Origin of the sequence: Siminovitchia thermophila (assembly GCF_016909185.1) — a bacterium.
Classification (GTDB): Bacteria; Bacillota; Bacilli; order Bacillales; family Bacillaceae_C; genus Siminovitchia; species Siminovitchia thermophila.
The window spans coordinates 114,634-172,304 of sequence record NZ_JAFBFH010000003.1; the positions used below are offsets into that span (position 1 = coordinate 114,634).

Consider the following 57,671-nt stretch of genomic DNA (forward strand, 5'->3'; position numbering starts at 1 on the left):
CTAGCGGCTCAATCCCAAGCTGCTCGGCTTTTTCCCTAGACATGACAACAACGGAAGCTGCTCCGTCATTAATTCCGGAAGAATTCCCGGCGGTAACGCTTCCATCCTTCTTAAAAGCAGGCCTTAATTTGCCAAGCGTTTCAACGGTTGTTCCTTTTCGCGGATATTCGTCCGTATCAAAAGCGACCGGCTCTCCTCTTCGTTGCGGAACCATAACGGGTACAATTTCTTCTTTGAACTTCCCTTCCTCAATGGCTCTTGAAGCTTTCTCCTGGCTTAATGCTGCAAACTCATCTTGTTCCTCACGTGTAATGTCATATTTGTCGCATAAGTTTTCGGCTGTAACCCCCATATGATAATTGTTGAACACGCAGGTCAAACCATCGCTCGTCAGGCTGTCGATCAGCTTTTGATCCCCCATTTTGAATCCATCTCTTGCGTTTTTTAGTAAATAAGGAGCTTGTGACATGTTCTCCATGCCGCCAGCCACAACAATATCCGCTTCACCAGATATGATCGCTTGGGCAGCCAAATGAATCGCTTTCAATCCTGAGCCGCATACTTTATTAATCGTCATGGAAGAAACACTTTCAGGAATGCCCGCCTTCATCGCAGCTTGGCGTGCCGGATTTTGCCCCAATCCCGCTTGCAGTACATTCCCCATAATGACTTCATCAACATCTTCTGGTTTTACTCCGGCTCTGTTTATTGCATCTTTAATTGTTGCCGCCCCCAATTCAGGCGCCGAAACGTTTTTCAACACTCCGTTAAAACTTCCAATTGCCGTGCGGACGGCACTAACAATCACGACATCTCTGTTGTTCATGCTTAAAGCCTCCTTTTTAAGCGATCTATCATGTTACCTTTTCGTGAAAGGTTGAAAAAATCCTCTTTTTATTTGGAAGGCCATCTAAAAATCTACATGTTTCCCGCTTTCAATGCTGCACGTTATTCCTTATAATAGAAGGAAATGAAACTTTTATCGCAAATATACGTATAACATGACAGATATTAAGCAAGTAATGGACAGGAGTCGATAAAATTGAGAGCTTTTTATTCTTTTCTCCTAGGAATGTTATCAGCCGGAGAAGCTTTTCTCATCTGGCTTATTTTATTTCTTGGCTTTGATTTTGCCTTTCTTCCGTCCGCCGGCATTTCTCTCTTGGCTGGCGCCTTGACATTTTTCAGTATAAAATGGATTTCCGACTATCGCTTTTTAAAGAAAAACCGATTAACGAGAAAAGAATACGCGTATATACAGAAAAATCTGCATGAGGCGAAAAAGAAGGTTGGCCGTTTGCAAAAAGCGTTTTTCAGTGTCAGAACTTTGGGCGCCTTTAAACAACTGTATGAATTGAGCAAGCTTGTAAAACGGATGTATACGATTGTCCATAAAGATCCTCGCAGATTTTATCAATCGGAAAGATTCTTTTTTTACCATCTTGACTCTGTTGTGGAACTATCTGAGCGTTACGCCCAGCTTGCTGCACAGCCTGTAAAAAACGAACAAATATATCTTTCTTTAAAAGAAACACAAAGCACCCTCGAAGATTTAAGCGAATCAATCAAAAAGGATATTTACCAAGTTCTTTCTTCGGATGTGGACGATCTGCAGTTTGAACTGGATGTAGCACGCCATTCGTTAAAAAAACTCGAATACCACCCTCTCGATGATGAAAGGAGCACTAGGAATGACTGAAGTAAATAAAGAAAAAGTCTTAAAAGATGAATTTACAAACGGGCTTGACGATTTGCTCGCCAACCCGTTTGGCGAGCAAGAGCTTGCCTTACAGCCCCAGGCTTCCGAACAAGAAACGGCGAAACCTGCAAAGCTGATCGAAGCCCTTCCGGAAGACAGCAAAAAAAGAGCCGTTGATCTGGCCAAACAGATTGATCCTGCCAACCACCAGGCAATCATTTCCTATGGAACGCAGGCACAATCCCAGTTGTTAAACTTTTCAAGTTCCATGCTAGAGCATGTCCAAAATAAAGATATTGGTCCCATCGGCGATATCTTGAATGACCTGATGGGCAAATTAAAGTCGGTCAATCCGGAAGAGTTGACGCCTGAGAAGAAAAATTTTTTCTCGAAAATGTTTGGCAAGATTTCCAACTCGATTCAGGAGGTTATGTCAAAATATCAAAAAACCGGAGCTCAAATAGACCGTATTTCGATTAAACTCAACCAATCGAAAGAGGTACTGCTCGATGATTTGAAAATGCTTGAACAATTATATGAAAAAAACAAAGAATATTTTCATGCGCTGAATATCTTCATTGCTGCCGGCGAACTGAAACTTGAAGAAATCCGGAAGGAAACGATTCCCGCACTAAAGAAAAAGGCGGAGGCATCCGGAGACCAAATGGCCTTTCAGGATGTGAATGACATGATGCAATTTGCGGACCGCCTTGAAAAAAGACTGTACGATCTCAAGCTAAGCAGGCAGATTACTATTCAAAGCGCCCCGCAAATCCGCATGATTCAAAATACAAACCAGGCACTTGCCGAAAAAATCCAGACTTCCATCATGACAGCCATCCCGCTTTGGAAAAACCAGATTGCGATTGCTTTGTCGCTCATTCGCCAACGCCAGGCAGTGGAAGCTCAAAAACAAGTTTCGAAAACGACGAACGACCTGTTATTAAAAAATGCAGAGATGCTGAAGTCCAATACGATTGAAACTGCCCGTGAAAATGAACGTGGCCTAGTGGATATCGAAACATTGAAGAAAACACAAGCAAGCTTAATTTCCACGCTTGAAGAAACGATTAAAATCCAGCAGGAAGGCCGGTCAAAACGGGCACAAGCTGAGCAGGAACTATTGACAATGGAAAATGAATTAAAGCAAAAATTACTCAGCCTACGGTAATTTTTAACAAACAACACCGCCGGACATCATCAGTATTGTCCGGTTTTTATATTAAAAGGAGATGTTATCATTGAACTTTCCAAAAGAGGTTGTGATTATTGAGGTAGGCCCTCGTGACGGTCTGCAAAATGAACCCCAGTTTGTTGATACAGAGATCAAAAAAGCATTTATTCAAAAGCTGGCCGCGGCCGGGATCAAAGAAATGGAGCTTACTTCCTTCGTTTCTCCAAAATGGGTACCGCAAATGAAAGATGCCGGGGAAATTGTCCAGTCCGCTCCTGAAGGAGTTCGCGGAATTGTGCTTGCACCCAATCGGAAAGGGATTGAGCGGGTGCTAGAAACACCTTGCAAGTCAGTCGCCGTCTTTGTCGGCGTCAGCAATACGTTTAATAGGAAAAATATTAACAAATCCACAAGAGAAAGTATGGAAGAATTACAACCGGCCATAGAGGAGCTAAAAGCAAAAAACTTCTTTGTCAGAGCATGTATTTCCACAGCTTTTTATTGCCCGTATGAAGGAAAGATTCAAGAAGACGACACACTTGCACTTTGCCGGGAATTCGTTGCAGCCGGCGTTGATGAACTGAGTGTAGCCGATACAATTGGCATGGCTGCGCCACACGAGTCCTATTCTCTCTTTTCTCGATTAAAAGAGGCGTTGCCGGATGTTTTGCTTGCAGCCCACTTTCATGATACAAGAAAAATGGCGCTGGCCAATACATACGCAGCGCTTGAAGCCGGAGTAAACCGTTTTGATTCATCAGCCGGAGGCCTTGGCGGCTGTCCGTTTGCACCGGGTGCAACCGGCAACGTGGCTACAGAAGATGTCGTGTATATGCTAGGTCGAATGGGCATTGAAACGTCCATTGATCTTGACAAGCTCGTGGCTGCGGTCGATACGGTAGCACCAGTGATTTCCAGACAGATCGACACGGGTTATTACCGTCTCTCCAAACAGGGATAAGATTAATCTAACAGGCTCATTCTGCCATTCAATATTTCATTTGGGCTTGTCAGCTGGAACGTATGGCTTTCATCCGAAAAATCGATTTCCATGTTTGAGTCTAAATAAATAAGTTTTGACTTCTCAATCACGAGCGGCATTTCATTCGTCTCAACAACCAATTCATCTTGGACCATTTCCCGCAATTTTTCAAATGTGAGCGCGGGAATGCCGCTCATCGTGCAGCCGTCTGCTTCATACAGTAATTTTAATGCCAAGTCCCTGTCTCCGAGTTTGTCTTTGATTTTTTCTGCTGCTTTTCGAGTAATTGTAACCGTTATCATTCGATGCCGCCCTTTCATAAGTTTGTAGCTCGTTATTCTTCTAATGTGTTCCCTATAAGATATTATGACATTTTAGACGACGGTTTATGAGATGGAAAAAGCGAGCGCAAATCAAAGTGATAGCACATGAACCGTACCGGGTTTTCCGGAAATTTTGAACTGATTGATGTAGATAAAAACGTTTCGAAGCGATACAAGTACTTTCTTTATGCCGATGTGATGAATCGTGACGAAACACAGTAAGGACATTCGAGTCCCGCGTACGGGCTGAAAAAATGGCTGAAATAACAGCAAAAAAGCGAGAAGCACGTATGGGAATATTCGCTTCTCGTTTAGCTGCCCGTATCAATTTGTAAAAGGCTGTGTGCTATCTCCGTTGATTTTTAATACCCAAGTCCCTTTTTTGGGAAACGCCAAGTTTCCTTCATACAAATAAATCGGCTTGTTTGTTACAGCATCTATCCCCTTTCCCGTGTTAACAAACAGGGATTCATCTGCTAATGTTCCAGTATCATCCAACAACTGTACGCTCACTTTTTCTTGCTTCTCTCCCGTTCCCTCCATCACCATATTGTTTTTCTTGCCTATTGCCAGTTCTTTTGGAGAGTCAACAAGTGTAAAATGCTCCGTTGCCGGAAATGGGGGCAGCACTTCCAAAGTGAACTCTGCAAACAGCTTTTCGTCGATAAAAAAAGACAGTTTCCATGTTCCCTTCGTCGGGAATGGCTCAAACCTGGTTAAAGCGTGACCGTCTTCTCCGTACAAGCCATCTACGAGTTTCCCCCTTGCCAACATGATTTCCTGTTGTCCGTTTGTCGCTGTCACTTCATACTTTTTCCCCGGAAGATCAGCCTGATCGTCCCAGAAATACAGCATTAATTTGGCAACTCTTCTTTCATCTTTTGCGACAAAATGGTCAAACGACTGCAAAATCCCGACTCTTCCTTCAATGCCGATTGCCTCTTGATGTGCATCAGAAAATCGAAAGGGCTTTCCTTCCGCTACCTCTATTCCAACCTCCTGCTCAGCCTTGTCCATTGTCATTTCCCGGCTTTCCTCGATCTTATTTGTCACCGTGTCCCGTTGTTGGCCATTCAACTGAAATTGTGCCAAAGCGAGGACGATTATGACGGCAGACGCGAAAACTATGGATAATCCCGGTCTGAATTTCGGCTTCCGGACCTGCTCCCGATTCCGCAACTTTTGTAAAATATCCCGTCTTTGTTCCGTTGATAATGAATATTTAGGAAGGTTCTTTAGTTTCTCTTCAATCTGCTGTTCTCTCAAAGTAAAATCCCTCCTTTTCTAAAATATCTCTCAGCTTTTTCAATGCCCGGTGATATGTCACGTTCACTTTATTTCCGCTGCATTTTAAAATGTCGCTTGTCTCCTTTGAAGACAATTCCAAAATGCCCCGTAAAATGACGACCTCTTTATAAAACGGCGAAAGCTGCCGTATCGACTTGTAAAGTTGCTCATGCTCCTGATTTTTGATAACGAGCTCTTCCGATCCATTCGAGGAATGCGGCTCATTGGTTACATACTGTTTAATTCTATTCCAAACCTGGTTTCTTCGATATTTGTCAATGACCATATTCCTGGCAATGGAAATGAGCCATGTTTTTGGATGGGATTCTCCTTTAAATCTTGACATTTTTTTCATGGCAATCAGAAATGTCTCCTGGACATAATCTTCCACGTCACGGGAGCCTGTCAAATAAATCAAAAAGCTTGTAATATCCCTTTCATACATTTCAAACCACTGTTCTATGCAATCCTCTTTCACGCTTCCCCCTCCCCTCTTTATATTAGACGACCAAAAGACGAAAACATTACAGCCTTTATCCGATCAATTCTATATGTTCGATTTGCTTCAATAAAATCCGCTGTACATGACCAGATCGGTCCACGATCCGAAATTCTTTTTTTACAGAATCAAAATAATGAATTTTCCCGGCAATCTGTTTAGATTGGCGATGTGAAAAATAGGTAATGTTGACCTCTTTGGCAAACTCCATCGCTTCTTCCGCCGCTAGATTCAGTTGCTCCAGCTTCTGTTCATCCAATTGCCCTTTTGCATCCCACGTATCTTCTTTTGCCCATTCTCGGAGCATTTTGACATGCTCCGGAAGCATAAGAGAGTTCCACTTTATATTTCCCCGGTCCCGAATCATTTTCCTGCCCCCATTTCCATCACCATTGTCATGCTTTGTGCCCTCCAACAAGACCCGCTCTTATTCGTGTTGTTCCTGCTTCTGTGTAAGAAACTGCGCGAAGAAGCGAAGCAGTCCCGTGCCGGCGGCGAATATGATCCATCACATATCCCAGCTCTCTCTTTCGTATTTGATTCGGTTCAAACAAGTTAAGCTGATATGTGCCATGATCCGTCATATTGGAAAGCGCGATAGAAATCTGTCGGACCGACTTTCCATTATAATGGGCTTCAAACAAGTCAAGACATACCTTATACACAGTCATTGTGACGTTCGTCGGGTCCTCCACCGATTTCGAACGAAGAAACCCTCCTCCGAACTCTTTTTCACTATAACCGATCCCGAGGCTGATTGTCCTCCCCGCCTTTCCGTGCTCGCGGGCGCGCCGGGCCACCTCTTCACACATTTCCAGTATAACCGCGGCAATCTCATGCTTTTCCTTATAATCACGCAACAGTATTTGACTTTTTCCAAAGCTGATTTGCCCCGCCATCATTGGAGCCCCAAGCTCGGACAAATCAACACCCCATGCATGATAATAAAGCTGCATCCCCATGATCCCGAATTTTTTCTCAAGCAAGGCCGGGTTATAAGCCGCGAGCTGGCCCACGTTAAAAATCCCCATGTTGTTCAACGTTCTCTCCATCCTTCTCCCAATCCCCCATATTTTTCTGAGAGGAGACACTGTCCACAACTTTTTCGGCACATCTTCATATGTCCATTTTGCGATACCGGTTTTTTTCGCTTCCAAATCAAGACAAAGCTTGGACAAAAGCATATTAGGCCCTATGCCGATTGAACATGTAAGCTGAAATTCCCGAAATATTTCATCCCGAATTTTTTGAGCGGCTGTCCAGGCATCCCCCCATAACTGCATCGTTCCATCCAATTTGAGGAAACTTTCATCCACACTATATACATGAATCGCTTCTTTTGGGACATACCGATTCAACAAACGGGTAATTTCCATAGAGATTCGCAAATAAAGCGCCATTTTTGCCTCAACTCGCCGGATATTTTTATCTGTTGGAATTTCAAATAAACGAGAGCCCGTTTGAATGCCATAATCTTTTTTCAAGCGGGGGGAAGCCGCTAATACGACACTTCCGGGCTGTTGCAAATTCCCGACAACTGCCAAATAACATTCAAGAGGGTCAAGACCATGCATAACCGCGGCGCAGCTTGCATAAAAGCTCTTCATGTCGATGCACAAGATGTTGTGATGCGGCAGCATCCGATAGTCGATTTCCATGCTTCACCCTCCAAAACGGAACATTTGTTCTATTATACGCATCATTGTAGACCAATAGACCCGCTTCTTCAATGGAATCTATTGCCAGGAAGCGAAAAGGCGTTGTTTAGCAGTGTTGTTCCAGCAAAGCAGAGGCCAGTGCTCCAAAAGTTTATCCTGCATGTGCGGGGGGCGGATGCCGCAAACTCCTTCGAAAGGGCCCGCTACGGATAACCAAAACCAAACTATTGTTTGCAAAACAAGTCGTATATTATATCATTGGTATCAAACATATAATTTGAAGCATGTTTTTTCCGTATCATTTTAAAAAAAGCAAATTACTCCAGAATATATAAGGAGAGTGCCATATGGATTCATTTCTTGCGCTTATCAGCAGTCAACGGGATTTTTTCCGTACAGGGCAAACAAAAGATATACCTTTTCGTCTCCAGTCACTTCAAACATTCAGAAATGCCGTCAAGCTGTACGAAAAGGAACTTATGGCCGCACTTAAAGCAGACTTGAATAAATCCGAGTTCGAAGCATATACGACAGAGATCGGGATGATCTTAAACGAACTCCGTTTCACGATGCGCCAACTCCGCTCTTGGACAAAACCGACCAAAGTGAAAACACCCATCACCCATATTGGTTCCACAAGCTATATTTATCCTGAACCATACGGGACGGCGCTGATCATTTCTCCGTGGAATTATCCGTTCTTGCTTGCAGCCGCACCTTTAATTGGAGCAATTGCGGCAGGTAACTGCGCTGTTATCAAACCATCGGAGCTGACTCCCCGAACATCAGCCGTTTTTGCCAAAATGATCCAAGACGTTTTTCCAAGAAAATATATCGCGGTAGTGCAAGGCGGCGTGGAAACAAGTGAAGCTCTACTCCGGGAAAAGTTTGACAAGATTTTTTTCACTGGAAGTGTGTCTGTTGGAAAAGTGGTCATGAAAGCTGCTGCTAGGCACCTTACCCCGGTAACGCTGGAATTAGGTGGAAAAAGTCCTTGTATTGTTCATGAAGATGCCAATTTGAAACTGGCTGCCAAACGGATTGCTTGGGGGAAATTCACGAATGCTGGACAGACCTGTATCGCACCTGACTATATATACGTCCATCAGCGAATCAAGGACAAGTTTTTAGGGCTTTTAAAAGAAGCGATTGATGAAATGTACAGTGGGCAGACGATCACACGAATTGTGAACGAAAAGCATTTCAACCGTCTTGTTTCATTCCTTGATCAGGGAAGTATTTTTACAGGCGGAAAGGCAAACCGGGAAAAGCTGTCCGTGGAGCCGACTATTCTGACAAACATCACATGGGAAGATACGATCATGAAAGAGGAAATTTTCGGTCCCATCCTTCCTGTTTTGGAATATGGGGAGTTGAACGAGGTGATAGAAGGGATTCATCAGCACCCTAATCCGCTAGCGCTGTATCTGTTTTCTAAAGGTTCCGAAACGAAAAAAGAAATAGTGAACTCCGTTTCTTTCGGGGGCGGTTGCATCAATGATACGATTTATCACTTTGCCAATCCCCATTTGCCTTTTGGCGGAGTCGGAACAAGCGGGATTGGATCATACCATGGAAAAAACAGCTTCGACGCTTTTTCCCATCAAAAGAGCATCTTGAAACAGACGAATTTATTTGATATCCCTTTTCGCTATCCCCATATGAAAAACGCGTTAAAGCGAATAAAGATGTTCCTAAAATAGATAGAATTTGAAAAAGACGCCCAGATAATGGTGGAAGTTAAAAAAATTAATGTGTCTATCTGTAACGACTCATCCGTCTCGAGACGAGCTATGGAATCAAGGATAGGATTGAGGTTTCATTTGTTCACATGAACCAAAAAGTTACAAAATTGCTGGAATAACATCCTGGAAATGAACTGGACAATCGAGCTGATATACCCGATTTTTAATGTAGCATACGCAGTTGCTTCCCAGTAGGCGGGAAAAGCAGAAATATCGTTCTTACTTAAGAGAATGGCAGGAAAGATGGTGCCGAATATTTGAGACTGAATGTTGAAGCTGAAAAAGCTGAATCAAAATTGGGAAGCAGTGGTGAGGACGATCACCCATGCCTTGTCGAGTTATATTAACGACTAAAAAAGCCTGAGCCCGGCACAATACCGGGTTCAGGATTGACAAGTCGCTTTATGAAATGTTCGCAGGAGGGTTTTTAGACAGCCCCCGTTTGCGACGACCCGAAGTCACGCATTTTTCCGATGACTGTTTCTTTTATGGCTTCCCGTCCCGGGCCCATATATTTGCGCGGGTCATACACCTCTTTGTTCTTTTCTAATATGTCACGTATTTTCTTCGTCTGCATGATTTGGTTTTCTGTATTCACATTGATTTTGGCTGTTCCCAACGATATCGCCTTTTGAATATCTTTCAAAGGAATGCCTGTTCCACCATGCAAAACGAGCGGAACGCCGGTCAGGCTCATTACTTCTTCCATACGCTTAAAGCCAAGGTTCGGCTCTCCTTTGTATGGCCCGTGAACAGATCCAAGTGCGGGCGCAAAACAGTCCACCTTCGTCTCTTTTACCAACTTTTCGCATTCAGACGGAATCGCGTACATGGCTTCGGCATCATCAACAATGACATCATCTTCTTGCCCGCCAATGCGGCCCAGTTCCGCTTCGACCGAAACACCGTGTATATGGGCAAGCTCCACCACTTTTTTTGTTAGGGCGATATTTTCCTCTAGCGGCAAATGAGAACCGTCAATCATAACGGAAGTAAATCCCGCGTGGATGGCTGCGGCGCATTTTTCAAAATTTGAGCCGTGATCTAAATGAATCGCGACAGGCACTGTTGTCCGATATTCTTCCATCAAAGCTTTTACCATAGATACTACTACTTTAAATCCGCCCATATATCTGGCCGCGCCTTCAGAAACACCGAGAATGACTGGTGAACTTTCTTCTTCGGCAGCCTGTAAAATCGCTTGGGCATATTCCAAATTATTTACATTAAATTGACCAACTGCGTAATGACCGGCTTTCGCCGTATGAAGCATGGCTTTCATCGATACTAATGGCATACGAGCACTCCTTTATATAAGTGTCTATTTTAATCGTGCATCAACCTGGTCTCCTGCCTCTGATGTTGTTACCTTTTCGCCAAGATCAGGGGTAGAACCAGAACCGTTTTGAATTTTTTTTAAAACCGAAACTTGGCAGCCAAAAGCGTGGGAATGGGATGGGCAACTCCTTAGAATGGAGCGACTTTGCCATTCCTTTGCTTTACAAGCCCATAAATTGAATGGATTCACAAAATGAAATACTCTATAGTAAAAGATTGTACTTACGAACCTATGATTTTCCGCAAGTACAATCCTTTTTTAGCCTTCGTCTTTTTAACTGCTATTGACGGGCTTTTTTTAATGCTCTTTTTACTGTTTCCGCAATATGATTCTCTGAAATTCCGTATTTTTCCAGTAATTCTTGATTAGGCGCTGATTCAGAATTACGATCATTCACTCCGACACGCAACATAGGAACAGGCTTTTCTTCCACGAGGACTTCAGCAACTGCGCTGCCAAGCCCGCCGTAAATACTATGTTCCTCCGCCGTAACAATCACACCGGTTTTCTCAGCCGCTTTTACAATCGCCTCTTTATCTAACGGTTTAATCGTTGGCATATGTAAAACAGCAATGGACAAACCTTCAGCTTGTAATGACTCCGCCGCTTTTATGGCACGGCTTGTTTGGGTGCCGGTTGAAATAATGGTCAAATCGCTTCCTTCTTTTAAAGAAACGGCTTTTCCCACTTGAAACTCGTAATCATCATCAAAAATGATCGGGTACGGATCACGAGCTAAACGAATATAAACAGGACCATTATATTGATGGGCAAATTCTATCATCTTCTTCACTTCTACACTGTCGGCTGGCGCAAGTACGGTCATATTTGCAAGCGAACGAAAAATGGCGATATCCTCCAAAGACTGATGTGTTTTCCCTGTAAGTCCCGTTAATAGACCGCTATAAGCACCAATCATTTTAACATCTAAATTCGGTTGAGCAATTTGCACTTGGATTTGATCAATGGCCCGCTTCGAAAGAAAGGCAGCAAATGTAACCGCCCAAGGCTGTAAGCCCGTTGCAGCCAGACCTGAACATACGCTTAACATGTTTTGTTCTGCAATGCCCATTTGTAGAAATTTTTCAGGGTTTTGTAAAGCTACCCCGTCTATCTTCGTAGAATTTGCTAAATCGCCGTCTACAACATACACTCTTTCATCTTCTTTGGACAATTTTAATATTGTTGCCCCAAAAATATCTCTCATCGTTTCTTTTCTATCAGACAATAAACTTGCCATTTTTATCCCTCCACACTCAATTCTTGTATTGCAGTTTCCAACTCTTCATCTGTGGGAACCCTTGAATGCCAAAGATAGGCATTTTCCATAAAACTTACCCCTTTTCCTTTCACTGTATGAGCAATAATGATGGTGGCCTTGCCTTTTATTTCTTTTGCTTTATTAAAAGCGGAAGCAATCTCCTCAAAGTCATGACCATCAATGTTAATTACATGCCAACCAAAAGCTTCCCAACGATTGTCCGGTTCATAGACGGGAATTTGCCGCGCGCCATCCTCTCCGTTCCAGCCAAATTGTTGCAGTTTATTATAGTCTAGAATAGCGACTAAATTATCCAATCCATATTTAGAGGCGACATCTGCTGCTTCCCATACCTGTCCTTCTTGTGATTCACCATCTCCAACCATGCAGTAAGTCCGGAAATCTTTATGTTGTAATTTTGCTCCCAGCGCAATTCCAACTGCCCCTGAAATTCCTTGCCCCAAAGAACCAGTGGACATATCCAACCCAGGGAGAGCATTCATGTCCGGATGGGCCTGCAATCTGGAATTCAATGAATCGAACGTTTTTAATTCTTCTATGGGCATGTATCCTCTCAATGCCATGACAGTATATAAACCAATCGCTGAATGTCCTTTTGAAAGAACAAATCTGTCCCGGTCTTCATCTCTCGGATTGGATGGGTCAATTTTCATTTCGTTGAAATATAAATAAGTTAATACATCTATAGCGGATAAAGGTCCTCCTACATGTCCCGCTCCGGCGTAATGAACAGTTTCAAGAAGATGGCGTCTGGCAAGTTTTGCCTGATTCATTAATTCTTTCGTTGATAATATCATTTGGAAACTCTCCTTTTCATCTATTTAAAATTGGGGTTAAGCGCTTTACCTAATAGGCGGGAGGAATTAATCAACTTCATTCCTCCCAGGCAACACATGTAACTGAATTTCTTGTGAGCGATAGTATACCGAGCTTATCATTCTAGTAAATTTGGTAAAAATGTTGAAAGGGGCGGGAAAAAGGATATTACCAATACATCGATCACAAGTATCAATATTAATGGTAACGCCGCCCGGCCAATTCGTACAATCGAAACATTTGTAAGCTGCTGGGCTACAAATAAATCTATTCCAACCGGTGGAGTAACCAGCCCAATGGCAAGATTACATACCATGATCACTCCAAAATGGACAGGATCTATGCCAAATTCAACCGCCGTTCCTAAAAGAAGCGGGACTAATATTAAAATGGCCGCGCCACCATCCATAAACATTCCTATTAAAAGCAGGATAATGTTAACGATAATTAAAAACACATATTTATTGTCAATAAACCCGTTTATCAAATCAAATACTTCTCCGGGTGCGCCGGTCATGCCTAAATAATAAGCAAACAAGCCCGCAACACCTATAATGATCATAATAATGGAACTGCTAATGGCCGAACTTTTCAGCGCTTCTATTAACTTGATCAAATTAATTTCTCTATAAATAAACATGCCGACGATAAGGGAGTATACAACCGCCACTACCGAAGCCTCCGTAGGTGTAAAAACGCCGCTATATATTCCACCTAAGACGATAATGGGCATTAATAAAGCTAAAATAGCGCTTTTAAAAGCGATGAAAACCTCTTTAATGCTTTTTCTTTCTTCCCCGCGAATGCCATTTCTTTTTGAAATGATAAAAGCACTCACTAGAAGTGAAAGTGTAATAAGTATTCCTGGCAGTATTCCGGCAAGGAATAAATCGCCAATGGACACTTCTGCAGCTACCCCATACAAAATCATGGCAATGCTTGGAGGAATAATGATCCCGAGTGCTCCGGCAACAGCTTGGTTGGCCGCAGCATATTCAATCTTATAACCTCTTGCCACCATTGCCGGTATGAGGATGGATCCTATGGCAGCCGTGGTAGCCGCTCCGGATCCCGAGATGGCCGCGAAAAACATTGAAGTAACAATTGCTACCATCGCCAACCCACCAGTGAGGTGACCTACTAAAGCACCTGCAAAATGGACTAATCTTTTGGATATGCCTGCTATCCCCATCAGATTTCCCGCCAAAATAAAAAACGGAATCGCCATTAATGGAAAGGAGTTGAGTGCTACAAATATTCTCTGAGGAACAACATTTAATGGTAATGTACCTTGAAGAAATATGCCTATACTTGTAGTTAAACCTAATGAAAAGGCTACTGGTACACCAATAAATAACAAAACTAACAAGATGATGATAAAAACGATAGCAAACATGGTTTACTCCTTTCCAACGAACTCTTCAAGCACACAAGCGATAGAATTTACTAATAATAAAATCGCCCCCAAAGGAATGCTTAGATAAACGTAAAACATTGATATTTTAATACCTGGAGCAATTTGATTGCCAAAGGCTTGCGCAAGTTCAAATCCAAAATAGATCAATATTCCATAAAAAACAGATGAAATGAGGTGAACCAACATTTTTATAATGGAGCTAACCTTGTCATTTAATCTTTCCAAAATCACTTCAACGGCAATTAGTTTTCCTTGTCTAAGCGCTAGCCCGGCGCCGATAAACACCAGAAATATCATTAAAAAGCGCGCTAACTCTTCTGACCACGATAATGAACTGCCAAGCACATATCGTGCAACCACTTGCCAAAATATTAATGCGGTCATTGTAGCCAATATGAACGCCAGTAAATATCCAAATACTTTGTTTATATAAGAACTAAGTGTTATATATTTTTTGGCGAAAGTATTCACATTACCATCTCCTCAAACATGGAGGAAAAGACCATTTCGATCTTTTCCATTCCATATATGCCAATTTAATAGTCCAAGTTTTGAACCTTTTTAATGATCTCCTCCCCAATTTGAGGTGCCCATTTTTTATAGACGGATTCTGTCTTTTTCTTAAATTGTTCTTTATCTGGTTCTGTAAATTGTATTCCATTTTCTTCTAAAAACTCTCTGGCTTCCTTGATTTTGTCTTCGTTGGCTTTCCTGCCAATAGGCTCAGTATGTTCGGCAGCTTGTACAATTGCATCCTGCTGTTCCTTTGTAAGACTGTCAAATTTTGCTTTGCTTATCGCAATAGGGGCTGGAGAGAATCTGTCTTCGAGAAGCGCGACATGGCTTTGTACTTCAAAAATTTTAGATGTTTGAATAGTGGCGAGCGAATTGGAATGTCCGTCGATAACACGCTGTTGTAATCCGGTAAATACTTCTGTCCAAGCCATAGGTGTCGCATCTGCTCCATATGCATTCCATGTATCGATTTGCAATTCATTTTCTTGCACACGGATTTTTAATCCATTTACATCTTCTACACTATTAATGGCGCTGTTTGACGAAGTGGCTACAAAGCCATTCTCAACCCACCCAAGTATTTTCACGTTTGCTTCCTCTTCGAATTTTTGAGACAATTCTTTACCAACTTCCCCTTCCAATGTTGCATATACATGCTCCCTGTTCTCAAATAAAAATGGCAGGTCAAACATGTTAAATTCCTTCACCCAGTTTCCCATTGGACCAGACGATTGAATAGACATATCAAGTGAGTTCATTCCCATTAATTCAAATACTTCTCTTTCCCCGCCGAGTTCATTGTTATAATGGATGGTAACGGTCATTTCACCATCAGTTAGCTCTTCTAATTTTTCTTTAAAAGCTTTGGCGGCTACGTCAAATTTTGCTCCCTCTGGCTCCGGAATACTTAGGCTTAATACCACTTTATCCGATTTTCCTTTTGCACTCTTCCCCGCTGAGTTGCCACAACCTGAAATCGTTAACAGTAAGATGAGACCAAATAATATGATTTTTGAAAATTTCATGATTTTTCCCCCTTGTGTGTATTCATGGATTTGGATATACCATTATTTTTAAGCTGTCCTTTTTGTTTTGATATGCTTTATTCATTGCTTCTTGAATGTCATCCATTGGAAATGTATCCGTTATCACATGCTCCACATCCCTGCCCATCTGATTCAGGATTTCAATGGCGGTTGGATATGTATTGATATAACGGTAAACTGAAATGAAGTTGATTTCATTCTGAAGCATTTGCGTTATATGCAGTGGAATTTGGTTTTTTGCCGGAAAACCAATAGCCACGACAGTTCCACCTCGTTTTGTTAAGGCAATGGCTGATTCGATTGCTTTTTCATTTCCAGATGTTTCAATGACTATATCAACGCCTGCCCCTTCTGTTAACCTGTTTACCTCCTGGGACACATCTGAGCTGCTAATATCAATTGCTTCAGTAGCCCCCAGTTTTTTGGCGGCATCAAGGCGCAGCGGTTCCATATCAGTAACAATTATGTTGCCGGCTCCATAGGCTTTGGCAGCAACGATGGCCATCAAACCGACAGGACCCATTCCGGTGATGAGCAAAGTGGAATTTGGTTTTACATTTCCTCTATTCATCGCATGAATGCCTACTGATAACGGTTCCGCCAATGTTGCCACTTCAAAAGACATCGTATCAGGAATGTGGTATAGAAAATCTTCCCGATGACTCAAATATTGTACAAATGCGCCCTTTACAGGCGGTGTCGATAAAAATTGTACACTTGGGCATAAATTATATCTTCCCTCTTTACACCACTCACACGACATACAAGAAACACCCGGTTCAATCGCTACTCTATCCCCAACCTTGAAACGGGTTACATTTGCACCAACTGCAACGACAAGTCCTGAGCATTCATGTCCTTGAATATGCGGATATTGAACAACCCGCTCCCCAATATGACCATGGGCAAAGTAGTGAATATCAGAACCACAAATACCGACCGCTTGGACTTTTACAAGAACATCCCTATCTCCTATTTTCGGCAACTCCTGTTGAAAAATCTCCACCGTTGATTGTTTCGTTAAAAAGGCAGCATTCATATATTTTGGAAGGATATATTCCTTCGTTTCATTTTCTTTACGATTTGTTTTTGTCATGAAATCAACCCTCAAATTTACAATGTTTTCTCACTCATAATGCAACAACACTTTTCCACAACTCTTTTTCTCACATAATTCAAAGGCTTTTTCCCATTCGGATAATGACATTTTATGTGTAATAATGGGTGCCAAATTTACTTTTTTCTGTTCCAGAATTTGCATGACTCTATCCCAAGTTTTCATACTATGAGCCAGTGAACCGAATAATTGAATTTGTTTATACAGAACCGTATCGTAATCCAACGTTATGTCATGACCAACAATACCAACTTGTATAAATTTACCCAATTTTTTTACATTTTTAAGGCAACTATTGATGGAGGAAACCGCGCCTGCACACTCTACTACCACATCCACTCCACAACCCTTCGTTTCTTTGGCGATCATACACTCTACATCTTCATGATTTACATTAACAACGATGTCTGCACCCAATTTTTTTGCTAGATGTAACCTAAATTCATCTGCGGAAGTGCCGGCAACAATCACTTTACAACCTTTTTCCACTAACAAAGACAGACATAGTAACCCGATGGGGCCAGGACCGGAAAGCAAGACTGTGTCCCCCAATTGAATATTTGTCAATTCTTCAATGGCTTGTACTGCACAAGCTAAAGGTTCTGACAAAGCCGCCTCTTCCAAACTGATATTTTCAGGAATCTTATAAACCATGTCTTCTCTTACCACAACATATTTTGTAAAACTGCCATGTACACCATGCCCCATTCCCCGGCGATCATTACAGAACATATAATTTCCTGTTTTGCAATAATGGCATGTGCCGCAGGTGACAGCAGTGGAACCAAGAACAGCAACACGATCTCCGACACTGATAGAGCTTACACCTTCGCCGATTTGCGAAACCACTCCCGAGAATTCATGCCCTAATATGACAGGAGGATTATTTTTAAAAGTGTCATGAAAAACATGTAAATCTGTGCCGCAAATTCCTGAATAGGCAACCTTTACTTTTACAGAGCCTGCTGAACAAGTCGGTTCATCTATGTTCGTGCAAGTCACATTTCCAAAGCCTTGTTTGGTTTTCATCACCGCTAGCATATAAATCCCTCTTCTGCTGTTTAATGAAAAGCTTTACAATTCATTGTTTATGAAAAAGCATTATCTATTTGTTACAGCGCATTCAAAAATTTAGGATAGCGCTTAACCAAAAATGTTAAATGACCTGTTTATAAACTGGCAGCCCGTTTTCGATTGGAATCATCATTTCTCCTTGTATTAGTGGTTCCACATATCGAATAAATTCATCGGTCATGATATTATTTTTCTTGTCATACCATTCAACTGGAAAATATTTCTCCTTACCCGCAACTTCTTTCAATAGTTTTGGACGGTACATCATTTTATAGTCGGTATCTTGATGATTTGCCCGTTCCATGGCTATCATGACCCCTGAATAGCCTTTCAGTGCGTATTTCCATGATTCTCTACCTATTTCATATGCTTCATCTACATCCGTCTTGGACGCTAATAAAATACTGCTTCTTTGCAAAATGCTTGTTTCGATTGCCCTTGTTCGTATTCCTGTTTTCGCTTCTATGATCTCCTTTAAATAAGTAGATACCCCGCCTAACTTGGGCCGATTTAATGTGTCATACTCCAATTCATCATGGTTTATATACTGCCCCGCACTATTTTTAAGTCCTTCAGCTGTAATTAAAAAGGTATTTCTTTTATTTTCATGGGCGTTAACAACTTTTTCGATACAACTCGTTAAACAAAAAGGGACTTCAGGTATATAAATGAGTGTTTGGCTGTCTTCTCTATCTGAGACCGTTAATGAACACGCTGCTGCCAACCATCCCGTATGTCTGCCCATCGTTTCTATGATGGTAAGTTGATTTGTTTCCGGATAACTTGCAACGTCCATCTTCATATCTAGTATAGAAGTGGCTAAAAACTTTGCGGCACTTCCATAACCCGGACTATGATCTGTTCCCAGTAAGTCATTATCAATTGATTTTGGAATTCCGATAACAGCCAAGTCATACTTCATTATAGCGGCTGTATCATGAATCATTTTCGCTACTTGCATGGAGCCGTTTCCACCAATATAAAAAAGAAAATGGATACTGTGCTTTTTTAAGTTTTTAATGATGACTTCCACTTCGTCAAAAGTTAATTTATATCGGCAAGTCCCTAATGCAGCCCCGGGAGTCCAGCGAAGCCGGATGCGGTCGCGTACAGATAAGTTGCCCAGTTCAATGAATGACTCGTTTATTAAACCCAAGATTCCTCCGACTGAACCATAAATTTCCCCTTGAAAGCCGGAATACTTCATTTCATCAATAATTCCAATCACCGAATTATTAATGACTGCTGTTGGTCCGCCTGATTGAACAATGATACCGTTGCTTTTCATTCCTTTCGCCCTCCACATAACAGATAGGTTAAGCGCTTTATTCATTTATTTTTAAAAAAAATCTTTATGTTATTTTTTTGGTTGATTTACGTAAGACTAATGAAGGTAAAAGTGTTACCCGGCTTTTGGCGTCCTTTTCCTCATTAATGATTGAAACCATTAAATCCATTACTTCTTTTCCCATGTTTTGAATTGGCTGGGCAATTGTTGTCAAAGGCGGCTCTATGATACTTACAATTGAAGTATTGTCAAAACCGACTACAGATAAATCTTGCGGTATATCCAACCCCAGCTCTTTGGCCATTTGAATCACTCCGGCTGCCAGTAAATCGTTACAAGCAAAGATGGCTGTTGGCCTATTGTCACTATGAATGTATTTGGCGGCCATGTTCCTCCCTGCCTTAATATGATCTACTTCATTTACAAATTGGAAGTTCGGATTTAGTGTTAAGTGATTCTCTGCTAAAACATGATGAAAGCCCCGCAATCTTTCCCGATTGCTCCAAAGATCCCTGGCGATCACCCCGATATTTTTGTGGCCCAAATCTACTAAATGTTTTGCCGCCAAATATCCTCCCGTAAAATCATCTAAAGCAACGGCATTGACGGAAAACATCGGGAAGTCACGAGCAACAATGACTACCGGTATCTCTTCGCTTATTAACTCCTGAACTTTATCAAGCTTTTCAAAACCGGACGCCAATATAAAGCCATCCACTCTTTTTTGCTTCAATAATGAAAGATATCTGTTTTCCTTCGCATTGTTATAGTCGGTATTACAAATTACCAAATGATAATCCAGTTCATTGCCCCGATCTTCAATACTCCTGGCTAATTCAGAGAAAAATGGATTCGCCAGGTCTGGAATCAGTAAGCCGATTGTTTTTGTCTGTTTTCCCATCAATGCTGAAGCCAACATATTGGGTTGATAATTTAGCTCTTTCATAATCTGTTTTACTTTTTTTCTCGTTTTTTCACTTATTCTTCCGGAATTGTTTAGTACTTTTGAAACGGTTGCAATGGATACATTAGCCTCCTTTGCAACATCATAAATTGTTACCTTCACATTTCTCACCATCTGATTCCAAAGTATTATGCATATGATAAGATCTTAGGAATTTTTTTCGCATTATAAAAATATTTAGATAGATGATGATCAAATGAACCCGATAATGTATATCGAAGATTTTCACCATCATGCTAATTTACTATAGTTTTTAGTAAAGCGCTTACCTTATAACGGAATTATATATGAATATTTTTAGAAGTGCAACCTTTTTTTAATGAAATTTAATTCGAAAATTTTTTCAAACAGGAAGAGTATGAGCTACTTCAAAAAGCCATTTTAAAACTCTGGCGCTCTTATCGACGGAATTACGGTGAAGAGAAATATTTGGCCGATCCGCAGGCCGCCACACGAAGCATTAAGGGAAATTAGACGGGAGACTATTTTCCCAAGATCAGTCAATGAATGTGAAAATTACCAATTGACGAGATACAAAAATGTTGAATGAGTCCTCCATATAGGAAACGGTTGCGGCCCGACTGAAATGGCCCGTCAACCGTCTCGGGAACCTTTCATTTACGCTCTATGGCCGCCTCCCAAGGCCTTTCATTTTTAGAATAAGAATAGCCCTTATTGCATGAGTTTATTTTTTAAAAAAAGCTTTCTTTCCGAGACGCTCAACAAGACCCGGAAACAAAGTATAAGCAAGGCTTCCGGCGTTCATCCAGCCGGGCATATTAATTTCCCTTCTCCTCGTCATCATGGCGGCAACAATTTTTTGTGCCACTTTATCTGTTGAAAGAATAAAGCGCCCCACATTTTCCACATAGGAGCCGCCCGGATCGGCAATGTCAAAAAAGTTGGTGGCCATCGGCCCCGGGTTGACAGCAGTAACGAAGACGCCAAAATCAGCAAGCTCCATCCGCAAGCTGTTTGTATAGCCAAGCACTGCATGCTTTGTTGCCGAATAAACACTTGATTTCGGGGTTGCCAGTTTTCCTGCCTGGGAAGCTATATTGATAATATGTCCGGACCTTCTCTCCTTCATTACTGGGATCACTTCTGTTGTGCAGGCAATCAGGCCAACGACGTTGACGGAAAACATCCCTTGCAGATCAGCCAGCGACACTTCCCCAGCCTCGGCAAAAACGCCATAGCCGGCATTATTGACAAGTATATCGATCCCCCCGGTTTCTTGCAAAATCTCTTGAAACACAGATGGAATTTCTTCCTGCCGGGAAAGATCACACACAATGGGCAAGCAATCGACATGTTGACCATCACCAATTTGCCGGGCAACCTGGGCAAGTTTTTCTTGATTGCGGGCAAGCAGCACCGGGCGAGCACCACTTGCCGCACATAGATGGGCTATTTTTTCACCAAGACCGCCAGATGCACCGGTGATGACGACTGTTTTGCCTTTTAGCCGCTCATTCATCATCTGCCCCCCTTTTTAAGTTCCTCAATGCGCCGAAAAATAAGCGACGCCATGCTCATCAACATGTTTGTTGATTGCATCAATCGATAATAAATAATCAAGCTGTGCCGTCGTCTCTGATAAAGTCAGACCAAGCTCTTTTTCGTACACTTCGGGAAAAAGCAATTTCGTCAACTGAAATGTGGTCATTGGTTTTTTCTCGAGTAGCCCCGCCACTTGCAGCGCCCGTTCATGTTGTCTAAGCAGGCGCCGTTCAATCAGCTCATGTAACTTTCTCACTTCCGGTCCATGACCCGTATAGGCGATTCGAATGTCAAACGCTAATAGTTTTCGAAGCGAATCGTTATATTGCAGTTGCGGCTTCGGTCTGTTGGCGGTAGAAACGAGCGGCGGCTCCAAAAGCGGATTGGAAGTAATTGTTGCCAACACATGATCTCCGGCCAAAAGGGTACCGTCTTTCTCCCGATAAAAAACAAGATGGCTTTGCGCATGGCCAGGTGTTTCCAGCACAAGCCAGTTTTCAAATCCGGGGATAACATCTCCTTCTTCAATCTCATATGTAAGAGGTCTCTCACATGAAAAACGCAGGGCTGACTTCATCATAGCCAATAAATGATCAAAATCCCCTTCAACGGCAAATTCCACAAATAACCGCTTATAAAAATCATCATGGACAGAAAAAAAGTCTTGATCTTTCTCAATCCAAGGACGAACATAGCGATGGCCATAAACTGGAATATCCTTTGGAAGCCACTCCAGCAATCCAACATGGTCTGGATGATGATGTGTTAATACAATTTGGTCAATGTCCCCAGGTCTAATGCCTATTTCATTCAACTGAAATAAAAAAGCATCCCAAGCTTTTTCCGTTTTCACCCCTCCATCGATCAGGGTCAGAGCATCTTCCTTTACAAGATAAAGATTGACATCCCCAACGGCAAAGGGCGTCGGCAGTACGAACTTTATAATTTCTCCGTGTTTCATCACAAATCCCTCGACTTTATTTTTTGATAAATGGGATACAACTATAAATAAACAAGTATAGTGTAGCGATTTTTTCATGTAAAGTCATGTGATTTGAACATTTTTGAAAAAGATCACTTGACAACGGCCGGAGCTGTACAGCATAATCATATATAAAATGGCGATGACCGGGATTAGTAAGCAAGCAAATGATGCAAGAGATTGGAGTCCACCGGCTGAAAGACTCCATCATCCGCTTTCTTGTTGAACCTGCCCAGCGAGCTGTCAGCAAAACTGACCGTCCCCCTGCGTTACAGGGTTTGAGATAGTTGCTTTATGCAACTAATTAAAGGTGGTACCGCGGAAGTCAACCCTTTCGTCCTTTTACGGATGAAGGGGTTTTTTGTTTACTCAATGTGTGGAGGGATAACAAATGAACATTTCATTTATCGGTGCCGGCTCCATGGCGGAAGCGATCATTGCCGGTCTTATTGAAAAAAATATAGCTGAACGAAAAAACATTTTAGTCACAAACCGGGAAGACCAAACCAAATTGGCTGATTTGAAAAAAAAGTACGGAATTCAACCGACATATCAGATGGAAGAGTTAATGGAAGATACCGATATGGTCATTTTTGCGGTAAAACCGAAAGATGCCGCAGCCGCCCTGAAAAAAATCAAGCCGTATCTAAAAGAGGACACATTGTTCGTCTCTGTCATGGCTGGCATCTCACTTTCCTATATGGAAAATCGCCTGAATGTGCAACAGCCAATTGCGCGGGCAATGCCAAACACTTCCGCCAGTGTTGGAAAGTCGGCGACGGCCATTGCGTTTAATGACTCGGTATCCAAACATCAAAAACAGCTTGCAACAACTGTTTTTTCTTCCATCGGAGTGACAACGGTCATAGAAGAAAATAAGCTGGATGCTATCACCGCCCTTTCCGGAAGTGGCCCTGCCTACATTTACTATGTTGTGGAGGCAATGGAGAGATCGGCTGCGGAAATCGGGCTTGATGCGGACACAGCGAAAAAAATGATCCTGCAAACACTCGTCGGTGCGGCGGAAATGCTCCTTACCTCCGGAAAAGAAGCAGCGGAACTTAGACGGGATGTCACAAGCCCGGGCGGAACTACAGAGGCGGGGATCGAAGTGTTGCAAAAAGAAAATGTGCAGACTGCTTTTATGAAATGCGTGAAAGCTGCAATGGAGCAATCAAAAAAATTAGGCGGCATGCATGAATCCAAACAGATTGTTTAAGCTCCTTCATCATCGTTTGCTATAATGGAAAGTGGCTGATGATAAGTGATGAAAGGGGTTTACCTGAATGACGATAAAATTGTTTGAACCGCTTGAGATAAAAAACATCACATTGAAAAACCGGATTGTCATGTCACCGATGTGCATGTATTCATGCCATCTTGAGGACGGAAAAGTCGAAGACTGGCACCTTGTCCATTATACAAGCCGGGCCGTCGGGCAAGCCGGATTGATTATGGTGGAAGCTACTGCTGTCTCTCCGGAAGGAAGGATCAGCCCCCGAGATCTGGGGATTTGGGACGATAGTCATATCGAAGGATTGAAGAAACTCGTCAAAATGGTAAAGGCACAAGGCGCAAGCATTGGCATTCAACTTGCACATGCCGGCAGGAAAGCCATGCTGGAAGGAGAAATTCTCGCACCTTCCGCCATTGCTTACAAAGAAGGGATGAAAACGCCCAAAGAAATGGATGGCGAAGATATTCATTCGATCATTTCCGCATTTGGAAAAGCGGCGGAACGTGCAAAAGAAGCGGGATTTGATGTCATCGAAATACACAGCGCACACGGTTATTTATTAAATGAATTCCTTTCCCCTTTGACAAACAAACGGCTGGATCAATATGGCGGCTCCTTTGCAAACCGCTATCGCTTTTTAAGTGAAGTCATGGCAACGGTAAAATCAGTTTGGGACGGACCGCTCTTCGTCCGAATTTCCGCATCGGATTATCATCCGGATGGGCTTCAAGTTTCAGATTATGTCACAATGGCCAGATGGATGAAAGACGAAGGCGTTGATCTGATTGATTGCAGTTCCGGCGCAGTCGTCCCGGCCAAAATAAAACCGTTCCCGGGATATCAAGTTGCGTTCGCCGAACAAATTAAGAAGGAAGCGGACATTTTAACCGGGGCCGTCGGTTTGATCACGGCCGGGATTCAGGCAGAGGAAATATTGCAAAACGGTAGAGCCGATCTCGTTTTTTTAGGACGCGTCCTGCTGCGCGATCCATATTGGCCCCGGACGGCCGCTCGTGAACTGGGTTATGATCTTTCACCACCCACCCCATATGAGCGCGGATGGTAAAATTGTCACCGCGTGGTCTTTTGGGTATCAACTTTCACTTTAAAAAAATCAGAAGCCAATTTCGTATTCGGAAATACGGATTGGGCCTCTTTTTCAAGCTCTTGCCAATCTTCCTTTGAATAGCGTGAGCTAATATGAGTCAGACAGAGTGCTTCGGCTTTTGCTCTTCGGGCGATTTCCGCCGCCTGAGCGGTTGTCGAGTGGAAATAGTCCCCGGCCATTTGGGCACTGTCCGCAGAAAAGGTCGCTTCATGTACAAGCAAGTCGGCATGTTGCGCAAGAATAACCGCATTGTTACATGGCCGTGTATCGCCCAATATGGCGATGACGCGGCCTTTTTGCGGCGGTCCCACGTAGTCGCCTCCAGCGATTATTCTGCCGTCTTCAAGCGTTACCGTCTCTCCGTCTTTTAACTTCTTGTAAAGAGGTCCTGGAGGGACTCCTTCCGCCTTGAGGCGCTCGGCATCAAGCGTTCCCTTTTTGTCTTTTTCAGTAATTCTAAATCCGTAACTTGCTATATTGTGGTCCAACAAAAGCCCCTCCACAGTAAATTGGTCATCGGAGAAAAGGATTCCTTCTTCCATTTCCACAATAGTAAGAGGGTACTTTAAATGGGTTCCGCTCAGTTGGAGAGCAGCCTCTAAATATGCTTTGATACCCTTGGGCCCGTACACAGTTAAAGCGGTGGTACCACCTTGAAAGGAACGGCTGCCAAGCAAGCCCGGCAATCCAAAAATATGATCCCCGTGAAGGTGGGTAATGAATATTTTCTCTATTTTTCTTGGTTTCAATGAAGTATGTAAAATTTGATGCTGGGTCGCTTCCCCGCAGTCAAACAGCCAGATTGCATTTCTCTCTTCCAACAATAATAAAGCCAGCGATGAAACATTTCTCAATTTCGCCGGCACTCCCGCACCTGTACCGAGAAACAACAGTTCCATTGGCTGCCCCCCCTTTTCATTTTTTCTATAGTTTACCATAAACGAAGCAACAGGCCATACATTGGCACTTGGGGCTCCCTGCCTGAATATATTATCGTGGAGGTGTTGCTCTTTGAAACGCGCAACAGTAGAGGACTATTTAGAAAAAGGAATGTATGGCCCGAAAGATACAAAACCGGAAGAAAGAAAGAAATTTCTCGGAACACTCAGGGAAAGGGTAATCGTCGCCCTCACCAAAAGCCAAGTCATGGAGCCGGGCGTATACCCGGAACTGATACAATGCATGAAAGAACACCCAAGTGCAATTTTACTACTAAACGGGGAGCTTAATTATTCTTTTCTCTCTGATTATGTGAAAGCGGCACGCGCACAAAACATCTCCTATTCAATCGTAAGTAACAAAGAGTTCCGCACAAATATCGGACTGGTGCTTGCCTATCCATATGCCATCGACAAGGAACATATTTATATTGCCAAAAAATCAAAAGAAGCTCTCAAACAACCAAAAAAGAAAAAAAGATTTTTCCTTTCTCTCATTAAAAAATGGTTGAGAAGAAGGTCATGACTCCTCTTTTTTCTGATCTATCCCCATTTTTATACTGGAGGGCCCATACTTTTTCGTTATTTCATCGATCACGTCATAGAGGGGCTCCTTTTTTGCTTCTCTTTCGTAGGAAAACAGATCAAGCTGTTCGAATGCTTGATCTGCTTTTATGACGTCCTGGCCGGTGACCCCCAACAGCCTGACCGGATTCCCATTCCAATGTTTGATGAACAGTGTTTTTGCCGCCTGGTAAACATCTCGGGCCGCAGAGACCGGGTTGGGCAATGTACAGCTTCTTGTGACCGTTTCCCAATTGTTATAGCGGATCATGATCGCTATATTGTTCGTCACGTATGATTTTCTTTTTAACCGGCTAGCGACTTTATTCGCAAGCTTCTTCAGAACGCCTAACAGTTCCGCTTGATTCGATATGTCTCTGGGCAGCGTCATCGAGTTTCCGACGCTTTTGTGGAGGGACATGGCCTCCGGATCCACTTTTCTTGTGTCTTCACCGTTTGCCCGCTCTTTCAATTGGATGCCCCGGATGCCGATCGCTGCTTGCAATTGCATGTCGTGTGCATGTGCAAGATCTTTGATCGTAAAAACTTTAATGGAAGCCAGTTTTTCCGCGGTTTTTTCGCCGATTCCGTGCATTTCGATGACGGGCAAAGGCCAAAGAACACTCGGTATATCTCTTTTCCGGAGGACCGTTATGCCAAGCGGCTTTTTCATGCCTGATGCCATTTTGGCCAAAAACTTATTGGGAGCAATACCAATGCTGCAAGGCAAGTCCAATTGATTCGTGATCTTCGTCTGAATTTTTTTGGCTATTTGCACGGGGGTTCCCAACTCATGGCAATGAGTAATGTCGATATAGCCTTCATCTATCGATACCGGCTCCACAAGCATGCTAAATGTGCGTAAAATATCAAACATCGCTTTGGATACAAGCCTGTACCTGTCAAAGTTCGGCTTTCTCACAATCAACTGCGGGCACAGCTTTTTCGCCTCCCAGATTGGCATCGGCGCTTTGACACCATATTTTCGGGCCTCATAGCTACATGTTACAACAATGCCTTTTCGCTGTTTCGCATCTCCGGCAATCGCGAGCGGCTTGCCTTTTAGGGATGGGTCGTATGCCATTTCAACCGATGCATAAAAACTGTTCATGTCGACATGTAAAATGACGCGACCTTTTTTTGGATAAAACTCCCTCATCTCCATCAGCTTTTAACAGGTTTCAGCCGCTTCTTGAACGATGGCCACAACCATTTCAGTCAGTTTTACCAGCTCCGTTATGGGCATCCGCTCATTCGTTGTATGAATTTCCTCGTAGCCAACCGCCAAGTTGACAGTGGGAATGCCAAATCCGGCAATCACATTGGCATCACTTCCACCGCCGCTCGTCAACAGTTTGGGCTCCCTGCCGATGCTTACCGCCGCTTTTTTAGCCACTTCTACAACATGGTCTCCGTCCGAATATTTAAAACCGGGATACATGATTTCAATGTCAACTTCCGCTTTTCCACCCATTTTTTCAGCGGTTGTTTCAAAAGCGCTTTTCATTTTTTCTGTTTGAGCAAGCATTTTTTCTTCCACAAGCGACCTGGCTTCAGCCAAAATATCTACCCGGTCCGCAACAATATTCGTCGCTTGTCCTCCTTCAAATCGCCCGATATTGGCAGTTGTTTCTTTGTCGATACGACCAAGAGGCATCTTGGCAATTGCTTTTGCGGCAATCGTGATAGCTGAAACCCCTTTTTCAGGCGCCACTCCGGCATGGGCTGTTTTTCCAAGGATAACGGCTTTTATTTTTGCCTGGGTAGGCGCAGCAACAATGATATTGCCGACTTTTTCATCACTGTCCAAAGCAAAGCCGTATTTTGCCTTGATACGCGTTGGATCCAACACTTTTGCGCCGACGAGACCGGATTCTTCCCCAACCGTAATAATAAATTGAATATCCCCATGGGGAATGTTGTTTTCTTTTAAAATCCGAATGGATTCCAGCATTGCCGCAAGCCCGGCTTTATCGTCCGCTCCAAGGATAGTTGTTCCATCAGTGACCACATACCCGTCTTGAACGGATGGTTTTACTCCATTGCCCGGCACAACTGTATCCATATGTGAAGTAAAATATATCGGATCTGCTTCATCCTTTGTTCCCCGTAACGTACAAATCAAGTTTCCGGCTCCATGGCCTGTCAGCTTTGCCGCATCGTCTTCAAACACCTTTACGCCCAGATCTTGAAACTTTTTAGTGAGCGCTTGGGCGATCGCGGATTCATTTTTCGTTTCCGAATCAATTTGGACCAACTCCATAAATTCATCCAGCAGCCGTTTTTCATTCACTTTTGTCATTAAAATGGCCTCCGTTTACTAGTTTATATTACAAAGGAATATTACCGTGTTTTTTCTTTGGCCTTTCTTCCCGTTTATTGCCGAGCATTTCCAGTGCTTGAACGATTTTGATGCGTGTTTCGCGCGGGTCGATGACATCGTCAACCATTCCCCTTGCCGCTGCCACATACGGATTGGCAAACTTCTCCTTGTATTCCGAAATCTTCTTGTTTCTCGTTTCTTCCGGATGATCACTTTGCTCGATTTCCCTGGCAAAAATAATGTTTGCTGCGCCTTGAGGGCCCATGACCGCAATTTCCGCATTCGGCCAGGCAAATACGAGATCGGCACCTATCGATTTACTGTTGAGCGCCACATAGGCACCACCATATGCCTTTCTTAAAATAACAGTAATTTTAGGAACCGTCGCCTCAGAGTAGGCGTATAAAATTTTGGCTCCGTGCCTAATGATTCCGCCGTGCTCCTGCTTTATCCCCGGGAAAAATCCAGTCACATCTTCAAATGTGATGATCGGAATATTGAATGAGTCGCAAAAGCGAATAAACCGCGCCGCTTTGTCCGATGAGTCAATATCAAGCCCTCCGGCCAGAAATTTCGGCTGGTTGCAAACAAGTCCCACCACTTTTCCACGAATCCTGGCAAAGCCAATGACAATATTTTTGGCAAACTCCTTTTGCACTTCAAAAAAAGTCCCTTCATCCACCACCTGGCTGATCACATTTCGGACGTCATAAGGTCTGATGGCATCATAGGGAACAGCATCAGCCAAATCCGGGCAATAATCATCCGATTCATCCCAAGCACTTTGAAGAGGTGCTTCTTCATTATTTTGAGGCAAGTAGGAAAGAAGCTGTCTCACCATTGACAAGACTTCCTCTTCGCTTTTTCCCCGGAAATGGGCATTTCCGCTAATCGTATTATGTACCTTTGATCCACCTAAATCCTCGGATGAAATCTGTTCACCTGTCACCGTTTCGATCACTTTTGGGCCGGTAATAAACATTTGGCTCGTCTTATCGACCATAAACACAAAATCAGTAATGGCTGGTGAGTAAACAGCACCACCGGCACACGGGCCCATAATCACGGAAATTTGCGGAATCACCCCTGAATAAATGGCGTTCCGATAAAAAACATGCCCGTAGCCATTAAGAGAGACGACTCCTTCTTGAATGCGGGCCCCCCCTGAATCATTTAACCCGATAAACGGCGCCCCGTTTTGGGCGGCAAGATCCATCGCCTTGGCGATTTTTTCACCATGCATCTCACCCAAAGCCCCGCCAAAAACTGTAAAATCCTGAGAAAAAAGGTACACGGGACGGCCATTGACTTTACCATATCCTGTAACAACACCATCTCCTGGATATTTTGTTTTCTCCAGGCCAAAATCAGATGAACGGTGTTCAGTAAAAGGGTTCAACTCTACGAATGTCCCGGGATCCAATAACAGCTCAATTCTTTCTCGTGCGGTCAACTTTCCTTTCTGATGCTGCTTTGCGATCCGTTCATCTCCCCCGCCAAGCTGTGCTGCCATGCGCCGATCATACAGTTCATTTATTTTATCGTATATATCAGCCATTTACCTCTCCCCCTGATCCTCTTTTTCACAAAGTTCATACAACACTCCATGCGCCGACTTAGGGTGCATAAAGGCAACAAGCGCTCCGCCGGCTCCCCTTCTGGGCGACTCGTCTATCATCCGAATCCCCTTCTCCTTCAAATCGTTAATACGCTCCTGAATCGAACTTACACCAAATGCGATATGATGAATTCCTTCACCGCGCTTTTTCAGAAATGTGGCAATGGGACCATCTTGATAAAGCGGTTCCAACAGTTCAATCTTAACATTATGGGCATCAAGAAACGCAACTTTCACCTTCTGGGACGCTACTTCTTCGATGGCCATACATTGGAGGCCGAGTTGTTCAGTGTAAAAAGGCAGGGCATCTTGAATCGATTGGACCGCTATTCCGATGTGGTCTACTTTATTCATTTCGCACCTCTCACATCATTTTTTTGTCCGAACATACTTTGGAAAAAAATCAACCATGCTTGTCTCAATGAGTCATAGGTTATAAAATAATATTAGAATAGGTTTCAAGGAGTGAAAACACTTGTCCAATAAAAAAGTCCAGCGTGTCATTATTTTTCTCATGCTGTTAGCCATGCTTACCACTACTGTTATGGCCGGGCTGTCATTCATGCTCTAATGAAAAACAAGGCCTGCACCTGGGGAGGCCTTGTGATTTATATTGCCCCGCTTTCGCGAGCAAGCTGTTCCATTGATTTGTCGGAATGAACGACCCAAATTTTTGTTCCGGCTTGCACCTTTTCGTATAACTCTTCAAGCGGTTTACGCCGCATGCGAATACAGCCTTGGGACACATACCTTCCGATTGAAGAAGGATCGTTTGTACCATGCAAACCATAGGTTCTACCGTCCGTACCCCATGCATCAAATCCAATCCAGCGGGAACCAAGCGGATTACGCGGATCTCCCCCAGGAATATTCTTTTTACGATAATATGGATTGACCGCTTTTACCTTAATCGTAAACAACCCTTCAGGAGTCAGCTCATTCCTTGCCCCTGTTGCCACTTTAGAAGACAAAACAATTTGTCCACGATCTACTAAAGCCAGTTCATTTGTTCTTTTATTGACAATTATGAGCGTATCTCCGGGTAACACTTCCGCCCCGAAAGGCCAAAAGATCGACCCTGCCAGTAAACACAAAACAAAAACCGCGCGCAAAAGCCTTCACCTTTTTTCTTTGCCAGCTCCGACGAACAGGACGTTCTAGTGCAGGTGATGCGACAGGACGTCGCTGATTGAACCTGCCGACGAACAGGACGTTCTAGTGCAGGTGATCCGGATGGACGCCACCGATGGAACCTGCCGACGGACAGGACGTCCTAGTGCAGATGATGCGGTAGACGCCGCTGGATTGAATCTGCCAACGGACAGGACGTCCTAGTGCAGATATGCGGCTGGACGCCGCTGGATTGAATCTGCCAACGGACAGGACGTCCTAGTGCAGATGATGCGGCAGACGCCGCTGGATTGAATCTGCCAACGGACAGTTCATTATCGGCAAAAGACGTTCCTCCCCTTTCGCAAACAGGTCGAGAACGCCTGTCGCGAATTCGGGGTGCGCCAGCCTAGACGCCGATGAACGAGGAGCTCACGCTTTTTTGTTAGTTTGCGCTGATGGTGAAGACTCATGCATCTTTACTAAAATCAAACTTCATCACAATATTGATCAAAATAGCTTTGAAGTTTGTTGACAACAGACATTGGGTCGTGGCCTTCAATTTCGTGACGCTCAACCATCGTGCAAACTTTCCCGTCCTTAAGCAATGCAAAAGACGGAGAAGAAGGCGGATAATCGGTAAAATAACTTCTTGCTTTTGCAGTAGCCTCTTTATCTTGTCCTGCAAAAACTGTTACAAGATGGTCAGGGCGCTTATCGTAATGAATGGCGTGGGCAGCAGCCGGACGAGCCACTCCTCCCGCACAGCCGCATACGGAATTAATCATAACCAACGTTGTACCTTTTCGGCCAAGCGCTTTTTCCACATCTTCAGGGGTTCTTAGTTGCTCATAACCTGCTTGTTCCATTTCTTCACGCGCTCTTTGAACTACATCATTCATAAATATATTAAAATCCATACTCATTTTTGTCGCTCCTTTTTGGGGGTTTCTATTGCCTATCATAACAATTCGTTCAATATTTTTTCAACTGCTGAAACTTTTGGTTTAATTTTTTGTAAAGCGGGTAAGATATAAATACATCTAGATCCATACCCCTAAACTCCCTAGATGTCTTTTGGACAGCAAGCCGCTGTCCGTTTTTTATTGGAGGAGCGAACAGTTGAGCTTATCCTATTTTCCATTAAAAACAGTAAAAAGTTGATCGCAGGCTTTTTTAACCGTTATTTCTTCACTCATCACTTGATGCTCCATTTTTGGCAACAGTTTTTTTATCTCCGCATGCTCAAAGAAGAGCTTTTGCAGCCGTGCATCAATGAGCGAGTACAACCAGTCTTTTGCCTGCTTTTTTCGTCTGCTTTCAAAAACACCTGATGACTTCGTCTCTTTTGCAAATTGTTGAATGATCTCCCATACATCTTCCATTCCGGTCCCCTTTAATGAAGAACACGGAAGCGCCCGTGGAGTCCAGCCGTTGGTTGGAGATTGAACGAAGTGCAACATTTGCTTAAATTCTCTTGCTGTTTTCTTGGCAAGTTCCACATTATCCCCGTCCGCTTTATTGACTATAATAGCATCAACGAGTTCCATGATGCCTTTTTTCATACCTTGAAGCTCGTCTCCCGCCCCGGTAATCGCAAGCATCATGAAAAAATCAACCATTCCCCTTACAATTCCTTCACTTTGCCCGACACCGACCGTCTCAACCAGAATGACATCATACCCTGCCGCTTCACAGACAAGGATCGTTTCCCGAGTTTTACGGTGTACACCGCCAAGTGTGCCTTCGGAAGGCGAGGGGCGAATAAAAGCGTTGGGATGTTTGGACAGTTGTTCCATCCTTGTTTTATCCCCCAGAATGCTTCCTCCCCGAATCGCTGAGCTGGGATCAACCGCCAACACGGCTACACGATGGCCCAGCTCGCACAGCATGAGACCAAATGCTTCAATAAAAGTGCTTTTACCTGCCCCTGGCACACCCGTAATCCCGATTCTGATCGAATTTCCAGTATGGGGAAGCAGACGCTGGAGCAGTTCGCCAGCCGATCTTTCATGGCGGGGCGCATTGCTTTCAATTAACGTAATGGCCTTTGAAAGAAACATCCGGTCACGGTCAAGTACCTTGTTGCAGTACTCATCCACATTTGGTTCCAGTTGGCTTCGCTTGATAAATTTTCTATATTTCCGCTCATCCATCGATCTCGACCACTTCCTCATATCCAAGACGCCTGTAAATTTCCTCGATTACTTTTTGAGCGGCCACTGGTATGACCGTACCCGGTCCAAAAATCGCGGATGCCCCCTGCTTTTTGAGAAACTCGTAGTCCCCTGGTGGAATGACTCCGCCAATGACAACAACGATATCCCCTCTCCCCAACTTATTTAATTCCTCTACCAGCTTGGGCAGAAGTGTTTTATGGCCGGCAGCCAATGAACTGACACCGATCACATGAACGTCGTTTTCTGCCGCTTGTTTGGCTGTTTCCTCCGGTGTTTGAAACAATGGACCGATGTCTACATCAAAACCAAGGTCTGCAAAGGCGGTCGCGATCACTTTTGCCCCGCGGTCATGTCCGTCCTGTCCCATTTTGGCGATCAGTATGCGTGGTCTTCGCCCTTCATTTTCCAGGAATTCATCAGCCATTTTTTTGACGACCCTGATTTCTTCTTCATTAGAATAATGGGAGCTGTAAACGCCAGATACCGAGCGGATCACCGCTTTATGCCTGCCACAAGCTTTTTCAATGGCTCCTGAGATTTCACCGAGGGTTGCTCTTGCCCGGGCGGCTTCCACGGCAAGCTCAAGCAAGTTGGCATCGTTTTTTTCCGCGCATTCGGTTAACATGCGTAAAGCCGCTTGGACTTTTTCTTCAGATCGATTTTGTTTTAACTGCTGAATGCGCTCAAGCTGTCTTCTTCGTACTTCTTCATTATCAATGTCCAATATGTCAATTTCTTCTTCTTCGTCGATTGGATAGTGGTTAACACCGATAATCGTTTCTTTCTTTGAATCGATATAGGCTTGCCTTCTTGCTGCGGCTTCTTCAATTCTCATTTTCGGAAGACCGGTCTCGATTGCTTTCGTCATGCCGCCCAAATCTTCTATCTCGTTGATATGTTGCCACGCCCGATCCATAAGCTCCTGGGTGAGAGATTCGACATAATAAGAACCGCCCCAAGGATCAATGACATTTGTAATACCCGTTTCCTCCTGCAAAAACAATTGCGTATTCCGGGCGATCCGCGCCGAAAAGTCTGTCGGCAAGGCGATTGCCTCATCAAGCGCATTTGTATGGAGGGATTGGGTATGCCCCATCACTGCTGCGTGAGCTTCAATTAACGTCCTGATGACATTGTTAAAAGGATCCTGCTCCGTTAGACTCCATCCGGACGTTTGACTGTGTGTCCTTAACGCCAATGATTTCGGATTTTTCGGTTGAAACGGACTCATAAGCTGGGCCCACATCGTTCTGGCGGCCCGCAACTTTGCCACTTCCATAAAATAATTCATCCCAATGCCCCAGAAAAACGAAAGGCGCGGTGCAAAGGAATCAATATCCAAGCCCGCTTGAAGGCCTGTTCTTACGTACTCCAAACCATCCGCAAGCGTATAGGCAAGTTCAATGTCCGCGGGAGCACCGGCTTCCTGCATATGGTAGCCGGAAATCGAGATGCTGTTGAATTTGGGCATATGCTTGGACGTATACTCAAAAATATCTCCGATAATTCTCATGGACATGTCGGGTGGATAAATATATGTGTTCCGCACCATATATTCTTTTAAAATATCATTTTGGATCGTTCCGGCAAGCTGCTCTTTTTTGACCCCCTGCTCCTCCGCCGTTACGATATAAAAAGCCATGATCGGCAAAACCGCACCGTTCATCGTCATCGATACCGACATTTGATCGAGTGGAATTCCGTCGAACAATATTTTCATATCAAGAATGGAATCAATGGCAACTCCCGCTTTTCCCACATCGCCTTCCACCCGTGGATGGTCTGAATCATATCCGCGGTGCGTCGCCAGATCAAAAGCCACCGACAAGCCTTTTTGACCCATCGCTAAATTCCGCCGGTAAAAGGCGTTGCTTTCTTCGGCGGTGGAAAATCCGGCATATTGCCTAACCGTCCAAGGGCGATTCACGTACATGGTTGGATAAGGTCCTCTTGTATAAGGAGCTATCCCGGGCATCGTGTCCACAAATCGCAATCCGGCCAGATCCTCTTTTGTATATAAAGGCTTCACTTTAATATGCTCATTTGTTTCAAAAGCATTTTCAATACTGAATGTTTCAGCCGTAGTATTTTCATATTGAAATATTGGCTGAATGGTTTGGAATTCCGGTTTTTTATCCATTGATCTCATCCTCCCAGCTGCTGAGGAGCCCGGACAGTTTTTCGTACATATTTTGGCCCGAATAAAGGGTTCCGTCCAATCCGAGTGCTGCCAGTTCTTCATTTGCATAACGCCCTGCTATGTCTACGTGGACACCCGGAATGTGCTCCTTCAACCAATGCGCTATTTGGGCGGCCAATCGCTGATACATGGCGTCCGACCCACAAAGACAGTAGTATTTATACTGTTTCTTTTTAATAAAGGCCTTCATATCGTCAAGCGAATGACAGTCATTGCTCCATTGCGCCCGGATGCCGGCTGCGGCAAGCACCCCGTCTGCAAAATCGGCACGCGGCTTATATTCTTTTAATGGCCCCAGACCTATAAGGCCCACTTCAGGTAAAAAGCCTTTGTTGGCCAGATTTTTCGTCCTTTTTCTTATATTTTCAAAGCTTTGGGAAAGCCGCAGTCTTGGCAGTAGTTCCACACGCATGGAGTCGCAATCCGTTCCAAGATTTTTTCGCGAAAGCGGTTCTTCCACATTTTCAGTACTAACGGCATATACATTTACGCCAATGATGGATTGTTTCCGGGTCTCCGAATCTTTTAGTCTTTGATGTGCTGTTTCTTTTATTTGTTTTTGTAGCCAGCCTGATTGTAGAGACTCCGTGATGCCTCCGTTTTTATCAATCTCCAAAAAGAAAGCCCAGCCTTTTTCAACCAAACCCTTTGTTAGCGACTCGATATAATAGGAGCCTCCTGAAGGATCAGCCACTTTATCCAGATATGATTCATGTTTCAGCAGCAATTGCGTATTTCTGGCTATTCTCTCCGAAAAGCTGTTCCATTCGGTTGTCACATAGTCAAAAGGAGCGACATGCAAAAAGTCAACGCCCCCAACGACCGCCGAAAACGCTTCACTACCGGCCCGGAGCATATTCACATACGGATCAATGGCAGACTTCGTGAACTCCGAGGTTTCGGCGCTGACAAGAACCTTATTCTGATCATTTGACATTCCATATGCACCCGAAAGCGTTTTCCATAACATCCGAAATGCGCGGAGTTTCGCGATTTCTATAAAAAATTGGCTGCCAATGGCAAAGTTAAAGAGCAATTTACTAGCTGTTTTTTCCGGCGGCCAGCCAATCTCTTTCATCTTTTCTAGATAAAATACAGCAGTTGCCAAAGCAGTCCCCAATTCCTGAACCGCGTTCCCGCCGCCCGCATTGTATGGTTCCACATCAACCAAGATCGTTTTTATTTCAGGGTATTGTTCATCCAGTTCTTGAACAGCAGACAGCCAGCTATCCATTTCTTCTCCCTGAATATTGACTAATCGGCCTGCCTGAAGGTGGGAACTGATTATATCAGTGGCTACAGCCCCGAAAATGCCGCCCCCCTTATATTCCAAAAGCTTTCTGGCAATCAAAGGATAGTTTGATTTTGACAAAACAAATAAAGGTGCTTGATGTAAAGCAATCATGTCATTTAATGCTGTAAAACTGAGTTCTTCCATATTGTTTAATTGATCAGGATCGAAAGAAATCGTATCCTGTCCACGTTGACGCGCCAAACCGATTTGTTTTTTCAACTCATTCCAATCGGAATGAGCGATTCTTTGGGAGATGCGCCATCTTTGGCGCTCTGCGGCATGAAATCCCCGCACATAAGAACCTTCGCCCGGATATTGATCTACGCATACAGCATCTGCTTTGGTGTACAAGGGATTCAATGTAATGCCTTCATACGTTTTTTTGTAAAGATGGCCGATCGTATCTTTTTTAAGTGATTTTTTGGCCGCTTCCACCCATTCTTCCCGGCCGGCTTTTTGAAATCTCGTATTTCTTGCCTGTTCCGTATTCATGCAGCTCTTCCTTTCCCATGCCATCATTGATTACGCCAGAAAATCATGTTGTATACTATCTATATTAGTATAATTGACACAATCAGACAACTCGCTCATTTTGTTATATAACAGATTTTTGAAGCAATCACGTTATTGTTTGCAAAACATGATACTGTGGCTTGATAGATTTTATGATATGGGGAAGGATGCACGAATTCTTTAAAATGATTTCGCCTTTTCGAAAAGGCCTTCGACTTCAATTATGCTTCAGTCAACTTTTTCCGTTTTTAATGATGCTTTCCTATTGCCAGTTACGATCTTTTGATGAAAAAAACCCCAATCGCTGTAACCCAAATATATGAAAAGAATATGATCCATAAGTAAAAAATGGAAACCGATTCATTGCCTAAAAGGGTGAGAACTGCCACAGCTATAAATATAATAGCTAGGGCAATGTGTGACGCATATGAAAAAAACCGGAAAACATTGTGAATAACCCGTTCATCTGCTTCAGGAAGGTTATTTTTTTTGCTCCTTTGCTTCACCACTTGGATCACTGTTAAAATGATCGCTGCTATGAAACCACCTGTAAACACTTCATAAGGAAATTCTCCCTGAAAATAATAAACAAGAAACGAGCTGAGAACAGCACCTGTAAATGTACAAACAATGATAAAAAATGGGGTCCACTTTTCTAACAACGCCCCCCATTTTTTCTATCTTTTACATTCATTCGTCATCCTCCTCCAAAATAAAGATTTCTTCAATGGGCATATTAAAATAGGCGATTATTTTTAACGCTAACCCTAAACTGGGATTATACTTGTTTTTTTCAATAGCATTTATTGTTTGACGTGTCACTTGTAAATCTTCCGCCATTTTCATTTGAGTGATGCCTTTTTTTTTGGCGAATTTCTCGAATATGATTTATCACCCTCATGATCAATCCCCCATCGGAATGTAAAGTTATCTTTACATTCGCAATAGCAAAAAACCAAGTCAGTGTAAAGATACCTTTACATTCACTTGGTCTTTTCATGGGATTGCCGTACGCTTTACCGATACTTGCAAGCTTGAAGTTGTTCTCCATTATAGAATAGGGTCAACGGGAGTCTAAAATATCTTCATTTCCGTTTTGAATGGATTCCCCTGCTGCCGCTACAAAGCAATCACTTCCTGAAACTTTGCCAATTCAACAGGGTTTTGCTGAAATTCATCTTGCTTCCATACGGAACGCAAGTAAATCTCTGAAATGGCTTCTTGCCGCTCATCTCCTTGAGCACAGGATTCGAGGGCTATGACACTTTCAAAAAGAATAGCCATCCTTTCCGCCAATGCTTTGCAATAAAATGTTTGTAAATGGCTATTAAGCTCTCTTACCTGTTCAACTTTTTTTAATAAGTCTTCTATTTGTCTTTCCATTAACGGAATCCAAGTGGCTATTGGGTGGACGATTTTCTTTTTAATGTCCGACAACTTCCTTCTCATTTCTCCCGCAAATATTTGATCAGCCTCATATTTCATGATTAAACGCAACACTTCAAGACCAAGGATGTTTGCAGTACCTTCCCAAACAGTCAACACCTGTGCGTCACGTAGCAGCCTCGGTGTTACGAAGTCTTCAATATACCCATTTCCACCGTGTATTTCAATGGCTTCATGTGCAAAGCGGATCGCCTGTTCAGCTGTTTCCTGTTTCATAATAGCCACATATAATCGGAATAATATTTTGTCTCTTTGCGAAGCCTGATCTTTTGTTTCCAGTCCCATCACGACATCCATACGCTTGATTACTTCAAAAATAGCCTGTAATTCTATCTCTTGCTTAGCAGTCATTTGACTTAGCGTACATTGGATCATAGGATATGAGGTTAAACGGTTGCCAAACGCCTCCCGCCTGTATGCATAATTTTTTGCTTCCCGCAACGCCCGGCGCATGATTCCGACAGACGCAACAGCGTTGGACACCCTCGAAAGATTCAAGGCTTCGATCATATAAGAAAACCCTTTATCTTCTTTCCCGACTAAATAGCCGATCGCTTTATTAAATTCCACCTCCCCCGAAGGGACTGCCCTTACCCCAAGCTTATCTTTTAAACGGCGGATTCTTAGCCGCCCTTGGGCTCTATTTTCTTCCCAAGGAATTAGGAACAGGCTTAATCCTTTCGTTCCGGCCGGCGTACCGTCCAATCGGCCTAATACCATCGCAATTCCGCACACACCGGCATTGCTTGCAAAATACTTTTCTCCGGTAATGAGATAAGAATCACCGGCTTTCACCGCTTTCAATTCGTTTGCGCCCACATCAGACCCACCTTGACGCTCTGTTAAAAAAGTCGCCCCTTCATACAACTCCACTTCGCCGGTTGAAATGACATGCGGTAAATAGGTTGATTTCAATGGTTCCGAAGCATAATGGTCGATCAAATATGCGGTGGCTTTTGTAAGAGTCACAGGGCAGGCCAAACCCGGTTCAGCTTGTGAAAGTAAGTATTTCAGCGCATAGGAATAGCCGTAATTTCCCTTTATTCCTAATTCCGGAATCTCTTTGTGGATATAGCCGACAACGCCGGTACGATACGTCTCTTTAACAGATTTTTTATATCCTTCATTCAGCCAAACCTTTGAAGCTTCATTTCCCATTTTGTCATAATTAATCAGTTTTGGCGCCCCATCCCGGTCGGAATGAATAGCCCGGATATCAATGCTTCCGGCACATAAAGCACCGTAATCTTCTAATTCCTTGTCTGCCCAATGAAAAAAATCAGGTGGCAGTAAACTCTTTAACAGCCTCTTTAAAATGGGATCTTCTTTGTAAAAATTTTCCATTAGCCCACCCCCATGGTGAATTATTGATTACAAGCTTTTTTCATACGTCTCCCGAAGTTGTTTCTTTAATAACTTGCCAGTAGCGTTTCTTGGTAGCGCTTCCAACAATTCATATCGCTTTGGAATTTTATAGTCGGCTATTTTTCCTTGTAAAAATTCCGTGCACTCAGCGGCTAAATCGGCAAAAGGTTCCTTGGCAACAATGAATGCCTTAACGGTTTCGCCCCAGTCTGGATTGGGTACCCCCACGACAGCGACATCAGCCACTTTCGGATGGATGATCAGTATTTTTTCTATTTCCTGCGGATATATATTGACACCGCCAGAAATAATGATATCTTTTTTACGGTCGATCACCCAATAAAAGCCGTCATCATCCTGCTTTGCCATATCACCCGTATAGAGCCATCCATCCTTTACAACCTCTTTCGTTTTTCCCTCATCTTCGTAGTACCCCTTCATTGTTCCTGCCCCACGAAGAATAATTTCACCAACTTCACCTCGTTGAACATCTTTCCCCTGATCATCCACCAAACGGATTTCACAATGTAACGCAGCTCTTTTGCCAATGCTTCCCGACTTTCTCTTATGATCATCAAATCCTAAAATTGTCCCATTGGGCCCCGCCTCGGTCAGACCGTATACACAAGTGAAATTCTCCGTGCCAAATTGAGCTTGGACACGGGCTATCTCTTTCTCGGACAATGGTGCTCCGCCGTATACCCAATATTGCATCGATGAAAGATCATACTTATATATTTCTGGATGCCTTGAACTGGCAAGATATGCAATAGGTGCGCCAAAAAAATGCGTTGTCTGCTCACGCTGAACGGTTTCCAGCAATAATTCCGGTGTAAACGATGGAACGAGTACATGTGTGGCACCCACATACGTCCCCGCCATAAGAAATAAATGGAGCGGGGCTGAATGGCTTAACGGCATCATGTGAAGAATTCTGCTTTCTGGCTTTAAGCACATTTCCACACTGATAGTGACAGCAACCGTCAAGATGTTGCGATAAGTAAAAAGCACTCCTTTTGGTTCCCCGGTTGTTCCAGATGTATACAGTATGGATGCTTCATCATCTTCCGACAAACCGCATTCGATATCATCAGGTGACCCTTCGGCAATCAGCGAGTCCAAAGATAGCCAGCCACCAACCGTCTCACCTGTTTTTATGCATAAAAGGCCTGTTTCCGGGAGCCCGCTTACCTGTTCAAAAAGCATATGATGTGTGATAAAAACACTCGCTTCGCAATGCCCCAATATATAATCGATTTCCCGGCGAACAAGCTTTGGATGAACGGGAACGGTAATCGCGCCAATTCGCTGGACAGCAAAATATGCATATAAAAACTCTTTCACGTTCGGCAAATGCAAGATGACTTTATCGCCCGGTTTAACCCCGATATTTCGCAAACTATGGGCGAGCTGATTCACCTGGCGGTTCCATTCCGAATATGTAATTCGTTCTTCAGGTGTTACGATCCCTTCGTGATTCGGATACTTTCCTGACATAACCGCCAGCAAATTGGGTATATTCATCTTTCGCTGCACTCCAATTCTTTTAATTTTTTTTGAAACATCACAAGTAATTGCTCCATTTCCCCACGAATTTCTTCCAGCTCTGCTATTCGTTCATTCACCTCCATGATTTTTTCCTCGCCATACTCGATCGTTCGTTTCAACTGTTTTTTTTCAGTTCGATCTATTTGGAATAATTCAAGCATTTCGCGAATTTCTTCCAGTTGAAAGCCATATTTTTTCCCGCGAAATATAAGCTGCAGGCGTATTTTCTCTCTTTTTGAAAAAATCCGCCGCCCGTTCTCCCTTCTTTTTGGTGCAAGCAAACCGATCTCTTCATAGTAACGTATCGTTCTGGTCGAAATATTAAATTGTTTGGCAAGCTCCGAAATAGAATATGTTTCCATATCCCCCACCTTTGCAAGAAATTCTGATAGTAACATTGTAGCATTGACGTTAACGTAAACATCAACCTATATTTTGTTTTTTCCGAAAAAATAAGCTCAATAGAAGAGGCTAGGACACAACTAAATCAGCTGATGAAAAAACGAACCATAAAGTGAAACTTCAATCAGTAGGCGTTTTCTTCCTCTCCTACTGAATGTTGGTTGAACCAATCGGGCATTTAGGTGCCGTTTTCTCACACTTGGACCTTTTGTATTCACTCAAGATTTTGAAGTAGTGTATATGGCACCTTACATGCCGGATCAAGTGAAACTTCATTCAGTAGGGCTCCTACTGAATGTTAGTTGAACCAATCGAGCATTTAGGTGCCGTTTTCTCACACTTAGACCTTTTGTATTCACTCAAGATTTTGAAGTGGTGTATATGGCACCTTACATGCCGGATCAATGGTCCCTGTGTATAATGCGCAAGCTTTTAGCGTCGTCAACATATGTAGAATAGCTCGAGATGAAGATCCCGCAGGAAAAGCGACCTTTGCTTTCCAAGGATGTTGAAGAGACCTGCGGAAAGCGAAATATGTTGACGTAGCGATGATAGGGATTTTTTTACACTATAAGAGAGTATAAAATGTTTATGGATTATAGTATAAGAAAAACGATGGCTTTCGCTAAAAGATTGGCGACAAGCCAAGTTTTTCTCAACACAAATAAACCGAACAATTATAAATGAATTGTTCGGCTTTTGCTATTTCGTATTTGCTTATGTCCCAAACTCGAAAAATCTTTAATATACTGAAGTATTTTCTTTCGACATATTTTCCAAAATTTCCTTAACACGCTTTAAAAAACGGCCGCAAACGAGCCCGTCAAGAATCCGGTGATCCAGTGACAAACACATATTGACCATGTCACGGATAGCAATGGCATTGTTGCTTATGACAATCGGCCGCTTTACAATCGATTCAATCTGCAAGATCGCTGCCTGCGGATAATTAATGATCCCCATAGACTGGACAGAGCCGAATGACCCTGTATTATTCACTGTAAAAGTGCCGCCTTCCACATCTTCTTTTTGTAAGGCGCCGGTTCTCGCTTTGACAGCCAGCTCATGAATCTCTTTGGCAATTCCTTTAATTGATTGTTCGTCTGCATGTTTTATGACCGGGACAAATAACGAATCTTCACTTGCGACAGCAATGGAAAGATTGATGTCTTTTTTCTGGACGATTTTGTCTCCGGCCCACATGGAATTCATCATTGGAAACTCTTTTAACGCTTGGGCAACAGCTTTGACAAAAAACGCAAAATAAGTAAGGTTGAATCCTTCCTGGCGTTTAAAATCTTCTTTTATAGCGTCCCTGTACTTGACAAGATCTGTTACATCCGCCTCGATCATCATCCAGGCATGCGGAATTTCTTGCTTGCTGCGCACCATATTTGCGGCAATCGCCTTTCTAATGCCGGTAACAGGAATGTCAACATCCCCAGTGGAATGCGGTATTGCGGTTTTTTGCAAGAAAGGCTCTTTTGTCGCTTCTCCGCTTTTTGGAATGTTGCCGGAATCGATCAATCTTTGCAAGTCCTTGCGGGTAATCCTGCCGTCTCTACCGCTTCCTGTCACTTGGGACAAATCAATGTTATATTCCTGGGACATCCGGACAACTGCAGGAGAATAACGCGCTTTGGCTCTTTGCTTTTTCGGTTTCTTTTCGTCCGCAGTGTTTTGAGGAGAGGAGGTGTCTTGCTTGGCAACAGAAGGGGCACTTTCGGCCTCTGGCTTGTTTTTAGCGCCTCCACCTTCTGTTTCAATTGTGCATATAACTTCCCCGACAGCAAGTGTTTCATCTTCCTCGGCAATCAGTTCTTTAATCGTTCCTGTAAACGAAGAAGGGATTTCGGCATTCACTTTATCTGTCAATACTTCAGCAATCGGATCATATTTATTGACGTGATCCCCCGGTTTGACGAGCCATTTGCTGATTGTTCCTTCAGTGACGCTTTCACCCAACTGCGGCATTGTAATATTTTTCAAAGCCAAAATGAACCAGCTCCCTTTATGCTTGATTTTCGAGTCAAGCCCCAACCAATTTCCGCATCGGCATCATTACCGTCCGGATTTTGAATTTGTTTGACAATAAGCCCGGTGAAAAATGTGCAACATCCGCCGGAAGCTTAATAGTATTTCTCTGCTAAGTAGCGGCCCTCCCCCATTAAAAATGGTAGGGGCTACTATATTGAATACTTAAAAATCTGCAAGCTCCCGCATCGCTTTTTCGACTTTGTCAGGGTTGACCATAAAATACTTTTCCATTGTCGGCGCGTAAGGCATAGCTGGAACATCCGGGCCAGCAAGCCTCTTTATTGGAGCATCCAGATCAAAAAGACAATGCTCGGAGATAATTGCTGCCACTTCGCTCATGATGCTGCCTTCTTTATTATCTTCCGTTACAAGCAGAACTTTTCCCGTTTTGGATGCAGCATCAATAATGGCTTGCTTATCTAGCGGATAAACTGTTCGCAAATCCAAAATATGAGTTTCAATACCGTCTTGCGCCAAACGTTCGGCAGCCTGAAGCGCAAAATGGACACATAATCCGTATGTGATGACCGTAATGTCATCTCCTTCACGTTTCACATCTGCTTTTCCGATAGGCACGATGTACTCCTCTTCCGGCACATGCCCTTTAATGAGCCTGTATGCCCGTTTATGTTCAAAAAACAGCACCGGATCCTCGTCGCGGATGGCTGCCTTCAACAAACCTTTCACATCATATGGGGTTGAAGGCATGACGATCTTCAAGCCAGGCTGATTCGCAAAAATGGCTTCCACCGATTGGGAATGATAAAGCGCGCCGTGCACTCCCCCTCCGTATGGAGCGCGAATGACAATCGGACAGTTCCAATCATTGTTCGATCTGTACCTGATACGGGCGGCTTCGGATATAATTTGATTGATGGCAGGCATAATAAAATCAGCGAACTGCATCTCGGCAACCGGCCTGTATCCGTACATGGCAGCACCGATTCCGACGCCGGCAATCGCTGATTCGGCAAGGGGCGTATCAATGACCCGTTCTTCTCCGAACTGCTCATACAACCCTTGGGTTGCTTTAAACACCCCGCCCTTTCTCCCGACATCTTCACCAAGCACGAATACTTTATCGTCCCGCTCCATCTCTTCTTTCAGCGCCATCGTTACTGCTTCAATATAAGAGATTACCGTCATAAAAGTTCCCCCTGCTCCCCTTCGTAATACACATACTTCAAGGCGTGTTCCGGGGCTGCATACGGAGCTTCTTCCGCATAATCCGTCGCCTCGTTCACCTGTTTCATGACCCGATCGTTGATTTCTTTTTCCATTTCATCTGTCATGACGCCACTTTCTTTTAAGTAAGCTCCAAACAAAATAATCGGGTCTTGGCTTTTCGCCTTTGCGACCTCGTCTGGAGACCGATAAAAGCGATCATCATCATCTGATGAATGTGCAGTAAGCCTGTTGCACATCGTTTCAATCAATGTCGGGCCTTCTCCTCTCATGCACCGTTCTCTCGCTTCCTTGATAACCTTGTACACTTCAAGAGGGTCATTGCCATCGACTGTGATTCCCGGCATGCCGTATCCAACTGCGCGATCCGATACTTTTTCACAAGCGAGCTGTTTTTCAACCGGAACTGAAATGGCATATTTGTTGTTTTCACACATGAAAATAACAGGGAGTTTATGAACCCCTGCGAAATTGGCTCCTTCATGGAAATCACCTTGGTTTGATGAGCCTTCTCCAAACGTAACAAAAGCAACAAGATCTTTTTTATCCATACGCGCAGCAAGCGCCACGCCAACAGCGTGGGGAACTTGTGTTGTAACAGGCGACGATCCTGTCACGATCCTGTTTTTCTTTTGCCCAAAATGTCCGGGCATTTGCCGTCCTCCCGAATTGGGATCTTCCGCTTTGGCAAAAGCGGAAAGGAGTACTTCCTTTGGTGTCATGCCAAATGATAATACGGCGGCAAGATCCCGATAGTAAGGAAGTATGTAATCTTGCTGACGATCAAGCGCGAAAGCCGCCCCCACTTGAGCCGCTTCCTGGCCTTGGCATGAAATGACGAACGGAATCTTTCCGGAACGATTCAAGAGCCACATCCGCTCATCAATCCGCCGGGCGAGCACCATTACCTCATACATGTTCAATACTTCCTGATCACTTAATCCGAGTTCTTTATGACGATTTTTTGCCATTTATTTTCCCCCCCGTGTAATTTATGAATGGATAGCCTGTCCGTCAACAGCAAGGGCGGCTTCTCCGATCGCTTCGCTTAATGACGGGTGTGGATGGATGGAGTTTGCGACCTCCCATGGCGTTGCATCCAGGATTCGCGCAAGCCCGGCTTCCGATATCATATCCGTTGCATGAGGGCCAATGATATGTATTCCCAAAATATCATTCGTCTTTACGTCGGCGATTATTTTTACAAATCCGTCCGTGTCGCCATACACAAGTGCCTTTCCAATTGCTTTGAATGAAACATTTCCTGTTTTGACTTGATGTCCCAGCTCCTTGGCCTCTTCTTCCGTTAAGCCGACACTTGCTATTTCCGGATTGCTGTAAACACATCTCGGCACGTCTTTATATTGAATAGGTGATGGGTCTTGGCGCGTAATATGCTCGACAGCCTTTATTCCCTCATAAGAAGCCACATGAGCAAGCTGGAGCCCCCCAATCACATCTCCAATCGCATAAATATGCGATTCCTTCGTTTGGTAGTTTTTATTCACTTTAATAAATCCGTTGTCAAGCTCGATATCTGTATTTTGCAGACCGAGATTTTCCGTATTTGGCCGGCGTCCTACGGAAACGAGTATTTTTTCGGCCGCAAAAGTCTGCTCCTCTCCCTTGACAATGGCAGAAATGGCGATCGAACCATTCATTTTTTGTATTGTTTCAGGAAGGACCTTGGCATTGGCAACTACCTTGACCTTCTTTTTCTTTAAAATTCTTTGCATTTCTTTGGAAATATCACGATCCTCATTAGGCAAAATGCGGTCTGCATATTCCATAATGGTTACTCCCAACCCAAAATCCGATAGCATGGAAGCCCATTCGATGCCGAGCACTCCTCCGCCAATAATTAAAACAGACTTTGGAAGCTGCTTTAATTCCAGTGCTTCATCAGACGTTAAAACAGATGTACCGTCGATGTCCAGCCCCGGCAAAGATTTTGGTCGCGACCCGGAGGCAATGATGACATTTTTCGGAATAAGCATTTCATTTTCTTCACCACTGTCCATTTCCACTGAAACAGTGCCCGGCAGTGGAGAAAAAATGGAAGGGCCCAAAATTCTGCCGATACCATGATAAACATCAATTTTTCCCTTTTTCATTAAATGCTGCACACCTTTGTACAGCGTGGCGATAATACCATTTTTTCTTTCTTGCGCTTTTGCAAAATTCAAATGGACACTTTCAGCAGTCACGCCAAAGTCCTCACTTCGTTTAGCTGTTGCATATACTTCTGCGGTGCGAAGCAGCGCTTTACTCGGAATGCAACCTTTATGCAAACATGTGCCGCCGATCCGGTCTTTTTCCACAAGTGCCGTTTTGAGACCCAACTGTGAAGCGCGGATGGCAGCAACATATCCCCCTGTACCCCCGCCGATAATAACGAGGTCATACTCTTTTGCCATTTCTTACCTCCTCATACCCCATTTTCAGACATGACACTCATAACTTTTCCTAAAAAAACTTGTCTAAATCCGGTGATGGAGAATGTGCTTATCATTTAATAAAAACTGACTTCTGGAATTTTTTAGCTTTTCTATTCTTTCTTCGGCCATGCGATCAGCCGCCATATATGTAGGGATGTTATCCCGTTTTGAGATCATGATCACTTTCTCAACATTGTTGTATATCGTTTCCACCTTCTTTAACGCCCGCTCTTTATTATATCCGTAAAGTTCATCCGCCACATTAATGACCCCACCGGCGTTAATGACATAATCAGGGGCGTAAACGATCCCCTTTTCATGTATGATGTCGCCGTGCCTATTTTCTTTTAACTGATTGTTTGCGGAACCAGCAATGACTTTTACCTTTAATTGCGGGATTGTATCATCATTAATCACGGCTCCAAGGGCACAAGGAGAAAAAATGTCTGCCTCTACTCCATAGATATCACTCGGATCAGCAGTATTTGCGTCAAAAGCTTCTACTGCGCGATTTACAGCCTCCTTATTAATATCCGTCACAACAAGACGGGCACCTTCTTCGTGCAAGTAACGGCATAGCTCAAAGGCAACATTGCCGACACCTTGGACAGCCACTGTTCGGCCCTCTAACGAATCTGTTCCAAATGCCTCTTTGGCAGCTGCTTTCATTCCGACATAGCAGCCATAGGCGGTGACCGGGGACGGATTTCCGGACGAACCGAATGCCGGAGAAATTCCGGTAACAAAATTCGTTTCTTCATGGATGAGATCCATATCTTGGACAGATGTTCCAACGTCTTCTGCCGTGATATAGCGCCCGTTTAATCCTTGTATGTATCGCCCAAAAGCCCTGAACATCTCTTCATTTTTGTCTTTTTTCGGATCACCCATGATCACAGCTTTTCCGCCACCCAGGCTTAAGCCGGCTGCTGCATTTTTATAAGTCATTCCCCTTGCGAGCCGCAATGCATCCTGAATGGCCGCTTCTTCACTATCGTATGTCCACATTCTTGTGCCGCCAAGGGCGGGACCCAAAGTAGTGTCATGAATAGCTATAATGGCCTTTAACCCAGACTGCTCATCATGGCAAAATACCAATTGTTCATAGTCATGCTCTGCCAGGTTTTGAAATATGTTCACCGGACAACCCCCCACTTTCTTATTTATGAAGTTGCTTATTGAAGCCGTCTGCCGACTGTACTGGAAATATGAATGAGACTTATCATCATTGATTGTAACGAAAAGCTCGGTGCTTGACAAATGTTACCGATAGGATATGATTTTTTTGAAGTATTTTTTCAAGGAGATGTATATGGCACGAATTATTGCACTTATTATATTATTGCTCCCAGGGATTTTGGCTGGCTATGGCATCAAATTGATGAGGGATATGCTGTTCGGAATTTTACAGTCTCCTTTTCCGAGTTTGGGGATTCAATTTCTTGCCGGGCTTGTTTTTTTTATTGTCGGCTTAGGTTTTATAGGAGGTTTTATTTTACATCGGGACCGAAAAAGAAATAAGGTACAGGAACGCTTCAAAAAAAGATAACCTATACAGCCGGCAACTTTACCTAATAAAAGATCTGCAGTATATGCAGACCTTTTATGGGTATTGATTCCTGATTCGATATGCCTTTTTCGGATAATCTGTTATAATGGCCGAACAATTGATGGCAAATAGCTTTCTCATATCTTTTTCTTTATTGACCGTGTAAGGCCGAACCGCAATCCCGCAATCCATGGCTGCCTCTATGTCTTCAGGGGAAATGCATTTGAAATTTGGATGAATGCCGCTTGCCTGGAGCGTCCGGGCATAATCCCACGGTCGAAAAAGAACTTCTTTATACAGCGGAGCCGTTTGGATATCAGGCGCCAATTGGATACAATGAACGAGTGAATTGTGGTTAAAGGAAGAAATGATGACCCGCCCTTCCAAGCAAAATTCCCTGATAAGACTAATCACCTTTTCTTCCAAACCTTTATAAGCCTTTACGTTATTTTTCAACTCCACATTGCATATAAGGCCATTCCCTTCCAGCCATTCAAACACTTCCCGCAAAGAAGGAATGCGTGCGGCTTTTTTAAAAAAATGGGTAGAATGAAAATTCGCTTTTAATTTCCGGAGCTGTTCAAAAGTAAAATCTTTTACATAGCCACTGCCATTTGTCGTTCTGTCGACAGTTAGATCATGTATGACGACAATTTCTCCATCCGCCGCCAGTTGGACATCCAATTCAATCCCGTCTGCCCCCGCCTTTTCCGCGGCAATAAAAGCTTCCATCGTATTTTCCGGGTGAGTGCCCGCAGATCCTCGATGTGCTAGTATGTATGTCATCTGCTTACCACCTCAAAGGGTCTACACCCTCATGATTTTTTAAAATGTTATAAAGAAGAAATAATTATGACGCCTTATGTTCAAGCCTTAGCTTGTCGGCAACCATCGCGATAAATTCACTATTGGTAGGCTTGGCTTTGGACATGCTGATCGTATAGCCAAACAGGGATGAAATGGCATCAATATTCCCGCGGCTCCATGCCACTTCAATTGCATGGCGAATCGCTCTTTCAACACGGCTTGCTGTCGTATTGTATTTTTTGGCGATATCTGGATAAAGCACTTTTGTAATGGCCCCAAGCAATTCAATATCATGATATACCATTGATATTGCTTCCCTTAAATACAAATAGCCTTTGATATGGGCGGGAACACCGATTTCATGAATAACGGATGTAATGCTTGCTTCAAGGTTTTTCGCTTTATCCTCGCCTTGCTTCTTTGTGTGGGTGGTGGCGGATTTTACGGCTCGTGTGCCTTTCCCGCTCACATTGCGTATATGGTTCACCAGATATTCCATATCAAACGGTTTTAAAATGAAGTAAGATGCACCGAGTTCCACTGCTTTTGTTGTTACATCTTCCTGCCCAAATGCCGTCAACATAATAACATTCGGAAACGGAATTGTTTCAGACTCCCTAATTCTTTCCAATACGCCAAGACCATCCAAATGAGGCATAATAATATCCAAAATCAACACATCGACATCAACTTTCTCCAGCAAGTTCAGGCATTCTTGCCCATTATGCGCAGTTCCGACAATCTCGATGTCACTTTGGGTGGACATGTACTCCACAAGCAAAGAAATTAATTCGCGGTTATCATCTACAAGTGCGACTTTTATTTTCTTCAATTTTAGTTCCTCCCTAAGTCTCAAACGGATTTATTTATAAATTTATTCTAACAGACAATTACGCCAAGAAAAGGTAAAATCCTTTTTATATTTCAAAAATAAGAGAAAAAGACAAAGAAAGCTGATATTTGCTATTTTCTTCCACCTATTTCGTCATAAACCAACATTATTTGCATAAAAAACAGGGCTGTCCAGAAAGTCAGTGAAAACTGATTTTCTGTGATAGCCCTTTTACATACAAAAAAATGGGGGCTATGCATATGCCCCCTTAACCAGCTTTTTCCATTTTTTCTTGACCTTCTTCATAAATGTTAATGCCCGCTTCATGCAGCATCCATTCAATATGGACACCATAGCCGGAAGTCGGATCATTTACAAATACATGAGTTACTGCGCCGATCAGCTTGTTGTTTTGGATGATCGGACTCCCGCTCATCCCCTGAACGATTCCACCTGTTTTATTCAGCAGATCTTTATCTGTTACTTTAATGACCATTCCCTTTGTTGCCGGGAATTTTTGTGGAATCGTACTGACAATTTCAATGTCGTACGCTTTTACTTCATTCCCGTCTGTAACAGTTAAAATCTTGGCCGGTCCTTCCTGTACTTGATGGGCCAGCCCAATGGAGAGCGGCGTGTCCATGACGCCGTTTTTAATGTCTTTTTTTAGCGTTCCAAATATGCCGAACGGACTGTTTAAGGTGATGTTTCCAATGATTTCTTTATTGCCGGAAAAACGAGCCAGTTTTTCTCCGGGATCTCCATGTTTTCCTTTTTCAATGGAAGTTACCGTTGATTCAACAATTTGACCGTCTTCTACAATAATGGGCTTTTTCGTGTCCATATCCGATATAACATGGCCGAGGGCACCGTATTTTTTCGAATTTGGATCATAAAAAGTCATTGTTCCAATGCCTGCAGCGGAGTCTCTGATATACAAACCCAATTTAAAGACCTGTTCCTTTTCGTCTTTTATCGGGACAAGTTTTGTCTCAAATTGTTCCTGTTCTCGGCGAATCGTCATATTAAGCGGCTTTCCATTCTCGCCGGCATTTTCCACATAACGGGCCACTTCGTTCATGCTTTTAATTTTGTTTCCGTCAATCGCAGTGATCATATCGCCTACCTTGATGCCGGCCTCTTCCCCAGGAGAAAATTTCCCGTCATTGTTGGTGACAAGGTGATGTCCGACAACGAGGACACCCAGCGTATTCATTTTGACGCCAATGGACTGCCCGCCCGGGAGTACTTTGAACTGTTTCAATACATTCACGTTTACCTTTTTCATGGGCAAACCCGCAAGCTGAAGGATCATTTCATCTTTTCCGCTGTTTTCCCCTTTTAGGGATACAGCCTCATCTTGATCCTCAAGCGTAAACGTGTCTACCGCATCAGCTGAAGCTGCAACAGCACCCGACTTTGGAAATGCCTGCTTATCCCCTTCGAACATCGTGATACTTAGAGGTATGTGAACATATTGTTGAAACGGCTTGGAAAAGCCAATCATGATTAGAGATACAAGGAGAATTACACCTGTTATTTTTCTTAAGCGCTCTTTCATCAGTTTCTTTTTCACTCTCCTCGCCTTCTAGTCCACAGTTATAATGTGACCTCCAGAACGTGCATTTATAACTGGGGGCGAGAAAAAAAGATGTCCAATGAAGGATAGCTTTTCATTTTTTTTAAGGCTTTTTTATGGTATAGGCAGATTGAAGCAATTCTTTGGCATGCCTTTTTGTAATGTCAGTTATCTCGGTTCCAGAAATCATGCGGCCAATTTCTTTTATTTTTTCTTTTTCAGTCAAGTTTTTAATCGTTGTTCGTGTTCTTTTATGAATGATCTCTTTGGCAATAAGCATATGATGATCCGCCATTGCAGCAACTTGCGGTAAATGGGAAATACAAAGGACTTGGGAATTAACGGATATTTTGTACATTTTCTCTGCCATTGCTTGCGCGACCCGGCCACTTACACCCGTATCCACTTCATCGAATATGACGGAAGTGACTCTTGTCGAAAATATCGTCTTGAGCGCCAGCATAATGCGCGACAGTTCTCCACCGGAAGCGACTTTGGACAAAGGCTTTAACGGCTCTCCGGGGTTGGTTGAAATGTAAAATTGAATGTTGTCCAACCCGTTTCCACTTGGGAGCTGTTCGTTAAAAGTAACCTCAAAAACGGTCTTGTCCATGTACAGTTCTTTTAATTCTCGATGAATGGCATTTGTTAATTTGTTTGCCCATTTTTTCCGGATTTTAGTCAAATGATTGCCTATATCCATCAGTTGTTTTTTCAACTTGTCCAGCTGCTTTTGTAACTCTTCGAGGCGGCTTTCCTTATTGAGAATCGATTCGGTTTCTTCCTTAATCTTCTCATAATAATCCAAAATTTGTTCTACTGTATAACCGTATTTCCTTTTTAACTGGTTGATTTCATTCAAGCGCGACTCAATTTCATTTAATCGCATTGGATCGTATTCAAGCATATCAAGCTCAGTTCTAATGGTTAAAACAGCATCTTCCAACATATAATAACTGTTCGACACTGACTCTTTGATGGATTGGTATTTGCTGTCAACTTCAGCCGCTGTTTCCAGCATGCTCATAGCACGGCCTATAGAGTCAAGGCCGCGTTGATCTCCCTGAAGCTGTTCGTATCCGTCTTTTAAAGAGCCAAACAATTTTTCGAAATTAACGAGCCGCTTTCTTTCTTCTTCAAGCAGGTCATCTTCATTCATTTTAAGGTTTGCCTTTTCAATTTCCCGCATTTGAAATTGCAGTAAATCGAGACGATGGGCCATTTGCTGCTCCGTTTTGCTTAGCTCTTTGATTTTATTTTGTACTTCCAAGTATTTTTCATAAACATTTGTGTAACGCTCCCGGGCAGGAACGATTTCTTTTTTTCCATATTGATCCAAAAGCAATACATGTAAGGCATCATTCATTAATTCCTGATGCTCATGCTGTCCATGGATATCGATGAGCGAGCTGCCGATCTCACGCATTGTAGCGATCGTGACGAGCTTTCCATTCACCCGGCAAACGCTTTTACCGGTGTTTGAAATCTCCCGGCGCAAAACGACCATTCCTTCTTCTACATCAATTCCATATTCAGACGCTTTTTTAATACAGGAATGTTCATCATGTATAAAAAACAAGCCTTCTATTTCCGCTTTTTTTTCACCATGCCGCACAAACTCCGCTGATCCCCGCCCGCCAACCAATAAATGGACCGCATCAATAATAATCGATTTTCCTGCCCCCGTTTCTCCGGTTAAGACAGTTAACCCTTCCGAAAAAGAAATCGATATTTTATCAATGATGGCAAAGTTTCTAATCGACAATTCCTGTAACAAAGAATTCCTCCCCTTAAAGCATGTTGATAAACTTTTCATTGATTGTCTCGGCATATTCGGGTGTCCTGCAAATAATCAAACATGTGTCATCTCCGCAAATCGTCCCCATTATTTCTTCCCAATCAAGGTTATCGATCAGTGCGCCGACGGCCTGGGCATTACCCGGAAGTGTTTTTAATACTATAAAGTTTTCTGTATAATCTATTCCGATAAAAGACTCCGTCAAAGACCGCTTTAATTTCTGCAGCGGATTAAACCGCTGATCGGCTGGAAGACTGTATTTATACCGGCCGTCCGGAAGGGGAACTTTCACCAGATGCAATTCTTTTATATCCCTTGATACGGTTGCCTGCGTAACATTAAAGCCTTGATTTTTCAAGTAATCGACAAGCTCGTCCTGCGTTTCAATTTCCTTTTTTCCGATCACTTCCCGGATTTTTAAATGGCGCCGTGCCTTGCTCATATTTTCCACCTCTTACCTTTACATGAAATCGCATTTTTATGCTATCCATCATTATTTAGTATTATAATTTTTCATTGAAAAAAGGGCAATCTATAACAGATTGCCCAATCATTGTGGCTTGTTCAATTGACTATGCGCCTGTTGTACAATATCCGCCGCTTCCTCGCTGGTATCGTCACTGCCTGTCTCCTTTTCACCTTCATATCGTAAATGAATGAGAAACTCAATGTTTCCTTCACCGCCGGTAATAGGAGAAAAAGCAAGGTTTTTGACATCGTAGCCTTCGGATATGGCAAACTCTTTTATTTTTATAATGACCTCTTCATGGATTTTCGCGTCTCGTATAATGCCTTTTTTACCAACCTGGTCTTTGCCTGCTTCAAACTGAGGCTTGATCAATGCGATGACATCGCTTTTGGGGACAAGTATGTTTTTTAAAACAGGCAAGATTAAGGTTAATGATATAAAAGAGACATCTATCACTGCCATTTCAGGCTTGATGGGAAATGCATCAGGCGTTACATAGCGAAAATTTGTCCTTTCCATTACAACAACACGTTCATCCTGTCTTAACTTCCACGCCAACTGATTATAACCCACATCCAAGGCATAAGACAGTCTTGCCCCGTGTTGAAGCGCACAATCCGTAAAGCCGCCCGTCGAAGCGCCAATATCCAGCAAAACTTTATCTTTCAAATTCAATTGAAACTGCTGTATAGCTTTTTCCAACTTTAAGCCGCCTCGGCTCACATAAGGAATGACATTCCCCTTAACAGTGAGGGGAATGTCAATCTCGACCTTTTCACCGGGTTTGTCCAGCCTCGTTTCGTTTGTAAATACAATTCCCGCCATAATCGCTCTTTTCGCTTTTTCCCTTGTTTCAATCAAGCCTCTTTCTACCAAGAGCAAATCAAGCCTTGTCTTCTTCACTTTCATGTCTTACGCCCTTTTTTGTTTTTTTGGCATGAGCGCCTTTATTTTCATGACAATATTTTCAGGTGTCATCCCGATTTCTTTTAGCAGTTCCTTCACATTGCCATGCTCTACAAAGCGGTCGGGCACGCCAATTCTGTCAATAAAAGCATGGCGGTATTCGTGTTCACTCGCAAACTCAAGCACCGCACTGCCAAATCCACCCTGTAATACGGCTTCCTCAATCGTCAATATCGGCATATTTCTCCGTAACAGGCCATGCAAAAGTTGTTCATCAAGCGGTTTGATAAAACGGGCGTTGACGACCTGAACGGAAATGCCTTGTTTTTCAAGCCTGTTTGCGGCGTCAAGGGCCAACGGGATGGTCGTGCCGAATGTCAGAATCGCTGCGTCTGTTCCCTGTTTTAATACTTCCCACGAACCGATTGGTATTTGTTTCAATTCAGAGTCCATTGAGACGCCATATCCGTTCCCCCGGGGAAAACGGAGAGCGATCGGCCCATCATCATATTGAATGGCTGTATTGACCATATGCTGGCCTTCATTTTCGTCTTTTGGCATCATAATGACCATGTTCGGCAGATGCCTTAAAAAAGCGATATCGAATACGCCCTGGTGTGTTTCTCCATCTGCCCCCACCAGACCGGCCCTGTCGATCCCGATAAAAACATTCAGATTTTGCCTGCTGATATCATGAAGGACCTGATCATACGCTCTTTGCAAGAAGGTAGAGTAGATCGCCAAGTACGGCTTCATTTTTTGCGTTGCCAGACCGGCAGCCATTGTTGTCGCATGCTGCTCGGCAATTCCCACATCAAACATTCGATCGGGGAATTCCTCCGCAAAACCTTCCAGCTTGGATCCGACCGGCATCGCCGGGGTAATGGCCACAATTCGCTCGTCCTTGCGGGCAAGCTTTCTGACGGTTTCACTTACCAATGAGCTCCACGATGGCGGAGCATTGACTGGCTTGATTAAGTCTCCCGTATCTATTTTATATTGGCCCGTTCCGTGCCAAGTTCCGATTCTGTCATGTTCAGCGGGTTCGTACCCTTTCCCTTTTTTTGTAATCACATGCAATAAAACGGGACCCTTTGTTTTCTTGGCATATGAAATGTTTTCAAACAATGAGTCGAAGTCATGACCATCAACGGGTCCGAGATAAGTGAACCCGAGTTCTTCAAAAAACACACCTGAAACAAGCATATATTTCAGACTATCTTTTACCTTTTCCGCTGTTGCCGCCAATTTTCCGCCAACAGCCGGAATCTTTTTCAACAAGTAATCGAGTTCTTCTTTTGCCCAATGGTACTTCCCTGCCGTCCTTAGCCTTCCGAGCACGTTATGCAATGCGCCGACATTGGGGGCAATGGACATCTCGTTATCATTGAGAACAACAATCATATCCTTTTGTTCATGGCCGATATGGTTTAAAGCTTCCAAGGCCATACCGCCAGTTAGAGCTCCGTCGCCAATGACGGGAACCACAAAATTATTTGCCTTTTTGACATCGC

General features: G+C 43.4%; 53 protein-coding genes, 1 pseudogene and 1 other annotated feature (2 of these 55 only partly in view). Of the genes and pseudogenes, 9 read left to right on the top strand and 45 right to left on the bottom strand.

Annotation, left to right across the window (positions count from 1 at the left end; all coding sequences use genetic code 11):
• Nucleotides 1-826: the 5' portion of an acetyl-CoA C-acetyltransferase gene (locus tag JOC94_RS03210; protein WP_205178603.1), read on the bottom strand. It extends 371 nt beyond the left edge of the window; the window shows 826 of its 1,197 coding nt (coding positions 1-826); it begins with the start codon at nt 824-826; its stop codon lies off the left edge, out of view.
• 216 nt (nt 827-1,042) lie between these two features.
• Between JOC94_RS03210 and JOC94_RS03215 the strand changes: the two genes are divergently transcribed.
• The 3 genes from JOC94_RS03215 (at nt 1,043) to JOC94_RS03225 (ending at nt 3,834) form a co-directional block, all read left to right on the top strand.
• Nucleotides 1,043-1,699: a 5-bromo-4-chloroindolyl phosphate hydrolysis family protein gene (locus tag JOC94_RS03215; RefSeq protein WP_205178605.1), complete on the top strand. Its 657-nt coding sequence runs from the start codon at nt 1,043-1,045 to the stop codon at nt 1,697-1,699.
• The gene (locus JOC94_RS03220; RefSeq protein ID WP_205178607.1) at nt 1,692-2,870 is read left to right on the top strand and encodes a toxic anion resistance protein; all 1,179 of its coding nucleotides are present in this window, start codon (nt 1,692-1,694) and stop codon (nt 2,868-2,870) included. The genes JOC94_RS03215 and JOC94_RS03220 overlap by 8 nt, the downstream gene beginning before the upstream one ends.
• A 61-nt stretch (nt 2,871-2,931) precedes the next feature.
• Entirely contained in the window at nt 2,932-3,834 is a 903-nt protein-coding gene (locus JOC94_RS03225) for a hydroxymethylglutaryl-CoA lyase (protein ID WP_205178609.1), read from the top strand.
• Between the two features lie 2 nt (nt 3,835-3,836).
• On the opposite strand, the gene JOC94_RS03230 is transcribed toward JOC94_RS03225, so the two are convergent.
• The 5 genes from JOC94_RS03230 to JOC94_RS03250 all read right to left on the bottom strand — a co-directional run bounded on the left by JOC94_RS03230 (nt 3,837) and on the right by JOC94_RS03250 (nt 7,622).
• Entirely contained in the window at nt 3,837-4,157 is a 321-nt protein-coding gene (locus tag JOC94_RS03230; RefSeq protein ID WP_205178611.1) for an iron-sulfur cluster biosynthesis family protein, read from the bottom strand.
• Between the two features lie 345 nt (nt 4,158-4,502).
• On the bottom strand, nt 4,503-5,444 hold the full coding sequence (locus JOC94_RS03235; RefSeq protein WP_205178613.1) for a hypothetical protein: 942 nt from the start codon (nt 5,442-5,444) through the stop codon (nt 4,503-4,505).
• Entirely contained in the window at nt 5,425-5,943 is a 519-nt protein-coding gene (locus JOC94_RS03240) for an RNA polymerase sigma factor (RefSeq protein WP_077113245.1), read from the bottom strand. The genes JOC94_RS03235 and JOC94_RS03240 overlap by 20 nt, the downstream gene beginning before the upstream one ends.
• 55 nt (nt 5,944-5,998) lie before the next feature.
• Nucleotides 5,999-6,331 carry a YolD-like family protein gene (locus tag JOC94_RS03245; protein WP_205178615.1) on the bottom strand — a complete coding sequence of 111 codons (333 nt, stop codon included), beginning with the start codon at nt 6,329-6,331 and terminating at the stop codon, nt 5,999-6,001.
• 28 nt (nt 6,332-6,359) lie between these two features.
• Nucleotides 6,360-7,622: a Y-family DNA polymerase gene (locus JOC94_RS03250; RefSeq protein ID WP_205178617.1), complete on the bottom strand. Its 1,263-nt coding sequence runs from the start codon at nt 7,620-7,622 to the stop codon at nt 6,360-6,362.
• Between the two features lie 347 nt (nt 7,623-7,969).
• Between JOC94_RS03250 and JOC94_RS03255 the strand changes: the two genes are divergently transcribed.
• Nucleotides 7,970-9,325 (top strand): aldehyde dehydrogenase, encoded by a 1,356-nt coding sequence (locus JOC94_RS03255; protein WP_205178619.1) that lies wholly within the window; start codon nt 7,970-7,972, stop codon nt 9,323-9,325.
• 469 nt (nt 9,326-9,794) lie between these two features.
• Here JOC94_RS03255 and fba read toward each other — a convergent pair whose 3' ends face one another.
• The 12 genes from fba to JOC94_RS03315 all read right to left on the bottom strand — a co-directional run bounded on the left by fba (nt 9,795) and on the right by JOC94_RS03315 (nt 22,690).
• Nucleotides 9,795-10,664 (bottom strand): class II fructose-1,6-bisphosphate aldolase, encoded by an 870-nt coding sequence (gene fba, locus JOC94_RS03260; RefSeq protein ID WP_205178620.1) that lies wholly within the window; start codon nt 10,662-10,664, stop codon nt 9,795-9,797.
• A gap of 322 nt (nt 10,665-10,986) precedes the next feature.
• Complete coding sequence (locus JOC94_RS03265) at nt 10,987-11,946, bottom strand: transketolase family protein (RefSeq protein ID WP_205178622.1); 960 nt, start codon at nt 11,944-11,946, stop codon at nt 10,987-10,989.
• Between the two features lie 2 nt (nt 11,947-11,948).
• Nucleotides 11,949-12,785, bottom strand: coding sequence for a transketolase (locus JOC94_RS03270; RefSeq protein WP_205178624.1), 837 nt, complete (start codon nt 12,783-12,785; stop codon nt 11,949-11,951).
• A 137-nt stretch (nt 12,786-12,922) separates the two neighbouring features.
• The gene (locus JOC94_RS03275; RefSeq protein ID WP_205178625.1) at nt 12,923-14,200 is read right to left on the bottom strand and encodes a TRAP transporter large permease; all 1,278 of its coding nucleotides are present in this window, start codon (nt 14,198-14,200) and stop codon (nt 12,923-12,925) included.
• Between the two features lie 3 nt (nt 14,201-14,203).
• Entirely contained in the window at nt 14,204-14,692 is a 489-nt protein-coding gene (locus JOC94_RS03280; RefSeq protein ID WP_077113237.1) for a TRAP transporter small permease, read from the bottom strand.
• 65 nt (nt 14,693-14,757) lie between these two features.
• Complete coding sequence (locus JOC94_RS03285) at nt 14,758-15,762, bottom strand: TRAP transporter substrate-binding protein (RefSeq protein ID WP_205178627.1); 1,005 nt, start codon at nt 15,760-15,762, stop codon at nt 14,758-14,760.
• A gap of 22 nt (nt 15,763-15,784) precedes the next feature.
• Nucleotides 15,785-16,879 carry an NAD(P)-dependent alcohol dehydrogenase gene (locus tag JOC94_RS03290; protein WP_205178629.1) on the bottom strand — a complete coding sequence of 365 codons (1,095 nt, stop codon included), beginning with the start codon at nt 16,877-16,879 and terminating at the stop codon, nt 15,785-15,787.
• Between the two features lie 30 nt (nt 16,880-16,909).
• Nucleotides 16,910-17,941, bottom strand: coding sequence for a zinc-dependent alcohol dehydrogenase (locus JOC94_RS03295; RefSeq protein WP_077113234.1), 1,032 nt, complete (start codon nt 17,939-17,941; stop codon nt 16,910-16,912).
• 115 nt (nt 17,942-18,056) lie between these two features.
• Nucleotides 18,057-19,262, bottom strand: coding sequence for a diphosphate--fructose-6-phosphate 1-phosphotransferase (locus JOC94_RS03300; RefSeq protein ID WP_205178631.1), 1,206 nt, complete (start codon nt 19,260-19,262; stop codon nt 18,057-18,059).
• A gap of 64 nt (nt 19,263-19,326) precedes the next feature.
• On the bottom strand, nt 19,327-20,328 hold the full coding sequence (locus tag JOC94_RS03305) for a LacI family DNA-binding transcriptional regulator (protein WP_205178633.1): 1,002 nt from the start codon (nt 20,326-20,328) through the stop codon (nt 19,327-19,329).
• Between the two features lie 583 nt (nt 20,329-20,911).
• Nucleotides 20,912-21,706 carry an SDR family NAD(P)-dependent oxidoreductase gene (locus JOC94_RS03310; RefSeq protein ID WP_205178699.1) on the bottom strand — a complete coding sequence of 265 codons (795 nt, stop codon included), beginning with the start codon at nt 21,704-21,706 and terminating at the stop codon, nt 20,912-20,914.
• Nucleotides 21,707-21,730: 24 nt separating this feature from the next.
• Nucleotides 21,731-22,690 carry an MBL fold metallo-hydrolase gene (locus JOC94_RS03315; RefSeq protein ID WP_205178642.1) on the bottom strand — a complete coding sequence of 320 codons (960 nt, stop codon included), beginning with the start codon at nt 22,688-22,690 and terminating at the stop codon, nt 21,731-21,733.
• 154 nt (nt 22,691-22,844) lie between these two features.
• Nucleotides 22,845-23,056, top strand: a binding site (T-box leader).
• 46 nt (nt 23,057-23,102) lie between these two features.
• On the opposite strand from JOC94_RS03315, the gene proC reads away from it, so the two are divergent.
• Nucleotides 23,103-23,930, top strand: coding sequence for a pyrroline-5-carboxylate reductase (gene proC, locus JOC94_RS03320; protein ID WP_077113229.1), 828 nt, complete (start codon nt 23,103-23,105; stop codon nt 23,928-23,930).
• A 67-nt stretch (nt 23,931-23,997) separates the two neighbouring features.
• Nucleotides 23,998-25,014: an NADPH dehydrogenase NamA gene (gene namA, locus JOC94_RS03325; protein ID WP_077113228.1), complete on the top strand. Its 1,017-nt coding sequence runs from the start codon at nt 23,998-24,000 to the stop codon at nt 25,012-25,014.
• A 5-nt stretch (nt 25,015-25,019) separates the two neighbouring features.
• On the opposite strand, the gene rnz is transcribed toward namA, so the two are convergent.
• Complete coding sequence (gene rnz, locus JOC94_RS03330) at nt 25,020-25,955, bottom strand: ribonuclease Z (protein WP_077113227.1); 936 nt, start codon at nt 25,953-25,955, stop codon at nt 25,020-25,022.
• Between the two features lie 112 nt (nt 25,956-26,067).
• Between rnz and JOC94_RS03335 the strand changes: the two genes are divergently transcribed.
• Nucleotides 26,068-26,520: a YueI family protein gene (locus tag JOC94_RS03335; protein ID WP_077113226.1), complete on the top strand. Its 453-nt coding sequence runs from the start codon at nt 26,068-26,070 to the stop codon at nt 26,518-26,520.
• On the opposite strand, the gene JOC94_RS03340 is transcribed toward JOC94_RS03335, so the two are convergent.
• Genes JOC94_RS03340 through mce form a run of 4 tightly spaced genes read right to left on the bottom strand, consistent with a single transcriptional unit; the run spans nt 26,515 to nt 30,853 of the window.
• Nucleotides 26,515-27,717: a DNA polymerase IV gene (locus JOC94_RS03340; protein ID WP_077113225.1), complete on the bottom strand. Its 1,203-nt coding sequence runs from the start codon at nt 27,715-27,717 to the stop codon at nt 26,515-26,517. The two genes, JOC94_RS03335 and JOC94_RS03340, sit on opposite strands and share 6 nt — an antisense overlap.
• Nucleotides 27,718-27,729: 12 nt before the next feature.
• Nucleotides 27,730-28,860 (bottom strand): M20/M25/M40 family metallo-hydrolase, encoded by a 1,131-nt coding sequence (locus tag JOC94_RS03345; protein ID WP_077113224.1) that lies wholly within the window; start codon nt 28,858-28,860, stop codon nt 27,730-27,732.
• Between the two features lie 28 nt (nt 28,861-28,888).
• Nucleotides 28,889-30,439, bottom strand: a complete 1,551-nt coding sequence (locus JOC94_RS03350) for an acyl-CoA carboxylase subunit beta (protein WP_205178644.1) — start codon at nt 30,437-30,439, stop codon at nt 28,889-28,891.
• Nucleotides 30,440-30,853, bottom strand: a complete 414-nt coding sequence (gene mce, locus JOC94_RS03355) for a methylmalonyl-CoA epimerase (protein WP_077111306.1) — start codon at nt 30,851-30,853, stop codon at nt 30,440-30,442.
• A gap of 121 nt (nt 30,854-30,974) precedes the next feature.
• Between mce and prli42 the strand changes: the two genes are divergently transcribed.
• On the top strand, nt 30,975-31,070 hold the full coding sequence (prli42, locus tag JOC94_RS03360; RefSeq protein ID WP_171973878.1) for a stressosome-associated protein Prli42: 96 nt from the start codon (nt 30,975-30,977) through the stop codon (nt 31,068-31,070).
• A 37-nt stretch (nt 31,071-31,107) separates the two neighbouring features.
• Here the strand turns inward: prli42 and JOC94_RS03365 are convergent, their stop codons facing one another.
• From JOC94_RS03365 to JOC94_RS03435, 15 genes and pseudogenes are all read right to left on the bottom strand, one after another.
• Nucleotides 31,108-31,611 carry a L,D-transpeptidase gene (locus JOC94_RS03365; RefSeq protein ID WP_077111307.1) on the bottom strand — a complete coding sequence of 168 codons (504 nt, stop codon included), beginning with the start codon at nt 31,609-31,611 and terminating at the stop codon, nt 31,108-31,110.
• Nucleotides 31,612-32,097: 486 nt separating this feature from the next.
• Nucleotides 32,098-32,535 (bottom strand): BrxA/BrxB family bacilliredoxin, encoded by a 438-nt coding sequence (locus JOC94_RS03370; protein ID WP_077111309.1) that lies wholly within the window; start codon nt 32,533-32,535, stop codon nt 32,098-32,100.
• Nucleotides 32,536-32,742: 207 nt separating this feature from the next.
• On the bottom strand, nt 32,743-33,786 hold the full coding sequence (gene meaB, locus JOC94_RS03375) for a methylmalonyl Co-A mutase-associated GTPase MeaB (protein ID WP_083717466.1): 1,044 nt from the start codon (nt 33,784-33,786) through the stop codon (nt 32,743-32,745).
• Nucleotides 33,758-35,929, bottom strand: a complete 2,172-nt coding sequence (scpA, locus tag JOC94_RS03380; protein ID WP_077111313.1) for a methylmalonyl-CoA mutase — start codon at nt 35,927-35,929, stop codon at nt 33,758-33,760. The genes meaB and scpA overlap by 29 nt, the downstream gene beginning before the upstream one ends.
• Nucleotides 35,922-37,775, bottom strand: coding sequence for a methylmalonyl-CoA mutase family protein (locus JOC94_RS03385; RefSeq protein ID WP_077111314.1), 1,854 nt, complete (start codon nt 37,773-37,775; stop codon nt 35,922-35,924). The genes scpA and JOC94_RS03385 overlap by 8 nt, the downstream gene beginning before the upstream one ends.
• A gap of 293 nt (nt 37,776-38,068) precedes the next feature.
• Nucleotides 38,069-38,458, bottom strand: a complete 390-nt coding sequence (locus tag JOC94_RS03390) for a hypothetical protein (RefSeq protein WP_077111316.1) — start codon at nt 38,456-38,458, stop codon at nt 38,069-38,071.
• Nucleotides 38,459-38,486: 28 nt separating this feature from the next.
• Nucleotides 38,487-38,697, bottom strand: a pseudogene (locus tag JOC94_RS03395) (helix-turn-helix transcriptional regulator).
• 218 nt (nt 38,698-38,915) lie between these two features.
• Nucleotides 38,916-40,586, bottom strand: coding sequence for an acyl-CoA dehydrogenase family protein (locus JOC94_RS03400; RefSeq protein WP_077111318.1), 1,671 nt, complete (start codon nt 40,584-40,586; stop codon nt 38,916-38,918).
• Nucleotides 40,587-40,613: 27 nt separating this feature from the next.
• Nucleotides 40,614-42,131, bottom strand: coding sequence for a class I adenylate-forming enzyme family protein (locus tag JOC94_RS03405; protein WP_077111319.1), 1,518 nt, complete (start codon nt 42,129-42,131; stop codon nt 40,614-40,616).
• Nucleotides 42,128-42,517: a MerR family transcriptional regulator gene (locus JOC94_RS03410; protein ID WP_077111321.1), complete on the bottom strand. Its 390-nt coding sequence runs from the start codon at nt 42,515-42,517 to the stop codon at nt 42,128-42,130. The genes JOC94_RS03405 and JOC94_RS03410 overlap by 4 nt, the downstream gene beginning before the upstream one ends.
• A gap of 781 nt (nt 42,518-43,298) precedes the next feature.
• A complete protein-coding gene (locus JOC94_RS03415; RefSeq protein WP_077111322.1) occupies nt 43,299-44,552 on the bottom strand; it encodes a dihydrolipoamide acetyltransferase family protein in 1,254 nt (417 codons plus the stop codon).
• Between the two features lie 204 nt (nt 44,553-44,756).
• Entirely contained in the window at nt 44,757-45,740 is a 984-nt protein-coding gene (locus tag JOC94_RS03420; protein ID WP_077111324.1) for an alpha-ketoacid dehydrogenase subunit beta, read from the bottom strand.
• Nucleotides 45,737-46,750: a thiamine pyrophosphate-dependent dehydrogenase E1 component subunit alpha gene (locus JOC94_RS03425; protein ID WP_077111326.1), complete on the bottom strand. Its 1,014-nt coding sequence runs from the start codon at nt 46,748-46,750 to the stop codon at nt 45,737-45,739. Before JOC94_RS03425 ends, JOC94_RS03420 begins: the two co-directional genes overlap by 4 nt.
• 21 nt (nt 46,751-46,771) lie before the next feature.
• A complete protein-coding gene (lpdA, locus tag JOC94_RS03430; protein ID WP_077111328.1) occupies nt 46,772-48,196 on the bottom strand; it encodes a dihydrolipoyl dehydrogenase in 1,425 nt (474 codons plus the stop codon).
• Nucleotides 48,197-48,259: 63 nt separating this feature from the next.
• The gene (locus JOC94_RS03435; protein ID WP_077111329.1) at nt 48,260-49,357 is read right to left on the bottom strand and encodes a Leu/Phe/Val dehydrogenase; all 1,098 of its coding nucleotides are present in this window, start codon (nt 49,355-49,357) and stop codon (nt 48,260-48,262) included.
• Between the two features lie 172 nt (nt 49,358-49,529).
• Between JOC94_RS03435 and JOC94_RS03440 the strand changes: the two genes are divergently transcribed.
• Nucleotides 49,530-49,766, top strand: a complete 237-nt coding sequence (locus JOC94_RS03440) for a DUF2627 domain-containing protein (protein ID WP_077111330.1) — start codon at nt 49,530-49,532, stop codon at nt 49,764-49,766.
• A 54-nt stretch (nt 49,767-49,820) separates the two neighbouring features.
• Here the strand turns inward: JOC94_RS03440 and JOC94_RS03445 are convergent, their stop codons facing one another.
• The 7 genes from JOC94_RS03445 to dxs form a co-directional block, all read right to left on the bottom strand.
• Nucleotides 49,821-50,552 (bottom strand): glycerophosphodiester phosphodiesterase, encoded by a 732-nt coding sequence (locus tag JOC94_RS03445; RefSeq protein WP_077111331.1) that lies wholly within the window; start codon nt 50,550-50,552, stop codon nt 49,821-49,823.
• 64 nt (nt 50,553-50,616) lie between these two features.
• A complete protein-coding gene (gene spo0A, locus JOC94_RS03450) occupies nt 50,617-51,405 on the bottom strand; it encodes a sporulation transcription factor Spo0A (RefSeq protein WP_077111333.1) in 789 nt (262 codons plus the stop codon).
• Nucleotides 51,406-51,673: 268 nt separating this feature from the next.
• Complete coding sequence (gene spoIVB / locus JOC94_RS03455) at nt 51,674-52,966, bottom strand: SpoIVB peptidase (protein ID WP_077111394.1); 1,293 nt, start codon at nt 52,964-52,966, stop codon at nt 51,674-51,676.
• Between the two features lie 121 nt (nt 52,967-53,087).
• On the bottom strand, nt 53,088-54,761 hold the full coding sequence (gene recN, locus JOC94_RS03460; protein WP_077111334.1) for a DNA repair protein RecN: 1,674 nt from the start codon (nt 54,759-54,761) through the stop codon (nt 53,088-53,090).
• 13 nt (nt 54,762-54,774) lie between these two features.
• Nucleotides 54,775-55,224, bottom strand: coding sequence for a transcriptional regulator AhrC/ArgR (gene ahrC, locus JOC94_RS03465; RefSeq protein WP_077111335.1), 450 nt, complete (start codon nt 55,222-55,224; stop codon nt 54,775-54,777).
• A 108-nt stretch (nt 55,225-55,332) separates the two neighbouring features.
• Nucleotides 55,333-56,160, bottom strand: coding sequence for a TlyA family RNA methyltransferase (locus JOC94_RS03470; protein WP_077111336.1), 828 nt, complete (start codon nt 56,158-56,160; stop codon nt 55,333-55,335).
• A 3-nt stretch (nt 56,161-56,163) separates the two neighbouring features.
• A protein-coding gene (gene dxs, locus JOC94_RS03475; RefSeq protein ID WP_077111338.1) for a 1-deoxy-D-xylulose-5-phosphate synthase crosses the window boundary here: on the bottom strand, nt 56,164-57,671 show its 3' portion. 385 nt of this gene lie beyond the right edge of the window; the window shows 1,508 of its 1,893 coding nt (coding positions 386-1,893); its start codon lies beyond the right edge, outside the window; the stop codon is at nt 56,164-56,166.

What these genes read in the sequence shown, in the direction of transcription:
- JOC94_RS03230 (WP_205178611.1), bottom strand. Translation starts at nt 4,157, where the DNA reads ATGATAACGGTTACAATTACTCGAAAAGCAGCAGAAAAAATCAAAGAC.
- rnz (WP_077113227.1), bottom strand. Translation starts at nt 25,955, where the DNA reads ATGGAACTGTTGTTTCTCGGTACAGGTGCGGGAGTGCCGGCGAAATTG.
- JOC94_RS03300 (WP_205178631.1), bottom strand. Translation starts at nt 19,262, where the DNA reads ATGAAAAGCAACGGTATCATTGTTCAATCAGGCGGACCAACAGCAGTC.
- meaB (WP_083717466.1), bottom strand. Translation starts at nt 33,786, where the DNA reads ATGAGGAAGTGGTCGAGATCGATGGATGAGCGGAAATATAGAAAATTT.
- JOC94_RS03225 (WP_205178609.1), top strand. Translation starts at nt 2,932, where the DNA reads ATGTTATCATTGAACTTTCCAAAAGAGGTTGTGATTATTGAGGTAGGC.
- JOC94_RS03295 (WP_077113234.1), bottom strand. Translation starts at nt 17,941, where the DNA reads ATGCTAGCGGTGATGAAAACCAAACAAGGCTTTGGAAATGTGACTTGC.
- JOC94_RS03470 (WP_077111336.1), bottom strand. Translation starts at nt 56,160, where the DNA reads ATGAAAGTGAAGAAGACAAGGCTTGATTTGCTCTTGGTAGAAAGAGGC.
- JOC94_RS03345 (WP_077113224.1), bottom strand. Translation starts at nt 28,860, where the DNA reads ATGACAAAAGTGAATGAAAAACGGCTGCTGGATGAATTTATGGAGTTG.
- JOC94_RS03440 (WP_077111330.1), top strand. Translation starts at nt 49,530, where the DNA reads ATGGCACGAATTATTGCACTTATTATATTATTGCTCCCAGGGATTTTG.
- JOC94_RS03290 (WP_205178629.1), bottom strand. Translation starts at nt 16,879, where the DNA reads ATGACAAAAACAAATCGTAAAGAAAATGAAACGAAGGAATATATCCTT.
- JOC94_RS03405 (WP_077111319.1), bottom strand. Translation starts at nt 42,131, where the DNA reads ATGAATATACCCAATTTGCTGGCGGTTATGTCAGGAAAGTATCCGAAT.
- JOC94_RS03255 (WP_205178619.1), top strand. Translation starts at nt 7,970, where the DNA reads ATGGATTCATTTCTTGCGCTTATCAGCAGTCAACGGGATTTTTTCCGT.
- proC (WP_077113229.1), top strand. Translation starts at nt 23,103, where the DNA reads ATGAACATTTCATTTATCGGTGCCGGCTCCATGGCGGAAGCGATCATT.
- namA (WP_077113228.1), top strand. Translation starts at nt 23,998, where the DNA reads ATGACGATAAAATTGTTTGAACCGCTTGAGATAAAAAACATCACATTG.
- JOC94_RS03350 (WP_205178644.1), bottom strand. Translation starts at nt 30,439, where the DNA reads ATGGCTGATATATACGATAAAATAAATGAACTGTATGATCGGCGCATG.
- JOC94_RS03420 (WP_077111324.1), bottom strand. Translation starts at nt 45,740, where the DNA reads ATGACGGTAATCTCTTATATTGAAGCAGTAACGATGGCGCTGAAAGAA.
- JOC94_RS03245 (WP_205178615.1), bottom strand. Translation starts at nt 6,331, where the DNA reads ATGATTCGGGACCGGGGAAATATAAAGTGGAACTCTCTTATGCTTCCG.
- JOC94_RS03310 (WP_205178699.1), bottom strand. Translation starts at nt 21,706, where the DNA reads ATGAATGAGCGGCTAAAAGGCAAAACAGTCGTCATCACCGGTGCATCT.
- JOC94_RS03410 (WP_077111321.1), bottom strand. Translation starts at nt 42,517, where the DNA reads ATGGAAACATATTCTATTTCGGAGCTTGCCAAACAATTTAATATTTCG.
- JOC94_RS03385 (WP_077111314.1), bottom strand. Translation starts at nt 37,775, where the DNA reads ATGAATACGGAACAGGCAAGAAATACGAGATTTCAAAAAGCCGGCCGG.
- JOC94_RS03400 (WP_077111318.1), bottom strand. Translation starts at nt 40,586, where the DNA reads ATGGAAAATTTTTACAAAGAAGATCCCATTTTAAAGAGGCTGTTAAAG.
- JOC94_RS03285 (WP_205178627.1), bottom strand. Translation starts at nt 15,762, where the DNA reads ATGAAATTTTCAAAAATCATATTATTTGGTCTCATCTTACTGTTAACG.
- scpA (WP_077111313.1), bottom strand. Translation starts at nt 35,929, where the DNA reads ATGGATAAAAAACCGGAATTCCAAACCATTCAGCCAATATTTCAATAT.
- JOC94_RS03250 (WP_205178617.1), bottom strand. Translation starts at nt 7,622, where the DNA reads ATGGAAATCGACTATCGGATGCTGCCGCATCACAACATCTTGTGCATC.
- lpdA (WP_077111328.1), bottom strand. Translation starts at nt 48,196, where the DNA reads ATGGCAAAAGAGTATGACCTCGTTATTATCGGCGGGGGTACAGGGGGA.
- JOC94_RS03265 (WP_205178622.1), bottom strand. Translation starts at nt 11,946, where the DNA reads ATGGCAAGTTTATTGTCTGATAGAAAAGAAACGATGAGAGATATTTTT.
- ahrC (WP_077111335.1), bottom strand. Translation starts at nt 55,224, where the DNA reads ATGAGCAAGGCACGGCGCCATTTAAAAATCCGGGAAGTGATCGGAAAA.
- spoIVB (WP_077111394.1), bottom strand. Translation starts at nt 52,966, where the DNA reads ATGAAAGAGCGCTTAAGAAAAATAACAGGTGTAATTCTCCTTGTATCT.
- JOC94_RS03275 (WP_205178625.1), bottom strand. Translation starts at nt 14,200, where the DNA reads ATGTTTGCTATCGTTTTTATCATCATCTTGTTAGTTTTGTTATTTATT.
- JOC94_RS03445 (WP_077111331.1), bottom strand. Translation starts at nt 50,552, where the DNA reads ATGACATACATACTAGCACATCGAGGATCTGCGGGCACTCACCCGGAA.
- JOC94_RS03425 (WP_077111326.1), bottom strand. Translation starts at nt 46,750, where the DNA reads ATGGCAAAAAATCGTCATAAAGAACTCGGATTAAGTGATCAGGAAGTA.
- mce (WP_077111306.1), bottom strand. Translation starts at nt 30,853, where the DNA reads ATGAATAAAGTAGACCACATCGGAATAGCGGTCCAATCGATTCAAGAT.
- JOC94_RS03270 (WP_205178624.1), bottom strand. Translation starts at nt 12,785, where the DNA reads ATGATATTATCAACGAAAGAATTAATGAATCAGGCAAAACTTGCCAGA.
- JOC94_RS03340 (WP_077113225.1), bottom strand. Translation starts at nt 27,717, where the DNA reads ATGAGGGAGTTTTATCCAAAAAAAGGTCGCGTCATTTTACATGTCGAC.
- fba (WP_205178620.1), bottom strand. Translation starts at nt 10,664, where the DNA reads ATGCCATTAGTATCGATGAAAGCCATGCTTCATACGGCGAAAGCCGGT.
- JOC94_RS03370 (WP_077111309.1), bottom strand. Translation starts at nt 32,535, where the DNA reads ATGAGTATGGATTTTAATATATTTATGAATGATGTAGTTCAAAGAGCG.
- JOC94_RS03220 (WP_205178607.1), top strand. Translation starts at nt 1,692, where the DNA reads ATGACTGAAGTAAATAAAGAAAAAGTCTTAAAAGATGAATTTACAAAC.
- JOC94_RS03315 (WP_205178642.1), bottom strand. Translation starts at nt 22,690, where the DNA reads ATGAAACACGGAGAAATTATAAAGTTCGTACTGCCGACGCCCTTTGCC.